The following is a 57291-nucleotide window of genomic DNA, read 5'->3' on the forward strand; positions in this document are numbered from 1 at the left end:
CCCGTGGTCGACCTTGTGTCCCTCGACGTCACGGCCGCCGCGGCGGCCCGCCGCGCGCCGGGCCGCGCCCTATCACCGGCCGGGCGGCGCCGCCCGCCCCGGCCGTGGGGGGGGGGCGGGCGGCGACCGGGGCCGGGATCAGGTCTGCAGGCGGCAGTTGGGGCCGTCGTGGCCGTCGGCGCTCTCGTCGTTGAACCAGTAGTCCCCTGCCGCGAGGTAGCGGAAGGAGTGCGTGACCTTCGCCGGCAGCGCCACCGTCACCGCGCGCGTCCCGTCGGGGCGGGATTCGAGCACGTGGGAGCCGGGCTGCCAGCCGTTGAACGTTCCCACCACGCTGACCGGTCCGGGCGGGTCCCCGTCGGGCAGCACGAAGGTGACCTCGGTGGCGTTCTTTCGGCGCTGTCTCTCAAGCACGGACAACTCCTTCTCACTGTCGGGAGGGGGCCATCCTGACGGCCCGGGCCGCCCCCGACCCGCGACCCGCCGGGGCGCGGGACACGTCACCCGTCCGGGTCGATCGCGTTGATCCGAAAACCCGCCTTTTCCCGAATTCCTCAGCGTCCGGAAGAGTTCTGCGTGTTCTCGCTGCCGTGCGGTCCGCGGTGCGCGACCATACGGACGCCCGGCAGTCAGCAGTAAGCAGTCAGCGGCAGAAGCAGAGCAGCAGAAGACACCGAGACAGGAAGAAGGGCGGACGTGTCCGGCAGCGAAAGCGAGAACCCAGCAATTCCCTCCCCGACCCCCGCGCCGACTCGGCCCAGGACGAATCAGGACTGGTGGCCGAATCAGCTGGACCTGCAAGTCCTCCACCAGCATTCGCCCCTGTCCGATCCGATGGGCGAGGACTTCGACTACGCGAAGGAGTTCGCGACCCTCGATGTCGACGCGCTGAAACGGGACGTCTTCGAGGTGATGACCTCGTCCCAGGAGTGGTGGCCCGCCGACTACGGCCACTACGGGCCGCTGTTCATCCGGATGAGCTGGCACGCCGCCGGTACGTACCGCATCGCCGACGGCCGGGGCGGCGGCGGCGCCGGCTCCCAGCGCTTCGCCCCCCTCAACAGCTGGCCGGACAACGCGAGCCTGGACAAGGCGCGCCGTCTGCTCTGGCCGGTCAAGCAGAAGTACGGGCAGAAGATCTCCTGGGCCGACCTTCTGATTTTCGCCGGAAACTGCGCCATCGAATCCATGGGTCTCCCGACGTTCGGATTCGGATTCGGACGGAAGGACACCTGGGAGCCGGAGGAGATCTTCTGGGGGCCGGAGGACACCTGGCTCGGAGACGAGCGCTACAGCGGCGAAAGGGACCTCTCCAATCCTCTGGGCGCCGTGCAGATGGGGCTGATCTACGTCAATCCGGAAGGGCCCAACGGAAACCCCGATCCGGTGGCCGCCGGCCGCGACATTCGCGAGACGTTCGCACGCATGGCGATGGACGACGAGGAGACGCTGGCGCTCATCGTCGGCGGCCACACGTTCGGAAAGTGCCACGGCGCCACGGACCCCGCCTACATCGGTCCCGAACCGGAAGCGGCCCCCATCGAGCAGCAGGGCATCGGCTGGAAGAACGCGTCCGGCACCGGCGTCGGCGTCGACGCGCTCACGAGCGGGCTCGAAGGCGCGTGGACCACCGCACCGACGAAGTGGGACAACGGCTACCTGGACAACCTGTTCGGATACGACTGGGAGCTGACGACCAGCCCCGCCGGTGCCAACCAGTGGACTCCCGTGGACCCGGCGGCCCAGGGCACGGTGCCCGACGCCCACGACCCGTCGAAGCGGCACGCTCCGATGATGCTCACGACGGACCTCGCGCTGAAGGTCGATCCGGTCTACGCGCCGATCGCCAAGCGCTTCCACGAGAACCCGGACCAGCTCGCGCTGGCCTTCTCCAAGGCCTGGTACAAGCTGCTGCACCGCGACATGGGGCCCCTCCCGCGCTACCTCGGCCCGTGGGTCGCCGAGCCGCAGCTCTGGCAGGACCCCGTGCCCGAGGTCGATCACCCGCTGGTGTCGGACGCGGACGTCGCCGCCCTCAAGGGGAAGATCCTCGCCTCGGGACGGTCCATCCCCCAACTGGTCACCACCGCCTGGGCGTCCGCGGCGAGCTTCCGCGGCACCGACAAGCGCGGCGGGGCCAACGGGGCCCGGATCCGGCTCGCGCCGCAACGGGACTGGGAGAGCAATGCCCTGCCCGAGGTGGGCGAGGTGGTGGGGACCCTCGAACAGATCCGGCAGGACTTCAACGAGTCCGCGACGGGCGGCACGAAGGTCTCGCTCGCCGACCTGATCGTCCTGGGCGGGTGCGCGGCCGTCGAACAGGCCGCCAAGAACGCCGGGTACGCCGTCACGGTCCCCTTCGCGCCGGGGCGTACGGACGCCTCGCAGGAGCAGACCGACGTGGACGCGTTCGCCGTGCTCGAGCCCAGGGCGGACGGGTTCCGCAACTACCTCCGGCAGGGCGAGAAGCTCGCGCCGGAGACCCTCCTGCTGGACCGCGCCAACCTGTTGAATCTCACCGCTCCCGAGATGACGGTCCTGGTCGGCGGCATGCGCGCCCTGAACACCGGCTTCGGGCGGTCCCGGCAAGGCGTCTTCACCGACCGGCCGGAGTCGTTGACCACCGACTTCTTCGTCAACCTGCTCGACATGGGTACGGAGTGGAAGGCGTCGGCCGCGGCCGAGAACGTGTTCGAGGGCCGCGATCGCGCCTCGGGCGAGGTCAAGTGGACGGCCACCGCCGTCGACCTCGTCTTCGGGTCGCACTCGCAGCTGCGGGCGCTCTCGGAGGTCTACGCCTCCCAGGGCGCGGGCGAGAAGTTCGTACGCGACTTCGTGTCCGCGTGGGACAAGGTGATGAACTGCGACCGGTTCGACCTCCGCTGACCCCCGGCCCCTCTAGAGTCGGTACCTGAGTCCGAGTCCGAGTCAGAGGGCCCGGTCGGCCACCCCCGGCCGACCGGGCCCTTCTCGTGCCGGCACGCGCCGGCCGCCGGGGTGGGGCGCGGGTACACGCCGGGGAACTCACCCCTGCCGGCCGGCCCCCCGGACCGCAGGCGCCGCAGGGGCCCGGTTCCACCGCATCCGGGACCACGGAAGGGCCAGCTGCCCCTGGTCGGAGACCTCCCGCGGCGCGAGGTGCGAGATCGGCGCCGCCTCCCGGTACCGGGCGTAGACGGTGTCGACGTACCGGTGCCCGGTGTCGGCGGCGATGAACAGGACCGTCCGTTCTGGGGCGCGCTCGCGCTCGTGGCGGGCGGCGAGGTAGCCGGCGCCGGTGGAGAGCCCCGCGAAGACCGCGTGCCGGCGCAGCAGGTCGACACTGCCCGCCAGCGCGGCACCGAACGAGATCCAGTGCAGGGTGTCGTACAGCTCGTGCGAGACGTTCCCGAACGGGATGGAGCTGCCGATCCCGGCGATGATGATCTCGGGGTCGCAGACGTGCTCGGCGCCGAAGGTGAGGCTGCCGTACGGCTGGACGCCGACGAGTTCGACATCGGCCGGGGCGGCGCCGGGCGGGGCGCTGTCGCCCGCGGCGTCCGCGGCCGCCCCGCGCAGGTAGCGCGCGAGGGCTCCGGTGGAGGCCCCCGAACCGACCCCGCCGACGACGGTGAGCCCGGTCGCGCCGCCGGTCGCCTCCCGGATCCGGTCGGCGATCACGCGGTAGCCGAGGTAGTGGACGTCGTCGTGGTACTGCCGCATCCAGTGGTACTCGGGGTGCTCGGCGAGGATCTCGTGGATCCGCTCCACCCGCCGCTTCTGGTCGAGCCCCAGGTCGCTGCACGGCTCCATCTGCTCCAGGGTCGCCCCGAGCACGGCGAGCTGGGTGCGCAGCGTGCGGTCCACCGTCGTCGAGCCGACGATGTGGCAGCGCATGCCGTACCGGTGACAGGCCAGGGCGAGGGCGTACGCGTAGATGCCGCTGGAGCTGTCCAGCAGGGTGTCCCCGCGGCGCACCGCCCCGGTGTCCAGCAGACGGCGTACCGCGGCGAGGGCGGAGACCGCCTTCATGGTCTCAAAGCGCAGGCAGACGAGCCGGTCGTCGAGCCGTATCAGGTCCGGACGGCCGATCGCCTCGGCGATGTGCTGATCCATGCGGGAACTCCTTGCCGGTGGTGGGGAAGGTGGTGAAGGTCCGGGTGGCGGCGATGCCGTGGGCGTCGAGGGCGCGCAGGCAGCCGCGTACGCGGTGGCGCAGACCCGGCGCGGCCGGGTCGAAGAGCACGCCCGCCACCGCGCCGCTGTGCGCGATCTGCACGCCGACCGCCCCGATCCGCCGGTGGATTGCGGTCAGCGCCTCGAACTCCGGGTGGCGTAGCACTTGTTGACCGCGCCGGGCACTGGCGGTGGCCACCTCGCCGAGGAGCTGGGCGTCTGCGGTGGCCACCGCCCGGCGCAGCAGCGTACGCAGCCGCTCCCAGGCGCGTACGTCGCCCTCGTCGGGCTCCCGTACGGGCAGGGAGAGGGTGTCCACGGGCGCGCCCCCGCCGAGGGCGCAGCCCACCACGACGAGCGGCGGCAGGGCCGGCCCGAGGGCTTCCAGCACCCGGCCCTCGCGCTGGGCGAACAGCACCGGCCGGCCGTCCAGCATCAGGGGATCGCAGGCCTGTTCCGCCCGTACGGCCAGCCGGGCGACCGCCTCGGGGGCCGGCCGCAGTCCGTACGAGTCCGCTACCGCGCGGACGGTGGCGATCACGTCGCTGGTCGAGCTGCCCATGCCGAGGCCCACCGGGATGTCACCGGTGAGCCTCAACTCGCCTCCGCAGGGCGGCTGTCCGGTCCGCTGCGCGTATTCCGCCACCGCGAGGGCCGCGGCCCGTACGGCTTTCGTACGGTCGGCGGGTACGACGGTGAGTGCTTCGGGCGCCGTACCGGGCCTGCGGACGAACTCGGCGCGACTGCCCGGGCCGGCCATCGGGAGGGTGACCAGGCCGGGGCACCGGCGGCCGTCGGTGTCGAGGAACACGCCCTGGAGGATCTCGCCGTGGTGGCAGGGGGCGTGTCCGGTGCCGGTGGGCATCACGCGCGGCTCACCGTCCGATAGCGGTAGAGGACCGTCTCCTCGGCACTGAACTGGGAGAACGGGAACGGCTCCGCGCAGAGGGCGGTCACGCCGGAGCCGAGGAAGGCGCGGGCGACGGCGCTGCCGGTCTGCGCGTAGACGATCAGCGGGATGCCGCGGGAGCGGCAACGCGCGAGGACGGTGTCGAACGAGCCGTTGCTCAGGGTCATTCCGGTGGCGACGACGGCCTCGGCGCGCTCCAGCACCTCGTCCATGTCGTCGGTGACGGGGTCGCCCCACTGGGTGGCCTTGAGGTTGAAATCGCAGGGCAGCGGTTCGCCACCGCGCTCGCGGATCGCCGCGACGAGCGGGTTGACGACGCCGATGAGACCCACGCGGGCCCCCTCCTCGATGTCGAGCAGCCCGGCGATGGCCGCGTCGCGGGCCTTCGCGCGTATCTCGGGGGTACCGGCGGGGAGGGCGACGGGTTCGGCTTCGCCCGCCGTCGCGGCCGCCCGGTGCGGGCGGGTCTCGGACAGGTACGCGTCGAGGGCGGCGATCCGCAGCGGGCGCGGGGCCTCGCGCAGCAGGGTGTCGAGCGGAATGCCGCAGGAGTCGCGGCAGATCGCCGGGTCGATCTCGCCGGCCTCGAAGGCGCAGCCTCCGAAGGAGCCGCCGAGGCGGACCAGGACGTACTGGTTGAGGTAGGTGGTGTCGCCGCCGGCCAGCCGGGTGCCGTGGTGGATCCAGAACACGCTGGTGGCGACGAGTTCGCAGGGGGGCGGGCCGTGTTCGCCGGCCAGGACGGCCTCGACGAGCCCGTCTACGGACGACGGCGCGAGGGCGGGGAGGGGGGTGGTGCGGTTCACGGGGTTCCTTTTCACAGGGCGGATCGGGGTACCGGTGGCAGAGTGCCGAGGGGTCCGCGGTAGGCGACCGCGGGGTGGCCGAGCGGATCGGTCGCGAGTTCGGCGTCGACCTCGAAGACCTCGGCGAGCCGCTCGGCGGTCAGAACGGCCGCGGGGGCGCCGGAGGCGATCAGGCGGCCGTGGTGCAGGAGCAGCAGCCGGTCGCAGTACCGGGCGGCGAGCGACAGGTCGTGCAGCGCGACCAGGACCGTCTGCCCGCTCCCGGCCAGCAGCTCCATCAGTCCCAACCGGTGTTTGACGTCGAGGTGGTTGGTGGGCTCGTCGAGCAGGAGCGCGTACGGCTGCTGCGCCAGCGCGCGGGCGATGTGGGCGCGCTGCCGCTCCCCGCCCGACAGGGCCTTCCAGGGCCGGCCCGCGAGCGCGGTGAGTCCGACGCGGTCCAGCGCGTCGGCGACCACCGCCCGGTCGGCGGCGTCCGGTCCGCGCCAGCGGTCCCGGAACGGGGTCCGTCCCAGGGCGACGACGTCGGCGACCCGCAGGTCGCTGTCGGCGCCCGAGTCCTGTGCCACGAAGGCGACGTGGCGGGCGGTCCGCCGGGCGCTCCAGCCCCGTACGGACTCGCCGTCGTAGCGGACCGTACCCGCGTCGGGTGTCCGCAGCCCGGCCAGGCAGCGCAGCAGCGAGGACTTGCCCGAGCCGTTGGGGCCGAGCAGCGCGACGGTCTCGCCGGACGCGATGTCCGCGCAGACCTCCCGTACGACCTGCGTTCCGGCCACCGACCAGCTCACCTTCTCGGCGCTGATCCTCACAGCTCACCCCGCTTGCGCAGCACGAGGAGGAAGAGCGGCACGCCGAGCAGGGCGGTGATCACGCCGACGGGAACCTCGCGGGGCGCGAAGGCGATCCGCGCGAGCGCGTCCGTCCACACCAGGAACACCGCGCCGGCGAGCGCCGCGTACGGCAGCAGCAGCCGGTGCAGCGGCCCGACGAGGAACCGCACCCCGTGCGGGACGATCAGCCCGACGAAGCCGATGGCTCCGACGGTGGCCACCGCGACGGCGGTCAGTGCGGCGGTGACCACGAGCAGCAGCATCCGCGTGTTCCGGACGCCGATCCCGAGGGACGCGGCGGTGTCGGTGCCGAAGGCGAGTCCGTCGAGGGCGTTCGAGCACAGCCATGCCACCAGCAGCCCCAGCGGGGTGACGATCGCGCAGACCACGACGGTGTTCCAGCGGGCCGGCGCCATCGAGCCGAGCAGCCAGTGGGTGACGGCCCGCGTGGTGTCCGCGTCGGCCGAGGCCATCAGGACCAGCGAGGTCAGCGCGGTGAAGAGCTGGCCGACCACCACTCCGGTGAGGACGATGCGGCCCGAATCCAGTCCGGTGCGCCGCAGGAGCAGCAGGAGCAGTCCGAAGGAGAGCAGCGCGCCGGCGAGCGCGCCTCCGGTGACGCCGAGCGTGCTCGCGCCGAACCCTAGGACGAGGACGGTGACGGCTCCCGCGGAGGCCCCGGAGGAGACGCCGAGCAGGTAGGGGTCGGCGAGGGCGTTGCGGGTGACCGCCTGGAGCACCGTGCCGCAGACGGCGAGCGAGGCTCCGACGAGGGCGGCCATGAGCACGCGCGGCAGCCGCAGGTCCCAGACGAGCGAGTCGACGAGCGGGGCCGACGGCCGTACGTCCAGGCCGAGACGGCCGCCGAGGACGCGGCCGAGTCCGGTCCAGCCGACATCCGCGGTGCCGATGCGTACGGCGCCCGCCACCGAGACGGCCAGCACGCCGGCGGCGAGGAGCAGGAAGACCGCGTGGGCCGTCCCGGCAGGGCCCCTCGCGGTGGTGGCCGGGTCAGCGGACATGTCCGAGGTCCTTCATGCCGTTCGCCAGCAGACCGAGGGCGTGCACGGAGCGCACGGACGGGTCCAGCTCCATGCCGGGCACCTCCAGGATCCTGTCGTCGCGGACTGCGGCCAGCTTCGAGATCACCGGGTGGCGGCCCATCTCGGCGCGCTTCTCGGCGGCGCTGTCGCCGGGCCGTCCGCGCTCGGACAGGTCGCCGATCACGATGAAGTCCGGGTCGCGCTCGGCGACTTCCTCCCAGGTGACCTCCGGCCAGTCCTCGTTGACGTCGTCGAAGGCGTTCCTCGCGCCGACGATCCGGCTCATCTCACTGGGCAGGCCGGTCTTGCCCGCCACGTACGGCATGCCGTTGAAGACGGAGTAGAGGTAGACGACGCTCGGCCGCCGCGCGCCCTGGGGGGCCTTGGCGGCGTTCTCCCGCGCCTCGGCGACCGCCGCGCGCTGGTCGGCGGCGAGCTTGCCGGCCCGCTCGCGGGCGCCGAAGAGCTTGCCGAGGTTCTCGTAGTCGGAGAAGAGCAGGTCGAACGGGGTGGTGCCGGGCGGGTTCTGCCGGGGGCAGTCCACGGCGCTGACGAAGGTGGGGACCTGGAGGGCGTCCAGTTCCTCGCGGGTGCCGGCGCGGTCCTTGGTGTAGAGGTCCGCGGAACCGGCGACGACGAAGTCGGGCGTGGCGGCGCGGAGTTGCTCGCCCGTCGCGATCTTCGGGGCGATGACCGGGATCTTGGCGTACGCGGCCTCGTACTGCGCGGGGATCTTCGTCTTGAGATTGGCGGTGCCCGCCATCCGGTCCTGGAGCCCGAGTTCGAGCAGGGTCTCGGTCGTGGCCTGGTCCAGGGCGACGGTCCGCCGCGGCGGCTCGGCGAAGGTCACCTGACGGCCGCAGCTGGTGACGGAGACCGCGCCGGCTGCGGGCTCGCCGTCCGCCGCGGAGCCCGCGCCGGCTGCGGTGGAGCAGCCCGCGGTGGCGAGGGCGAGGGTCAGGGCTGTCCCGAGGCGGGCGGGGTGGCGCATGGGTTCTCCTGTCGGGAAGGGGAGGCGGGCGCGGACGTGCCGCGTTCGAAGAGTACTGTAATGGTATTCATTTTCATTAACGACAGCGGGGGTGGCTCCCCGAGCCGCTCCCCCACCCCCGAAGGAGCCCCCGCACGTGGCGACCACACCCACGCAGGCCGCGGCCAAGGCCGTTGCCCCGCCTCCGCGTTCGGCCCTGCGCGACCCCGCCTTCCTGCGCCTGTGGGCGGGCACCACGGCCTCCGGGCTCGCGACCTGGGCGCTGCCCTTCGTCCTCGGGCTCGCCGTGCTCCACCGTGATCTCGGCGCCGCCGGCCTCGGCCTGGTGCTCGGCGCCCGCACCGCCGGCTTCCTCGCCGCCGTCGCCGTCGGCGGCGTACTGGCCGACCGGCACTCCCGCCGCGCGGTCGTGCTCTGGCCCGCCCTCGCGGCGGCGGCCGCCGCACCCCTCCTCGCCGCGGGCCTCGGCCGCTCGCTCGTGCTGATGACGGCCGCCGCGGCCCTCGCCGGGGCCGGACAGGGCGCCTGCCGCCCGGCGTTCCAGGCACTCACCGCCGAGACCGTCGAGCCGGGGCGCCGTCAGCAGGCCAACGCCGCCATGACGATGGCGGTCCGCGGCTCCACGCTCGCCGGACCCGCCCTGACCGCTCTGCTCGCGGCCTTCCTCGACGTCGGGGCACTGCTGCTCGGCATCGGCGCGCTCTGGCTGGTCGCCGCTCTGATACCCGGCCCGGGCAGCGCCACCACCGCTGCCGCCGGCGAGGACCTCGCCGCGCCGCCCGCCCCGCGCGCGGGCTTCCGTACGGAATTCCTGGAGGGCATGCGCGAGGCGCGCCGCCACCCGTGGTTCCTCGCCGGACTCGCGGCCCTCGCCGCCGTCATCACCCTCGGCTACTCCGCCACCGGCGTCGCGCTGCCGCTGATCAGCCGGGACCGGTACGGCACCGGGTGGGTGCTGGCCGCGGCCGTGACCGCTTACACCGCGGGCGCGCTCGGCGGGGCCCTCGTCATCGCCCGGTGGCGGCCGCGCTCCCCCGGCCGGGCCGCCTTCGCCGGGCTGGCGGCGTACGGGCTCGCCCCGCTGAGCCTGATGCTGCCGGTCCACCCGGTGGTGGTCGTCGCCGCGTACGCCGTGGCCGGAATCGGCATCGAGCTGTTCAACGTGCCGTGGTTCACCGCCACCCAGCGCGAGGTCGCCCCGGACAAACTGGCCCGCGTCTCCTCGCTGGACTTCCTGGTCTCGTACGGCCTGGCGCCCGTCGGGCTCGCGCTGATCGCCCCCGCCATCGACGCCTTCGGGGTCACGGCCGTGCTCGGCGCCTGCGCCGGCGCCTGCTTCCTCGTACCGGCAGCGGCGGCGCTGGTGCCCACCGCGCGCCACTTCGGCCGCCCGAGCGCGGCGCCGGCGGACTGAGCGCCGACGGCCGCGGCACGCCCCGCCCCCGGCCGGCTCTCGCCCGGCCGGGGCCCGCGTCGACGCCGCGTCTGGCAAGCTGCGCTCCATGACCGCGCCGCAACCACTCGATTTCGCGCAGATCACCCGCCCGCGGGAGCTTTCCGCCGAGCTGCGGGACCAGCTCGTCGACTGCTGGGTACGGGTCATCAACGCCGGGGGCGCCGTCATCCCCCGCGGGCTCCCCATGCCGCCGGTGCGCAACGACCAGGCCGACCCGGCCCTGGGGCAGCTCGTCGGCGCGCTCGATCCGCGCCGCGCCCGGATGCTGATCGCCACGGCCGGCGGGCAGCTGGCCGGTTGGCTGATCCTGCGCCGTGACCCGCATCCCCTCGTCGCGCACTGCGGCGCCGTCAACCACGTCATGACGCACCCCGACTTCAGGGGCCGCGGCATCGGCACGGCGCTGATGCGCCGGGTCGGCGGTCTCGCCCGCCAGGAGATGGGACTGGAGCAGTTGCACATCGCCGTCCGGGCCGGGCTGGGGCTCGAGGAGTTCTACGGCCGTCTGGGCTGGCGGGAGATCGGGCGCTGGCCCGGCGGCCTGCGGGTCGCGCCCGGCGACGACCGCGACGAGGTCCTCATGTACCTGCCCCTCTGAGCACCACGAGCCCCGTCGGTCGCACGCGTCGCCGTCCCGTCGCCGTCCCGTCCCCGTCGCGTTTCGGCCATCTCCTTCCCACACGCGTCCACACGGGATCAGCAGGGCATGAACAGGGCCGCGAGGGATATCGTCGTACGATCGGCGCGCGGGAGGAGCAGCTGGGATGGACACCGGCCCCCTGTACCTGGAACCGCGGTTGGCGCCACGGCTCGCCGCGCTGCTCGGCTCGGCCCCGTTCCTGCACATGCTCGTGGACGCCCTCGGTTCGCCCCTCAACGTGCTCCTGCCCGACCAGATGGCGCAGAACGCCGAGGGCTTCCGCTCCGTCTACCGCCGCCACCGGCTCGGCGGGCAGGTCTTCTTCGCCCACAAGGCCAACCGCTCCCGGTCCCTCGTACGGCGGCTGACCACGGCGGACGCGGCCGTGGACGTGGCCTCCGTCGGCGAGCTCCGCCGCGCCCTCGGCGCCGGCTTCACCGCGGACCGCGTCATGGCGACCGGCCCCAAGGATCCGGCGTTCCTGTGGCTCGCCGCGCGGTCGGGGGTCACCGTGAACGCGGACGGTCCGGGCGAGTTGGAGGCTCTGGCAGGCCTCGTGCGCCGTCACGACCTGCCCCGCCCGAAGGTCCTGCTGCGCCTCTGCGAGTTCGAGACCTCGGGGCCCAGGATGCTCTCCCGCCGGAGCCGGTTCGGTACGTCCGTGAAAGCCCTCGGGCCCCTGCTGGACCTGCTGGAGCGCCACCGGGACCACCTCGATCCGATCGGCGTCGCGTACCACCTCGACACCACGAGCCCCGACGAGAAGGCCATCGCCCTCGAAGGCTGCCTGCGGGCCATGGACGACCTGCGATTACGGGGATTCCAGCCCCGCGCGGTCGACATCGGCGGCGGCTTCGGCGTCAGCTACCTCGCCCACGCCGCCCAGTGGGACCGCTACACGAGCGAGCTCGCGGCCGCCGTCATGGGCCGGCGCCCGCCGCTGACCTGGGGCGGCCACGGCTACGGTCTGCACTCCGAGGGCGGTACGCTGCGCGGCGCCCTGAGCCTGTACCCCGCCCACCGCCCGGTCGCCGGCGCCGGCTATCTCGACGCGCTGCTGTCGCAGCCCGCCCCCACCCTGGGCCGGGCCCTCGGCACCCTGCTGCTGGAGAGCCTCTACGACCTGTACACGGAGCCGGGCCGGGCCCTGGCCGACCAGTGCGGCCTCTCCCTGGCACGGGTGCTGGAGGTGCGCCGTACGGACGCGGGCCCCGCACTCGTACGCCTCGCCATGAACGCGAACGACGTCGCCCTGGAGGACCACGGGATCCTCATGGACCCCGTACTGGTGTCCCGCGAGGACGGACCCTCCGGCGCGCGGGAGCCGGTCGGCGTCCACCTCATGGGAAACCTGTGCCTGGAAGCCGACCTGATCACGCGCAGAACGGTGTTCCTGCCGCGGCTGCCGCGTCCGGGCGATCTGCTCGGCTTCGCCAACACCGCCGGCTATTGCATGGACTTCAGCGCGACGCAAGCCCAACAGCAGCCGGTGGCACGCACGGTGGCGGTCCGCCTCACGGAGAACTCGTGGCGCTGGTGTCTGGACGAGGAGTACTGGCCGATCGAGGAGTTCGGGCCGACATCCGATTCGGGGGGACAGGCATGAGGTACGACAGCATCACCGAGGCCATCGGCAACACCCCGCTGGTCCGCATCGATCCGGCCGTACACGGCCTGCGCCACGTCGATCTCTACGCGAAGCTGGAGATGCTCAACCCCTTCGGCTCGGTCAAGGACCGGGCCGCCTGGAACATGGCCCGGTCCGCACTGCCCGGCGCCCGGGAGCGCGGCGAGACCGTCGTCGAGCTGTCCAGCGGCAACACGGCCAAGGCGCTGGCGGTGATCGCCGGCATGCACGGGCTGTCGTTCAAGAGCGTCACCAACCGGATGCGCATTCCGGAGGTCAAGGACCTGCTCCTGCTGCTGGGCGCCGAGATCGAGGAGCTGCCTGGGCGCAGCGAATGCCTGGACCCGACGGACACCGAGGACCCGCTGACCCTCTTCCACCAGCGGCTGAACGAGTCCGGCGGCGCCCACCTGCACACCGACCAGTACTTCAACGCGCTCAACACCGAGGCGCACGAGACGGGTACGGGTCCGGAGATCGTGGCGGATCTGGACGGCCGGGCCCCGGACTGGTTCCTCGCCTGCGTCGGAACGGCCGGTTCCTCCACGGGCGTGGCCCGGGCGCTGCGCGCGCACGATCCGGCCGTACGGGTGATCGGACTGGTCGGCGAGAAGTCGGACTTCATCCCCGGCATCCGCAACATCGACGAGGTCCACGAGGTCGGCCTCTTCGACCCGGCCACGTACGACACGATCGAGTCGGTCGGCGCCGACGACGCGATCGACGGCATGCTCACCCTGGTCCGGCGCTGCGGGATCCTCGCCGGCCCCACGGGCGGCGCCGCGTACCACGGCGCCGTGCGCCATCTGCGCTCACTCGATGCGGAGTTGACGGGGCCGGAGCGCAGGACCGCGGTCTTCATCGTCTGCGACCGGGTGGAGAGCTACCTCGGCTACGTCAAACAACGCCGCCCGGAGCTGCTGGGCCGTCCGCCCGCACGGAACTCCGTGGCCGCGCTGAGCGATGCCGAGGTACGGGCGGCGCAGGTCGTCGAGGTGGCCGACGCCCGGAAGTGGATCGCGGCGGAGCGGCCGCTGGTGATCGACCTGCGCAGCTCCTTCGCCTACGCCGCGCTGCACATCGACGGATCGGTGAACATCGTGGACGAGCTCTTCGACGAACTGGTGCGGGGCGGGCTGCCGTTCGGCAGACGACAGCCCGTGCTGCTGGCGTGCCCGGTCGGCGAGCAGTCTGCGCGCTACGCCGCGCTGCTGACCCGGATGGGGCATCCCGACGTACGCAGCCTCGCGGGCGGGATCATCGCCTGGCGGGACGCGGGCGCGCCGCTGGTGCGTGACTGACATGGCCGAGACGGCCGGTGCCGCAGGCGCCCTGGCGGAACTGCGCGCCTGGCAGCGCCCGCTGCGCGCCCAGTTCCCGATCCTCGTGGCGAACCCCGGGCTCGCGTACCTGGACAGCGCGGCCACCGCGCAGAAGCCGCAGGCCGTACTGGATGCCGTACAGCGCTACCTGACCACCTCCAACGCCAACGCGGGCCGCGGCTCGTACCCCTGGGCCAACGCCACGACGGCCACGGTGGAGCGGGCCCGCGACCGGGTCAAGGAGTTCCTGGGCGATCCCGATCCGGACCGCTCCCGCGTGCACTTCACCAGTGGGGCTTCCGACGGCCTGCGGACCGTGGCCCGGGACTGGCTGGCTCAGCGGCTCACCGACGGGGACGAGATCCTCGTCCCGTTCGCCGACCACGAGGCGAACCTGGCGCCGTGGCTGGAGGTACGGGAGCTGCTCTCGCGCCAAGGCGTCGGGATCCGGGTGCGCGCGCTGCCGTACCAGGACAGCTCCGGCGACTACGATCCGGTGGCGCTCGCCGCTTCGGTGGGCCCGCGGACCCGTTTCGTGGCGGCCACCCATGTGCACCACGTGTACGGCGTCGACATGAACGTGCACCGGATCCGCCGGGCGGTCGGGCCGGACGTCCCGATCTGCCTCGACGCCGCGCAGAGCATCGGGCACCTGCCGTTCTCCGTGGCCGAACTCGACGTGGACTTCGTGGTGTTCTCCGGCCACAAGGCCATGGCGCTGCCGGGTACGGGTGCGGTGTGGGCCCGCGGCCGGCGCGGGCGGCCCCGGTTCCGGCCGGGTGGCTGGGCCGGCACCCCGAACACCGTCGGCATCGCGAGCCTGGCCGCCGCCCTCGACTGGCTCGACGCGGCCGGTACGGACCGGATCGAGGCGTGGACGGTGGCGCTGGCGGCCCGGCTGACGGACGGCCTGAGCCGGCTGGACGCGTACGATGTGCTCGGCTGCCGCTCCAGCCTGGCGGCCGACTCCGAGGTGCAGCGGCGGCGGAGCATCGTGACGTTCCGGCATCGCGCGATCCCCTCGCGCGACCTCGGGTTCATCCTCTACAGCCACGGGTTCATGGTGCGCTCCGACAGCCACTGCCAGGCGGGGGCCGGGGAGTCGGACGGCTCGGTGCGGGTCAGCCTGCACGTCCACAACACATGCGAGGAGATCGAGGGGCTGCTCGCCACCCTCTCCAGTCTGCAATGATTTTCATCTGGAGTTCAGGGCCGTGAGAACGGCAGGAGCACGAGCGGACAGCGACATGAACCTGGGCAGTGCGGTCGGCGTGGGCACGGTGGCGGCGGCGAGCCGCTGGGTGGAGCGCTGGGAACGGCAGCAGCAGCGCTATGCGATCGACCGCGAGGAGCGGTTCACGGTCATCTCGGACGTGGTCGAGCGCGTCACGGCCGGCGGCGGGCACGCCGCTCCCCTCCTCCTCGACCTGGGATGCGGACCGGGGTCGCTGGCCGCCCGGCTGGCCGCGCGCATGCCCGCCGCCGAGGTCGTGGGCGTCGACGCCGATCCGCTGCTGCTGGAGCTGGGGCGGGCGCACCACGGAACGGCCCTGCGCTTCGCGGAGGCCCGCATCGGGGAACCGGGCTGGCTCGACGCCCTCGCGCTGGACCGTCCGGTGGACGCCGCCGTCTCGACGACGGCCCTGCACTACCTCGGCGAGGAAACGCTCCGGCGCACGTACGAGGAGCTGGCCGGGCGGATCCGTCCCGGCGGGGTCCTCGTCAACGGCGACCATCTGGACCCGGACTCCCCCAAGGTGCACGAGCTCGCCGTGGACATCGGCCGGCGGCGCGCCGAGCGCCAGCAGGCCCTCGCGCACGAGGACTGGGAGTCGTGGTGGTCGGGCGTGCGGGCCGACCCCGAGCTGACGCCGCTCCTCGCCACCCGCGACCGCCTCACCCACCCGCACTGCGAGGGCAACAAGCTGACCCTCACCGACCACCTCGTACTGCTGCGCGAGGCGGGCTTCGAGCACGTCGGCACGGTCTGGCAGTTCGGCAACAGCCACGTGGTGGTGGCGGTCCGCTGAGTCCGGCGCACAGCGGCGGCGGACCTTCGGGGCAGCCGGCGCGGGCCGCCGCGCGGCGCGGTCGCCACGCGCGCAGGACGGTGACGAGGGGTGAGCGGCCGCGCACCCGGAGCGCCGGTTCGCGGCGTTCCGGGGCGCTCCCCGGGCATCGAACATACGATGGGCGGGAAACCGGCGCGGGCAGCTCGCCGTGCGGCCCGCCCAGAGCACTCGGGGTGGAGACGTATGGCACAGGCCGCCGATACGGCGCGGACCGTCATCCTGACCGTGGACGACGACCCGGGAGTCTCCCGCGCCATCGCCCGTGACCTGCGGCGCCACTACGGCGCCGACTACCGGATCGTGCGCGCCGAGTCCGGCGACTCCGCGCTGGAGGCGCTGCGCGAGCTGAAGCTGCGCGGCGACCTGGTGGCGGTGATCCTCGCCGACTACCGCATGCCGCAGATGAACGGCATCGAGTTCCTGGAGCAGGCCCTCGCCGTGTACCCGGGCGCGCGGCGCGTACTGCTGACCGCGTACGCCGACACCAACGCGGCGATCGACGCGATCAACGTCGTCGACCTGGACCACTACCTGCTCAAGCCCTGGGACCCGCCGGAGGAGAAGCTCTATCCGGTCGTGGACGACCTGCTCACGGCGTGGCGCTCCAGCGACTACCGCCCGGTACCCGCCACCAAGGTGGTCGGACACCGCTGGTCGGCCGGCTCCTCGCGCGTACGGGAGTTCCTGGCCCGCAACCAGGTCCCGTACCGCTGGTACTCCTCCGACGAGCCCGAGGGCCGGCGCCTGATGGAGGCCGCCGGGGCGGACGGGCAGCGGCTTCCGCTGGTGGTGACGCCGGACTGCACCGTGCTGATCGAGCCGGAGGCCGCCGAGCTGGCCGCCCACGTGGGGCTCGCGACGACCCCGGCCGCCGACTTCTACGACCTCGTCGTCATCGGCGGCGGACCGGCCGGGCTCGGCTCGGCGGTGTACGGGGCCTCCGAGGGGCTGCGCACCGTACTGGTCGAGCGCTCGGCGACCGGCGGGCAGGCCGGCCAGAGCTCCCGCATCGAGAACTACCTCGGCTTCCCCGACGGAGTCTCCGGCGCACAGCTCACGGACCGTGCCCGCCGCCAGGCCGGCCGGTTCGGCGCCGAGATCCTCACGGCGCGCGAGGTCACGGGGCTGGAGGTCAACGGCGCGGCGCGCGTCGTCCGCTTCTCCGACGGCTCGGCGGTCGCCGCGCACAGCGTCATCCTGGCGACCGGGGTCTCGTACCGGCAGCTCCTCGCGCCGGGCTGCGATTCCCTGACCGGCTGCGGGGTGTACTACGGCTCCTCGCTCACCGAGGCGGCGGCCTGCCAGGGGCAGGACGTGTACATCGTGGGCGGTGCCAACTCCGCCGGGCAGGCGGCGATGTACCTGGCGCGCGGCGCGAAATCGGTGACGCTGCTCGTCCGCGGGGAGTCCCTGAGGGCGTCGATGTCGTACTACCTGATCCAGCAGATCGAGGAGACGGCGAACATCACGGTGCGGACCCGGACCGTCGTCGAGGAGGCGCACGGCGACGGACACCTGGAGCAGCTGACGCTGCGGGACGTGGACAGCGGTGCGACCGAACTCGTCGGCTGCCAGTGGATGTTCGTGTTCATCGGCGCGGCCCCTCTCACGGACTGGCTGGACGGTACGGTGCTGCGCGACGAGCACGGGTTCATCCTGACGGGGCCGGACCTCACCGCGGACGGGCGGCCGCCCGCCGAGTGGGAACTGGACCGGCCGCCCTACCACTTGGAGACCAACATCCCCGGCGTGTTCGTGGCGGGCGACGCGCGCGCCCAGTCCGCGAAGCGCGTCGCGTCCGCCGTAGGAGAGGGAGCCATGGCCGTGATGCTCGTCCACCGGTACCTGGAGCAGTCATGAGCGGGCAGCCGATGCCCTGCAGCCCGCAGGAGATCGCCTCGCTCTTCCTGTTCGAGAAGCTCTCCCCGGAGCAGCTGGGGCGGCTGTGCTCCGAAGGGCGGGTGGAGCGGTTCGACGTCGGCCCGGTCTACACCGAGGGCGCTCCGGCCACCTGCTTCTACGTGATGGTCGAGGGCACCGTCGTCCTGTCCCGCCGGGTCGGCGGCGACGACGTCGAGGTGAGCCGGACTTCTCAGCGCGGCGTGTACGCGGGCGCCATGCAGGCGTACTTGGGCGACCAGGTGCCGCAGACGTACACCAACTCGATGCGGGTGACGGAGCCGACGCGGTTCTTCGTACTGCCCGCGGAATCGTTCGCGGCCGTCATGCGGGACTGGTTCCCCATGGCCGCGCACCTGCTGGAGGGACTGTTCTTCGGTTCTCGGAACACGCAACGGGCCATCGGCCAGCGTGAGCGGCTGCTGGCGCTGGGATCGCTGTCCGCCGGTCTCACCCACGAGCTCAACAACCCGGCCGCGGCGGCCGTACGGGCCACCGCGACGCTGCGGGAGCGGGTGGGCAAGATGCGGCACAAGCTCGCGATCATCGCCCAGGGCCCCTACTCGCGCGAGGCGCTCGCCGAACTCATCGAGATCCAGGAGCGCACCGCCGAACGGGTCGCCAAGGCGCCGGTGCTGAGCCCTCTGGAGGCTTCCGACCGGGAGGACGAGCTCACCGACTGGCTCGACGACCACGGCATCCAGGAGGGCTGGCGGATCGCGCCGACCTTCGTGCAGGCCGGGCTGGACACGGACTGGCTGGAGCAGGTCGCGGCGACCGTGGCCGAGGACATCCTGCCGGGTGCCATCGGCTGGCTGAACTACACGGTCGAGACCGAGCTGTTGATGGACGAGATCAACGACTCCACCACCCGCATCTCCCACCTGGTGGACGCGGCGAAGCAGTATTCGCAGCTCGACCGCGCCCCGCACCGGGTCGTCGACGTCCACGAACTCCTCGACAGCACCCTGCTGATGCTGTCCGGCAAGATCGGCCGGGGGGTGCGGGTGGTCAAGGACTACGACCGCTCCCTGCCGGATGTTCCCGCCTATCCGGCGGAGCTCAACCAGGTGTGGACCAACATCATCGACAACGCCGCCTTCGCCATCGCGAGCACCGGCGGCGAGGGCACGCTGACGGTCCGCACGGCACGCGAGGGTGACCGGCTGCTGGTGGAGTTCCGCGACACCGGGCCCGGCATCCCGGCGGACATCCGCAGCCGCATCTTCGACCCCTTCTTCACCACCAAGCCGGTCGGCGAGGGCACCGGTCTCGGCCTCGACATCTCCTGGCGGATCGTGGTCAACAAGCACCACGGCAGCCTCCAGGTCGAGTCCGCACCGGGCGACACCCGGTTCCAGGTACTGCTGCCGCTGACCGATTCCGAATCCGAGACCACAGAGACGTCCGAGACCGCCCAGACCGCCCAGACCGCCCAGGTCACCGAGACCGCCGAGGAGCCGGCATGACCGACGACATCAACGGAATCGACCCGAGCGTCCCGCCCGCCGGACCCGGCTGCGCCGACTGCGACGCGGTGGGCGGCTGGTGGTTCCACCTGCGCCGCTGCGCCGAGTGCGGCCACATCGGCTGCTGTGACTCCTCGCCCGCCCAGCACGCCACCGCCCACTGGAAGTCCGCCGGCCATCCGCTCGTGCAGAGCTTCGAGCCGGGCGAGGAGTGGTTCTGGAACTACGACACCGACGCCCTGTACGAGTCCGGGCCCGCGCTCGCCCCGCCGTCCGCCCACCCGGCGGACCAGTCGGCCCCCGGCCCGGCCGACCGGGTCCCGCAGGACTGGACGAGGCGGCTGCACGGCTGACGCGCCGCGGGGGCACCCCTGCTTCCGAACGGGCACACGCGGTGCGAAGGCGGCATTCGACCTTGCAGATGCCATCCATAGTGACAGATTGGCCTCTTGAATGATTGACTGGATCCATCAGGCCATTGCGGCCTGATCCGTGTCCGGATCCCGTCGCCCTGCCAGGCCGACCGTTGGCTGACTGACACGCACACCGGCCCCGTGACGGTCGAGCGGCTCTCGCCGCCATGGGGAGCACCGGCCAATGGCCCCTGCATGCCGATCAGCGGTGTTCGGCACGCAGGGGCTTTGTGCGTCCCGGCCTCTCCCCTTCTCGTCTCATGGATGAAACGCAGCTGGCATATGCACCCCGATCAGGGGCATGCTTGCGCAGATACGGGCTGAAACCGACAGGCCGGCTCGAATGTGAGGACTGAGGTATGACGGTGGTCGTCATGCACCACGCGGCCGGGGAGACCCCGACCGCCGTGATCCGGGTGCTCGCGGGGGCCGGGCTCGCCTCCCGGACGGTCCCGCTCGCGGACGGTGCGGGCCCGTCCGCCGACCTCGGCGGAATCGAGGGCCTGATCCTACTGGGCGGCTCCCGGTCCGCCGGCGCTGACGGCGGGGCCGAGGGTGGGGCCGAGGGTGGGGCACGGCTGGTCCGCGCGGCCCTCGCCGCGGAGGTGCCCGTACTGGCCCTCGGGACCGGTACGCGGCTGCTGGCGCGGGCGACGCGCGCCGCCGCGGGAGCCGGGTCCGGCCCGGCCGCCGGCCTCCCGGCGCTGGAACTCACCCCGGCCGCGGAGTGCGACCCGCTCTTCGCCGGGGGCGCCCGCCCCTCCCCGAGCCTGCGACCGGCCCGCGACCCCCTGGAGCTGCCGGCCGACGCCGTGGTGCTGGCCTCCTGCGACGGGTACCCGGAACAGGCGTTCCGCATCGGCGCCGGAGCCTGGGGCATCCGGTTCCTGCCGGCCTCGCCGGGCCCCGCACTCGACCCGTGGTCCGAGCATCTCCTGGGCCGGTTCGCGACACTCGTGACCGCCCGTGCCGAGCACACCGCCACCCGGGCCTTCTTCACCCGCCGGGCGGACGCATGGGAGGAACGGTTCGCCCACCAGACGCCCGCGTACGAAGCCGCCGTCGCCCGGCTGCGCCTGGAGCCGGGCGGGCGGGCCGTGGACCTCGGCTGCGGCACCGGCCGCGCCATGCCCGCGCTGCGGACCCAGGTGGGCCCCCGCGGTCACGTGCTCGGCGTCGACCTCACCCCGGCCATGCTGGCGTCCGCCGCCCGGCACGGCCGTACCCGCCACGGGTACCTCGTCGCGGCCGACTGCACCCGGCTCCCGCTGGCGGGCGCTTCCGTACACGGCATCTTCTCGGCAGGAGTGCTCGACCACCTGCCGGACCCGTACGCCGCCCTCCGGGAATGGGCCCGCGTCACCGCGGCCGACGGCGTGCTGCTCCTCTTCCACCCCTCGGGCCGGGCGGAACGCGCCGCCCGGCACGGCCGCGCCCTCGACCCCGGCGACCTCCTGGCCGAGCACAACCTCCGCCCCGCTCTGGAGACCTCGGGCTGGCGCCTGGACGAGTACGAGGACGCCGGCGGCCACTTCCTGGCCCGCGCGCTGCCGCTCGCCTGACCCGGAGCCCCCCGCCGCGCCAGAGCCGATTCCTGGCTGACCCGGCGGAGCGCGACCACGTCCTGGCGAAGTCCTCGGCTCTGATCGAGCAGGCGCCGACGCTCGTCGGCCCCGCCTGGACGCTGTACACGCGCGCTCCCGCGGAGGTGGAGTTCTGGCAGGCGGCCAAGAGCCGTGTCCACACCCGCCTGCGCTACGAACGGACCGCGGACGGCGGCCGGGAACGATTGCGGCTCTGGTCCTGATTGGACCTTCCGCCGATCGAGTTCCGCATCCGTGGTGGGGAAGGCGCATTGCGCATGCGGGTGTTGACGGATTGGCTTGGTCCAGGAACGGGACCCAAGGAAGCGAATGTCACTCATGCTCACCGGCTGTACGCCCTGGCCCGAGGAGTTCGTCGACCGCTACTGGGCGGCCGGGCACTGGCGCGGAAACACGCTGGACAACCTGCTGCGCGGCTGGGCCCTGCAGTACGGACCGCGGACCGCGCTCGTGCACGGCGGCACCCGCATCACGTACGCGGGCCTGAACCGGCGCGTCGACCGCGTGGCCGCCGGACTCCGGTTGCGCGGCCTGCGGCCCGGGCAGCGGGTCGTCGTCCAGCTGCCGAACGTGCCCGAGTTCGTCACCACCGTGTTCGCACTGATGCGCATCGGCGCGGTCCCGGTGCTCTGTCCCGTCTCGCACCGCGGCCCCGAGGTGTCCCACATCGTGCGGATCACCGAGGCCGCCGGTTACGTCGGACCCTCGACGTACTGGGGCTTCGACCACACGGCGATGGCCGCCGACATCGCCGCTGGGGGGCCCTTCCTCCGGCGGGTGTTCACCTTCGAGGAACCGGGCGGGTCGTCCCCGTACGGCGGCTTCTCGACCGATCCGGCGGGCTGCCACTACTTCCCGCTGGCCTCCCTGGACTCCCCGCCCGGGCCGATGCCCGCGCAGGGCTCCGACCAGGTGGCGTTCTTCCTCCTCTCCGACGCCGCCACCGGTGCGCCCCTGCTCGTTCCCCGCACGCACGACGACTACGCCTACCAGGCGCGGGCCGCGGCCGAACTGGTGTCCCTCACCGAGAACGACGTGTATCTCGCCGCGCTGCCCGCCGAGTCCAACCTCGCCTTCGGCTGCCCCGGCATCGTCGGCACCCTCTCCGCCGGCGGGACCGTCGTCCTGGCCGAGGACGCGGACCGCGCCGGTGACTGCCTGGCGGCCATCGGGCGGGAGCGGGTCACGATCACGTCGGTGACGCCCGGCGCCGTCGGGCACTGGCTCGACGCACTCCCCACGGTCCGGGCCGACGTGAGCAGTCTGCGCCTCCTGCAGGTCGGCGGCCGCGCGCCCCTGCCCCGGGCGACCGCCGAACGGATCGGCCCCGCATGGGGCTGCCGTCTCCAGCAGGTCTTCGGCATGCCCGAGGGACTGCTCACGCTCACCCGGCCCACCGATCCGGACGAGACCGTGCTCACCACACAGGGCCGCCCGCTCTCGCCCGACGACGAGGTCCGCATCGTCGACGCGGACGGCAACGACGTGCCCGACGGCGAGCCCGGCGAACTCCTCGCCCGCGGCCCGTACACCCTTCGGGGCTACTACCGCTCGCCCGAGCACAACGCACGCGCCTTCACCCCCGACGGCCGTTTCCGCACCGGCGAACGCGCGCGGCGCACCCCGGAGGGAAATCTGGTCGTGACGGACCGCCTCCGGGAGGGGCAGAGGCCGTAGGCGACCCTCTCAGGTGGCGCAGGTCGTGCTGGGGGCGGGCAGGGCGAGGGTGGTCAGGTAGCGGTTGGTGGCATCCCTGACGCACTGGGACGCCAGGAACATGCTGTAGTCGTCCCCTTCCCGGGCGAGGACTACGCTGCCGGGCAGCTGGGCGGCCAAGGCCGCGCCCGCCTGGTACGGGGCGAGGGCCTGGTGGGTGGACTGCAGGACCAGCGCGGGCGGCGCGCCCGGCACCGGGGCACCGGCCTTCACCGGCACGGCGGGCACGGGCCAGCCGAGACACCCGGCGATGGCCTTGTAGGAGCGTACGGCGCCGCCCAGATGCGGGGACACACGGGCGAGTTCCTTCTGCAGGTCGGTGAGCTGCCCGAGGGTGCGCACCGGGCGTGCGTTGTCCAGGCAGGCGGGCACCTGGACCTGGACGGGGTCGAGGGTGTTGTCCGGCTCGCGGGTGAATTCGGTCCCGTCGCCCTGCTGGGCCAGGATGATGGCCTTCGCCAGGTCCGGCCAGGTGTGACCGGCCAAGGTCAGGTAGTCCTGCGTCGCCTCGCGGATGTCCTCGCCGGTCAGCGGCTGGTGGGCCGTGCCCCCGGTGCGGATCGGATCGCGGTCGGCCCGGGCGACGAGGGCGTCGTACTCGGCCGCCGCGTCCTTGCCGTGCAGGGCGCAGTCCGCGGACGCGGCGCACCAGGCGGCGAAGCGGTTGAAGGCCGTCTCGGCGGTGACGGCTTCCTGGACGGTCCGCCGGAGCGGTGAGCCGGTGTCGTCCAGGGCGGTGTCCAGGACCATGGTGCGCAGTCTGCCGGGGTGGAGGGCGGCGTAGGTGCGGCCGAGGAGGGTGCTGTAGTGGATGCCGTACCAGTTCAGCTGCCGCTCGCCCAGCGCGATGCGGACCGCCTCGAAGTCCCGTGCGGTGCTCGTCAGGTCGACGTGCTCGGTCAGGGGGCCGTTGCGCCGGGTGCAGTCCTCGGCGAACGCCCTGTTGGCGCTCACGAGCGCGTCGAAGGCTTCCTTGCTCCGCGGGGAGTGGCTGACTCCCGCGGGCACCGGCTCCTCCCCGCACACGATCGGCGTGCTGTGGCCCACTCCGCGCGGGTCCACGGCGACCAGGTCGAACTTCCGGGTCATGTCCCCGGCGAATTTCGGCAGGCCGATGCGCATGGCCAGGCGCAGCTGCTCGATCGAGGAGCCGCCCGCGCCGTCATTCAGCAGCAGCGTGCCCTGGCGGTGTGCCCGGTCCTCGGCCGGCCGGCGGACCAGTGCGAGGGTGAGGTTGCCGGAACCGGGGTGCGCCCGGTCGATGGGTACCCGCATCGTTCCGCACTGCATCTGCTTGAAGTCCGCGTCGGCGCAGTCGCGCCAGTCGATGGCGCTCGCGGACGCCGGGCGGTCGCCGGATTCCGGCTGGGCGACCGCCGGTACGGCGAGGGTGGTCGCGATGACGGACAGGGCGGCGGCGGTCCAGCCTGCGCGCTTCCGGATTCTTCTCATGTCTGCTTTCCCTGGTCGTGTACGGGCCCCGGCCGCCGGTGCGGCGGTGGCGAGGCGGTGCCGGAGCCGCGGGGTGCCCGCGGCTCCGGCTGATTCCCTGCTCCTGGACGGCCCTGGCGCCCTACAGGTCACTGTCGGGGATCCAGGAACCATGGACTCCGGCCGTCACCCGGCGGGGCAGGTGGACGGTGGCGACCCGGTCGAGGCCGGCGGCGTCGAGGACCAGCAGCTGGGAGGAGTCCTGCTTCAGGTCGGAGACGACGGTCAGCAGATAGCCGTCGTCCTCGCTCGTCGCGTCGGCGGCGGGGACGAACACGGCTTCGCTGGGCATCCGGGCGTCGCCCACCTGGTGGATGCGGCGGGCACCGGTGGTGCGGTCGTACTTGACGACGCCGTAGCCGCCGTAGCCCTTCTCGTCGGGGAAGGAGATGGCGTACTGGTAACGGTTCTCGGCGCCCAGGTAGTTCTCGTTGAGCGTCGGGAACTCCACCGGCAGGTCGTCGATGATCTGCTCGCTGACGGAGCCGTCGGCCATGTCGATGACCCAGCGGCGGGTGTACGAGCGGGAGCCGGGCTCGCTACCGCGGTCGGGCGCGCCGATCCACCAGTTCCAGGAGAGCCGGAAGCCCTCCCGGTCCACGGTGGGGCCTTCCAGGACGATGCGGCCCTGGCCGTCCTCGTAGGCGTTGGAGACGTGGAGCATGTTGCCCGGCTCCACCGAGAACCAGCGGATGTGCCCGGTGCCGTCGGCCCCGCGCGGCATGACGCCGATACGGGCGGGCTGGCTGTCGCTCCAGGCGTAGGGGATGCCGGAGTGCTCCGTGGGGTCGAAGGTGACGTTGCCCTCGACGAACACCACGTGCCGGCGGGTCAGGGCGAAGTCGTGCTTCAGCGAGGCCGTCGCCCCGGGGATCTCGGCGCTGTGGACTACGTCGCCCTTGGCATCGGCGACGTAGTAGGTCAGGAACGGCGGGAACGGCGAGGACCCGAAGAAGTGGAGCTCCCCGGTCACCGGGTCCTCCTTGGGATGCGCGGTCATGGCGCTGCGCAGCTTGCCGTCGAAGTCGTAGGCGCCGACCGTCTCCAGCTCCGGGGTGAGCTCGAAGGGGAGGTTCGACTCGCACAGGGCCAGGAGGCGTCCGGCGTGTTCGATGACGTGGGTGCCGGCGGTGCTGGCGGTGAAGTCGGGTCCGTGCTCGGTCATGTAGGGGGCGCCGTCGAGGGCAGGGGTGTGCACCCAGCGGTTGCGGTACCACTCGGCCGCGCCGTCACGCAGCCGGATGCCGTGGACCATGCCGCTGCCCTTGAACCAGTGGGTGGGGGTGACGCCGGGCTTGGGGTTGTGTCCGTTGCGCAGGAGCCGGCCGTTCAACTCGGGGGGCAGGGACCCTTCGACGGAGAGGCCGGCGACGGTGATCTCGTCGGGGACGGGGGTGTAGTGGCCGCTCAGGTAGGGCTTCGAGGTGGTCATGACGGGTGTTCCTCCGGTGCGTGGATACGGATTGCCGAATGCAGAGGTGTGGTGCACGGTCAGGCGGGCTGTTCCGCACGTGCCTTGAGGTGGGAGAGCCAGGCTTCCAGGGAGGCGTGAAGGGCCTTGCCGAGCTCGTCGGCCGCAGCTTCGACGGGGGCTCCGCTCCAGGACTCCTCGGTGCGGACGGTGGTGCGGTCGGTGCCGTCCGTGGTCCGCTCGAACGTCCAGACGTGTATGCCGGTGATGCCTGCGGCGGGGCCGCCCCACACGATCCGCTCCCCGGGGACCAGCTCGTACACGGTGGAGGTGATGTCCAGGCCGTGGGTGTGCCAGCTGAAGGAGTTGCCGGGCAGGAGCGGGCCGTGGACCTCTGCCCGGTCGATGTCCGCGTTCCAGACGGGCCAGTCCGCGATGTCGGTGTGCAGGCCCCACACGGTGGCGAGCGGAGCGTCGATCACGGCGTTCAGGCGGACGATGACGGGAGCCGTCTCGTCGATGGTGACGTTGGTTGTCATGACAGTGCTTCCTGTTCGGAGCGGATGGGTCGTGGAGAGCCGACCGGAGGGGTGCGGCGGGTGAGGAGCAGTGCGAGGAGGGCCGTGGTGAGGAGCACCGCCGCCGAGACCGCGAACGCGGTGCGGTAGCCGGCCGTGAGGGCTTCCAGCGGGGGCGTACCGGCGGACGCACCGGCGGTGACGGAGCCGGCCAGGGTGGCGAGGGCGGCGAGGCCGATCGCGCCGCCGACCTGGCGGGTGGTGTTCACCAGCCCCCCGGCCAGGCCCGCGTCCTGCCGCGGGACGCCGTCCACGGCGAGTGCCGTGAGCTGGACGAAGGCGACGCTGAGGCCCAGCCCGACCAGGATGCTCGGGCCGAGGACGTCCGTCAGGTAGCTTCCGTCGGCGCTCATCCGCGACAGCCACAGCAGTCCGGCGGCCTCGGTCAGCAGGGCCGCGGTGACGGTGACGGTGGCACCGAGCCGACGAGCGATGCGGGGGGCGAGTACGGCGCCGAGCATATTGGCTGCGGCGAGGGGGAGTTGTCCGGCTCCGGTGGCCAACGGGCTGGATCCGAGTACTTGTTGCTGGTAGAGCGGCAGGAAGAAGAACAGGGCGATCCACACGGACCCCAGCAGGGCCATCAGCAGGTTGCCGGCGGCGACCCGGCCGGTGGCGAACAGGCGGGGCGGCAGCAGCGCGTTCGGCCGCCGGAGCTCGATCAGGGGGAAGGCCGCGAGCAGTACGACGGACGCGCCGAGGGAGCTCAGCACCCCGCCGTCGGTCCAGCCGGCGCCGCGTGCGGTGGTCAGGCCCCAGACCAGGCAGGTCAGGGCGAGGGTGACGGTGGCGGTGCCCAGCAGGTCGAACCGCCCGGCGGCCTCCCGCCCCGCCTCCCGCCCCGCGTCCCGCGGTACGAGTACCGCCACCGCGGCCAGGACCATGGCCGCTCCGAGCGCGACGGAGTGGAAGATCCAGGGCCACCCCCACGCCTGGGTGAGCACACCGCCCAACAAGACGCCCCCCGCCCCGCCCGCCCCGGAGACCGCACCCCAGACCCCCAGGGCCCTGCCCCGCCCCGGGCCGGACGGGAACAGCCCCATCGCCAGCGCGAGCGCGGCCGGTGCGATGGCGGCGGCCCCCGCGCCCTGAACGGCGCGGGCCGCGATCAGGACGCCGGCGGAGGTGGCCAGCCCCGCTGCCAGCGAGGCCAGCGCGAACAGGGCGAGCCCGGCGAGCAGCACCCGGCGGCGGCCGAGCAGGTCGGCGACCCGGCCGCCCGCCAGGAGCAGCGCCCCGAACGCCAGGCCGTACGAGTTGACGACCCAGGTGGTCCCGCCGTCCGAGAGGCCCACCCCGGCCCGGATCTGCGGGAGCGCCACGTTGACGATCGAGGTGGCGAGCATGACGGTGAACTGGGCGGCGGCGAGTGGCGCGAGGACCGCTCCCGGCCCGGGGGGCCGACGTACTGCCCGGTCCGTCTGCGTGTGTGCGTCGTTCATGGCGCACACACTCGGCGCGAACGGTGTCCACTATCCAGGCCCGGCGGGGACGGGCGCTGTCCACTCCTGTCCGCACCTGTCCACGCGGTGCGGACGGCCCGGCCGGCGGCACGCGGACGCCGTCGCTACCGGGGGTCGTGCAACTCCTGCTGCCACAAGGCTTCGCAGAGCAGGTCCAGGCCCTGACGCAGGTGGCGGCGGTAGGTGCCGTACGGCAGGCCGAGACGGCGGGCGGCGGCCTCCTGGGTGGGTGCACCGGAGAAGTAGCCCGCCGCCAGGGCCTCGCGGGCCCGGACCCCGCGCGGATCACCGGCGAGTTCGTCGACGGCCCCGCGCAGCAGGGCACGCAACTCGTCCACCGGATCGGCGAAGTCGGCCGCGAGACGCGTGCGCATCAGGGCGCAGGCCGCGAAGGCCCCCGCGTCGCGCCAGTGGGCCAGGGCCTCGCGCACGGCCTGGTCGAACGCGGCACGGGAAACGGGCGACGGCCCGGACCGGACCGGCTCCTCGGTGGCCGATATGAAGCGCATGAGCCATGACTCCACGGGAACTTGGCGCCAGTCCACGCCGAAGACCCCGTACGTGTGGTCACCGACGCGCGGGCGCGCCCCGGTGTCGCTGAGGGTGCCCTTGACACGCGCCGCCCACGTCTCGGCGTCCTGGTACACGGCGAATCCGTACGCGCGGCCGCGGGCGCGGGCCGCCTCGGCCTGGGCCCGGGAGCTGCTCAAGTCGATGACGCGCGAGGGAACCTGGTACTGCTCGGGGTAGATCGAGAAGCGGCTGACCCCGATGTGCTCGCCGGGGCTCACCGGCTCGACGGCATCGGTGTACCGCCATGCGGCGGCGACGACGGGGTCGGTGGCGAGGTCCTGGGGGTCGGGCGGGGCCGGCAGGACCAGCCGGGTCGTGAACGCCACGATCCGGCCCGTGCCCACGAGCCGGTAGACGCTGAAGGCCTGCGGCTGGCGCCGCGCCCAGTACCGGACGAGCTCGGCGGAGGCGGCTCCCTCGGTCTCCTCCGTCATGCGCAGCACGGCATCGATGTCATCGGGGTGCAGAGGGCGGTCGTGCACCTCGTCCTCGCGCGACCAGGAGCGCAGCCGGGCCAGGGTCGCGCCTTCCCGGAAGAGGTAGAAGAGCTCGTCGGTGACGGTCCACACCCGTTCCTCGGGTGCTTCGCGCAGGATGCGCAGGTACTCGTCCGCGAGGCGCCGGCGCATCGCCTCGAAGGCGTTGGGCGCCCGCCAGCGCAGGTCGGCGGCGAGCGTCTCGCGCGCGGCGTCGTGCGGGTGGAGCCCTTGGTGGGTGGATTCGATGAACGGCAGGTCCCGCAGCCAGGAGAAGAGCGCATGGGCATCCTCTTCGGGCAGCACCGCGGCGAGCAGTTCCTCGGACGTCGAGTGGGCCTGCGCCGCCACCTCCAGGGCGCGGCGGTGGGCCGCCGTGGGCACCTCGCCGATCAGCCCCGCCAGCAGGGTGCGCAGTACGTCCGCCGTGGGGGCCCAGATCTCCTCGCGGCCGCAGCCGTCCGATCCCGCCGCGGCCGCGAGGGACAGGGCCAGCGGGTTGCCTCCGGCGAAGCGGAGCACCCGGTCCCGCAGTTCGGGCCGGATGTCCGCCGCCACGAGCAGGCTCCGGGCCTGCTCCTCGGAGAAGGGCTCCAGTTCGGTCACGTGCAGGAGCCGGGACCAGGCGGGATCGGCGGTCCACTGCGGCTGCGGGGCGCGCCGGCCGGCCAGGACGACCAGGGTGTCGTCCGCGGCGCGGGGCAGGAGGTGGTGCCACAGCCAGCTCTCCAGCCACTGGCAGTGCTCGAAGGAGTCCACGATCAGGACCGTGCCCGGAACGTCCAGGAACGGGCCGGCGGCACGCTCGAAATCGGCCGGATCCCGGCTGACGAACCGCCCGTCGAGTTCGACGAGCAGCCGGCCGGCCGTTCGGGCGCGGTCCGCCAGGTGGCGCAGCAGCGTCGACTTCCCGATGCCGCCCGGCCCGCACACGTAGAACGCGAACGGGGCCTGCGGATCGCCGGCCAAGGCCTCCTCGAAGCGGCCGAGTTCATCGTCCCGGCCGACGAAGGCGCGTACGCGCGCCCTGCTCAGTCTTTCCCCCACGGACACCATGGCGGCTCCCAACTTCCTTGTGCATGACCCGGCTTCGTCAGGTCGAACGGAGATCCTAACGGAGGTGTCATTCGGCGCTTTCGAGGTCTCGTTCGCCGAGGTGGACGGGGGTGAAGTCCAGGGACAGCGAGACGGGACCCCGGGTGTACAGGCCGCTCTCCCGGTAGCGGAGGCCGGGGCTGTGGCGGACCTGGTCGAGCAGGGGCAGGAGCATGGCGGCGACGGTCTCGATCTCGGCGCGCGCGAAGGCCGCGCCGACGCACTGGTGGAGTCCGCTGCCGAAGGACAGGTGCTGGGCGGCGGCGGTGAAGGAGCGGGCGGTGCCCAGGTCCGGGCGGTGGATGTCGAAGGTGTCCGGGTCGGTGAAGGCGTCGGGGTCCCGGTTGGCAGCGCCGATCATGCAGAAGACGGTGGCACCGGCCGGGACGGCGGCACCACCCGCGAACACCGTGTCCTGCGCCGTCTGGCGGGGGATGAACTGGACCGGCGGCGTGTAGCGCAGGGTCTCGGCGATGGCGGCGGCCAGCAGCTCCGGGTCCCGGCGGACCTGTGCCAGCTGCTCGGGGTGGTCGATGAGGTGCTTGAAGAGCAGGGCGAGGGTCTTGTCGGCGGGCTCGGTGGCGGCCGCCAGAACGTTGATGATCAGTGCGGTGACATCGCGGTCGCTCATGGCGATGCCGTCGAACTCGGCGGTGCACAGCTTCGATATCAGGTCGTCGCCGGGGTGGCGGCGCCGCCGTTCGATGACGGGGAGGAGGTACGCCTCCAGCTGCTCGGCGCAGTCCATGCAGTGGCGGCGGCGCTCGGGGGTGAGGGCCATGGCGGTGATGAACTCGGTGACTCCGCCGTTCCAGGCGGCCACCTGCCGCCAGTCCCGTCTCTCCAGACCGAGGACGTCGAGCGTCACGTGGACGGCGAGGGGTCTGCCGAAGTCGTTGACCAGGTCCATCCGGCCCCGGGCGAGGAAAGGGGCCATGAGCTCGGCGGCGTTGGTGCGGACGGCGCGTATCTGGTCGTGGAGGGCCTGCCCGGTGAAGGCCCGTACGGCGATCTTGCGCTTCGCGGTGTGCTCGGCCCCGGTCATCTGCGCGAGGACCGGCCCGCGCATCACCGGCTCGGCGCGCACCTGCAGCGACTCGGTCGTGAACGCCTCGTGGTCGGTCAGCACCCGCTTCACGTCCTCGTGGCGCGAGAGGAAGTAGCTGTCGAGGCCCGGCTCGTAGTGCACCGGCGTCCGCTCCCGCAGCTGGGCGAAGTGGCGGTAGGGGTCTGCGGCGAAGTCCTCGGACAGGATGCTGAAACGGGTGTTGACAACATGCACGGTGGTGCCCTCTCACATACGCGGTACGCGGAACGGCAAGAGCCGCGCCGAGACGCGAACGCCGCCGAGCACGACCAAGCCGCGCTGCAAGACGTACGAATCAAGCCACAGGTTGCGCGCGCGGAGACACACGAGGCTCAGCCCGTACGTGCGCGTGTGCGTGTGCATGTAACAGGAATGTACTAGAGGGAAGTTGGGCGGAACGGCCGGGCGGGCCGGCTGGTCTTGGTGATCGGAAACGCCCGCTCGTACCGACCCGCTCCCACCGGCCCGCTCCTACGACCCGCACCGAGCACCCGGCACTGCCGACCGATCGATCCTGAGGAAGAAACGATGCGCGTTCACAAGCTCACCCTCGCCGCCGTGGCCGTTGCCGCGAGCTTTTCGCTCACGGCCTGCCAGAACGGCGAGGACGGCACGGGACAGAGCAGCCCGTCGTCCGCGTCCTCCCCCTCGTCCGCGCCGACCGCGTCGCCCTCGGGCAGTGCGGATCAGGGCGGCGGCAAGGCCTCGGGCACGCCCGGCTCCGGCGGGAAGGGGACGACCGCCGGGACCGGCTCCAACGGGAGCGGCAAGACCGAGAAGTGCCGCACCGACGAGCTGACGATCACTGCCGTGGACGGCACCGTCGGCGGCGATGCCGACGGAACCGTCGCGGTGACGCTGAAGAACCGCGGCAGCCGGGACTGCTCGCTCTCCGCGTACGCGGGCGTCGACCTGAAGACCAGCTCGGGATCGCTGTCCGCCAAGCGCACCGGCGAGCAGGCCGACACGACCGTACTCAAGGCCGGGAAGTCGGTGTCCTTCGGGGTCAACTACCCGCTCAACACGTCGGGCGGCTCCGGCGTCCGCATCACGGGGCTGGTCGTGACCCCGCCGGACGAGACGAAGTCGGTCACGCTCGCCTGGCCGGGAGCCGCCACGCTGCCCGTCACGGAGGGTGCCGGCTCCCCGGTGAAGGTCGGCCCGATCGGCAGCGCCGGCCAGGGCGGCTGACCCGTACGACTCGCCCTCGCCCTCGTCTCGTCGGTCGGCCGGCCGACCGGCCGAGGGCACCGCGGGGATCAGCGGGTCTGCTGCGCCAGGATCTCCCGCGGGTCGAAGGCGACGCGGATCCTGGTGATCTTCCCGTTCTCCACGTGGCTCCAGTTCGCCGTGGGGGCCGGCGGAGCACCCGTCGTGTGCAGGTCGAACCAGGTGATCACGTCCGTGTCGTCGGCCACCCGGGCGTGCACCTCGATCCGTTCCAGGATCCGGCCCATCCCGCGCAGACCGGCGATGCACTCCTGCGCGCCGCGGGCCTGGCCGAGTGCGCCGACGAAGTCGACATCGTCGGCCAGCAGACCGCGCAGCGTGTCGAAGTCGCCCGTCTCCCAGGCGGTGAAGTACTTCTCGGAAATCTCTGCCGGAGTCGTCATGCGTCCAGGGTCCCGCAGGAGCGGCCATCGGTCCAACAGATGATCGCGATGGTGACTATCATCCGTGGTTATGGAACTGCACCAGCTGCGCTACCTCGCCGCGGTGGTCGACGAGGGCACCTTCACCGCCGCGGCCGCACGGCTGCACGTCAGCCAGTCGGGCATCAGCACGCAGGTGGGCAAGCTCGAACGCGAACTGGGGCAGCAGCTCCTCGAGCGCACGGGACGCCGGGTCCGGCTGACGGCCGCGGGTGAAGCCGTACTGCCGCTCGCCCGAGCGGCGCTGCAGACGATGGACAGCATCGAGGACACCGCAGCCCGGTTCGCGCGGGCCGTCCGGGGCCGGATCCGGCTGGGCATGATCAGGGGCTGCTCGATCCCCGGCTTCCTGGACGCCGTCGCCGGACTCGGGCGGACCCACCCGGGCATCGTCCTCAGCCTCCACGAGGAGGACTCGGACGTGCTGCGGTCCCAGGTGCTCTCACGCTCCCTCGACCTCGCCCTGATCGCGTTCGCTGGACGGGCCGAGCCCGCTCTGGACACCGTCGTGATCGTCGACGAGCCGATCGCCGTCGTCGTTCCCGAGGACCACAGGCTGCGCCGCGGGCCGGTGCGCCTCGCCGACCTGGCCGAGGAGAAGGTCCTCTGCCTCCCGCGCGGTACCGGGATCCGGGAGGCGTACGAGCGGTCGTGCCTCCAGCACGGGATCGAACCCCGTGTGCAGATCGAGGCCAGCTCCCCGCAGACCCTGCTCGGGCTCGCCCGACGGGGAGCCGGTGTGGCCGTCCTGAGCCCTTCCTCCGGGGCCGGCGAGGGCCTGGAGCCGGCCGTCGTCACCGACGCCGCGACGCACGCCTGCCTCGGACTGGCCATCCGGCCGGACCATCGGTCCCCGGCCGCCCGGCTGGTGCTGGCCAGGCTCCGGGAGGCACTCGCGCCCTGAGGCCGCCGGGACGCGGACTCGCCGCGTCAGCCGGGTCGTGCACGCTCCTCCCACAGATCGCGGAGCGTGGCGACCAGGAGGTCACACGCCAGCGGAACCTTGTACGCGGTGGCACGGACGGTGCGCGCAGTGGCGAGTTCCTCGAACGCGGCTGCCGCGAAGCGGTCCGCGGTGGCGGGCGCGCCCCTCAGCACGGCTTCCGCCCGCCGCGCCCGCCACGGCGTGGTCGCGAGGCCGCCGAACGCGATGCGCACGTCCCCGACCCGGTCGCCGTCGGGATCGACCGCCACGGCGACCGACACCAGCGCGAAGCTGAAGGAGGCCCGGTCCCCGACCTTGCGGTAGCGGGAGCGGGCCGCCATCGGCAGCGCGGGCAGCTCCACCGCCGTGACGAGTTCACCGTGTTCGAGGACGGTGTCGAGCTCGGGTCGGTGCCCGGGCAGCCGGTAGAGGGAGGTGACGGGAATGCGGCGGGTGCCCGCCGCCCCCCGTACGCAGACCGTCGCGTCCACCGCGCACAGGGCGACCGCCAGGTCGGAGGGGTGCACGGCCGCGCAGCTCTCCGAAGCGCCGAGCACGGCGGTGCGCTCGGCGTGGCCCTCTACGGCCGAACAGCCTGATCCGGGTCGCCTCTTGTTGCACGGGGTGTCCGGGTTCAGGAAATACGGGCACCGCGTGCGCTGCATCAGGTTCCCCGCCAAGGTGGCCATGTTGCGCAACTGAGGTGAAGCACCGGACAGAAGCGCCTGCGAGACGACCGGATAGCGCTCGCGCACCGCGGGATGGGCTGCGAGATCGGCATTGCGGACGGTGGCCCCTACGCGCATACCGCCGTCGGGCAGGACGTCGACCCCGTCCAGGGGCAGCCCGGTGACGTCCACCAGCAGGCCCGGACGGGCGATTCCCAGCTTGAGGTGGTCGAACAGGTTCGTGCCGCCCGCCACGAACACGGCCCCGGGATCCCCCTCGACCAGTGCCACGGCCTCCCGCACGCCGGCGGGGCGCTCGTAGCGGAAGGGCTTCATGTCCCGTGTCCCGATGCCGCCGCGTCCTCCCTCACCCGGCGCACGCTGAGCGGCAGGCTCCGGATCCGGCGACCGGTCGCGTGGTGGACGGCGTTGGCGATGGCCGCCGCCGTCCCGACGATGCCGATCTCGCCGACGCCCTTGGCCCCCATGGGGCTCGTGTGGAAGTCCTCCTCGTCGATGCAGACGGCCTCGATCTCGGGAGCGTCGGCGAAGGTCGCCACGTGGTAGGCGGACAGGTCGCGGGAGTGGAAGTGCCCGTACGTCCGGTCGATGACCCCTTCCTCGCACAGGGCCATGGAAAGACCCATGACCATGCCCCCGACCAGCTGCGACCGCACGGTGACGGGGTTGATCACGCGGCCCACGGCGAAGACGCCGAGCATGCGCGGCACCCGGATCTCCCCGGTCGACGTGTCCACGGTCACCCGGGCGAACTGCGCGCCGAAGGCGTGCTGGGAGTGGGTGCGCGCCACGGCGAGCTCCCCAAGGGTGTCGGCGGTGGCTTCGAGGCCACCGTCCGGCACCAGGCCGCCGCATCGCCCGATGGCGGTCCGCAGCGCCTCGCAGGCCCGCACCACCGCGGTTCCCCAGGAGGTGGTTCCGCTGGACCGGCCGGCCCAACTGGCCGACGGGTACGCGCTGTCGCCGATCTCCACCATGACCTGGTCCACGTCGACGCGCAGGGCGTCGGCGGCGATCTGGGCCAGTGCCGTACGCGCCCCGGTGCCAATGTCCGCGGCCGCGATGCGCACGGTGTAGTGGCCGTACCCATCGGTGTGCACGCCAGCCCGGGAGGGGAACCGGTACTGCGGGATGGTCGACGCGGCGACGCCCATGCCAACGAGCCGGCGTCCGTCGCCGTACTCCGCGCGGAGGCGGTCGCGTTCGGCCCAGCCGAACCGCTCCGCGCCCAGCCGCAGGCAGGTGGCGAGGTTCCGTGTGCTGAAGGGCCGGCCGCTGTGCGGATCCTTCGCGGTGTCGTTGCGCAGGCGCAGCTCGACCGGGTCGAGCGCACACGCGACGGCGAGCTCGTCCATGGCCGATTCCAGCGCGAACATCCCCGGGCATTCGCCGGGGGCGCGCATCCAGGTCGGCGACGGAACGTGCAGCCTCGCCCTCCAGTGCCTGGTCTCGCGGTTCGGCGCCGCGTACATGGTGCGCGTGGGGGCGGCCGGGTACTCGCAGTGGTCGCTCGTCAGGGACGTCTGCTCGAACGACACATGGGATACGGCCAGCAGGTGTCCATCGGCGTCTGCCCCGAGTCGGATCCGCTGGACGGACGGCGTCCGGTATCCGGCGACGACGCTCAGCTGCTCCCGGGTGAGAACGGTCTTGACCGGCCGGCCGACGGCGAGCGCCGCCAAGGCGGCGACGACCACCTGGGCCCGTGGCGCGGCCTTGGAACCGAACCCTCCCCCCACGTGCCGGGCGATGACCCGCACCCGGTCGGGGCCGATCCCGAACAGGTGCGCGAGGATGTCACGCGTCCCCGACGGCCCTTGCGTGGTGTCGTGGACGGTCAGCGCACCGTCCTGCCAGTACGCGACCGTCGCGTGCGGTTCGAGGGCGTGGTGGTGGTACGGAGGAGTCCTGTACGTGGCGTCGATCCGCACCGGAGCGTTTGACAGGGCCGTCTCCACGTCGCCGTGCGAGCAGTCGGTCGGAAAGAAGGGCCCGTGGTCGGGCGGTTGGCGGAATCCGTCGCACGCGATGTCGAGGCTGACCCTGTGCGGGTCCGCGGCGTAGTCGATGCCCACCATCCGCGCCGCCTCGTGCGCGATCTGCGGGGACTCGGCGACGACCGCGGCGACGAACTGGCCTCGATGGGCGACCGAAGGTGACTGGAAGACGGCGAGGTCGCCGGCACCGGTCCGGTTCAGACGCGGGCAGTTGCCGCCGTGAATCACGGCCAGCACTCCGGACCGGGCGAGGGCTTCCTCCGGACGGACCGCCGTGACCCGCCCGTGGGCGATCTCCGCCGGAATCACCGCCACGTACGCGAGGTGCGGGAGGGCCACGTCGCCGGTGTAGCGAGCGCTGCCCGTGACCTTCGCCCGGGCCCCCCGCCGGGGAAGGGCCGCGCCGACGGACGTGCGCCGCGTCACGGCGCCACGTCCATGATCGCGGCCACGATGTTCTGGTAGGCACCGCAGCGGCACAGGTTGCCGCTCATGCGCTCACGGATTTCCGCCTGCGTCAGGACCGGACCGCCGGCCGGCGGCGCTCCCCGGGCGGCCTCGTCGAGCATTCCGATCGCCGAGCACAGCTGTCCGGGGGTGCAGAATCCGCACTGGAAGGCGTCACGCGCGACGAACGCCGCCTGCAGCGGATGGAGATCCGCCCCGGCCAGGCCCTCCACCGTCACGACGCGCGCGTCGCCGCAGGCCGCGGCGAGCGTCAGACAGCCGTAGACACGCCTGCCGTCGACGAGCACGGTGCAGCAACCGCAATGGCCCCGCTCACAGCCGGCCTTCGCTCCGGTCAGACCGAGGGAGTCACGCAGGACGTCGAGGAGGGACATCCTGGTGTCGATCGTCAGACGGCACCGCTGTCCGTTGACGTCCAGTGCGATGTCGGCACGGACGGCCGGGCTGTCCTCGGCCACCTGGGGTGCCGGTGCGCTGCGCATGGGGCACGACCCCCGTTCCGGCGGTCCGGGCGCCGCCGACACGGTCGGCGGCGGTTCAGGTGTGGAGGCGGCTGTTGGGTCCGTCCTGGTCACCGGCGGATTCGTCGTTGAACCAGTAGTCGCCTGCCGCCAGGTACCGGAAGGCGTGGCTGCTCTTGCTCGCCAGCTCGACGGTGACGGCGCGCTGGCCGTCCTTGCGCGGCCGGAGCGTGTGGACGCCGGGCTGCCAGCCGTTGAAGTCGCCCACCACGCTGACCGGGCCGGGCGGCGTGTCGGCCGGGAGGATGAAGGTGACCTTGGTGCGGTCCTTGTTGAGCGTGCGCTCCAGCATGGGGGACTCCGGACGGCGAGGGGACGGTTACGGGCACATCCTCGGCGGCGGACGCCCGGCCCGCACGCCGACGCCGCTGCCCGGGTACCGACGTCACCCGCCCACCGCATCGCCGGGCCGCCGGGCACCGGGCGCGCTCGTGCACCCGTACGGCCCAACGGGCGCGGGCCTCGCGGGACACCTAACCTGAAACGGCACCGCCGACACGCCCGTGATCCCGCGGTCAGCGGGCGGCGCGCCGGCTCGGATCAGCACCGAAAGGCGATACCGACATGGCCACCAGCTCCGACGCCCCCGTTCTCGACACGCTCGCGGCAATGACCGTCGACTCCATCGAGCACTGCGGCATGGACGAGAAGACGCTCATCACCACCCGCATCGCCGCCCTCGTGGCCATGGACGCACCGGCCATCTCCTACCTGGCCCACGTCAACCCCGCGGTCAAGGCCGACTTCACGGTCGAAGAGCTGCAGGACGTGCTCGTCGCGATCGCCCCCGTCGTGGGCACGGCGCGCGTCATGTCGGCCGCGGGCCACATCGCCCAGGCGTTCGGTGTCGTCATAGCGATGGCGGAGGCCGAGGCCGAAGCCATCGCGAACGCCGAAGCCGAGAGCCGCAACATGTCGTGATGCCTTCGCCGGACCGAGTGCTCGGCCACGGCACCACACGATCGAATTTGAGCCAAACCCGACCAGAGTGATCGTTTCCTTGGCACAATCCTGCTCTGATCGTGGCCGAAGACAACCGCACAGGGTTGCAGTTCGGTCGCAGCGGGAAGGGTTGGTGCGCCAAATGGCGGAAACCAGTCGCCATCCGTTCCTGTAATGGGATCGTCACACCCGGGAACGGCCGAGCCGGTCGGCCCGGCCGTTCCCGAATGTGCAGCGCGTTCACGTCCCCGCATGACGCAGCGAGTCTCCGACAGCTCGCTCACGCCCCTGAACTGGGATGTCGTTCCGATGACAGCCCGCTCGCGCTTGTGGGGCGCACACCGATGTGCGCCAAAAGGGAGGTAGGGATCCCATGAAAGTGCAGGACATCGAACTTCCCATACTGCGGATGCCGCACCCGGTACGGCTGAATCCGTACCTGCCGGTCCTGCGCCAGGAGACCGAGACGTGGGCGCGCGAGATGGGCATGCTGACCGGCGACGAGACGCCGTCGGCCCGGCCGATCTGGACCCGGTCCCAGTTCCACGCGATGGCCGTCGACCAGCTGACCGCGTGGACGCTCCCCGACGCCTCGCTCGTAGGCCTCCGAATCAATCACCGGTTCAACCTCTGGGCTCTGGCCTGGGACGACTACTTCGCCGCCGCCTTCAAACAGACGGGCGACCTCGCGGGCGCGCAGGCCTTCACCGCCCGTCTCCACGCCTTCCTGCCTCCGGATCCGGGCGCCCGGTTGCCGGAGCCGGCCAACGCGATCGAAAAGGGGATGGCCGACCTCCAGCAACGCCTGTTCCCGCCGAGACTCGCGCACTGGCGCCAGGGGCTGAACCGGGCGCTGGCACGCTACATCGACGCAGGAGTCCAGGAGCTGGTCAACAGCCGTGCCGGCCGCGTACCCGACCTCATCGAGTACGCCCAGTTCCGCCGTGAGAGCTTCGCCGCGTACACCGCCCCCTACTCCGTCGAACTCGCCACCGGAGCACGGATACCCGAGCGCATCCGGCACACCCGGACCGTCCGCGCCCTCCTCGACGCCTTCATGGACTACATGGGCCTGGCGAACGACATCGCCTCCTACCAGCGGGAAGTCCACGACGAGTACGACGTCAACAACCTCGTCGTCGTCCTCGAAGCGTCTCTGGGCATCACCGTCCAGGAGGCGATGCACGCCGCCGCGGACCTGATCTCCGCCCGGCTGCGCCACTTCGAGCACCTCATACGGAGCGAACTGCCCCCGCTCGTCCGGAGAACCGGGCTGGACCAGGCCGAGCAGGCCGAGCTGGAGGCCTGGCTGCGCGGTGCCCGGAGCTTCCTGTCCGGGCTCCACGCCTGGTACACCGGGGCGCCCCGCTACGCCCCCGTGGGCGGTGCCGTCCCGGTACAACGGGCGGCGGGCGCCGCGGTGCCCGCCCGCGAGCGGCATCCCTCGGCGACGTAAGGCGCCGGAACGCCGGAACACCGGGACGCCGGGTCCGGGACGGACCGAGGAGCCGCCGAACCATGCTGCGCATCAGCGCCGGGCCCCGGGGCCCGGCGCTGATGCGCCGTACCCGGCCTATCCCATCCCCAGGAACCGCCTCAGCCGCGCCCGCCACGGGACACGGGGTGCGGAGTCCGGCAGCCGGGGTGCCACGGGCATCCCGACGGTCGGCGGGGGCGGCGCCGGCAGCGGCTTCGCCAGCAGCTCACGGGCTTCACGGGGACGGGCGGCGAACTTCACGGGCAGCGCCGTCAGATGCCGGGCCCAGGTCGAGGAACGCCAGGTGAGCTCGGCCCCGGGGACGGCCAGGCCGATGTCGGGCAACCGGGTGAGCAGGATGTCGATGCCCGTGTCGGCGATGACACGGCCGATGTCCTGGCCGGGGCATTCGTGGGCACCCGCGCTGAAGGACAGGTGCGCGCGGTTGTGGTGCACACGGGCCGAGGGATCCCGGCGGACCGCCTGATCGACGTTGCCGGCGGCCAGGCCGAGCAGCAGCATGTCCCCCGCCTTGATCTCCTGCCCTCCGAGCGTGGTGTCACCGGTGGCCCAGCGGCCCGGGCACACCATCAACGGCGGCTCGTCCCAGAGCACCTGCTCCACCGCTTCGGGCAGGGTCATCTGGCCACCGGCCAAGGACCCGCGGAAGCGCGGGTCGCTGACCGCCATCCGCAGCACGTTGGCCATGAGGTTGGCCGTGGTCTCGTAGCCCGCGAGCAGGATGAGGCGCAGGTGGTGCTGCACCTCCTCGTCACTGAGACCCGCCGGGTGGGCCATCAGCACGGATGCGATGTCCTGCCCGGGCAGGATCCGCTTGGCGGCGACCAGCTCCTTGAGGGTCTCCAGTACGTAGGCGTTGCTGGCGAGCGACGTCCCGGTGGCCTTGAACAGGTCCCGGGCGGCATGGACGAGCTTGGGGGCGTCCTCGTCCCGCATGCCGAGCAGGTGGGTCAGGACGAGCATCGGCAGGGGCTCGGCGAACTCACCGACCAGCTCCGTCCTGCCGTTCTCGCTGAACTCGTCGATCAGCTGGTGTGCGAAGCGGGTGATGTGACGGCGGATCCCGCGCTGGTCGAACTGGTTGAGTGAGGCGGTGACGGCGCCGCGCAGGCGCTGGTGCTCCTCACCGTCCGCGCACACGCAGTCGGGACGCCAGCCGATCATCGGCACGAGCGGCGAGGTCTCGGGGTCGATCTCACCGCTCCTCCAGCCGTGCCAGGTGCGGGGGTCGCGGGAGAACTGGGTGGAACGGGTGGCCACGTCACGGTTCTCGGGGTAGCCGAGGACGAGCCAGGCGCGTACGTCCCCTTCGAGCAGGACGGGCGCCACCGGCCCGTGCTCGGCTCTCAGCTTCTCGTACAGGCCCATGGGGTCGGTCTCGGCAGCGACGCCGTGGAGCCGGGTCGCTCCCCCGGTGCCCGTGGTGGAGTGGGCCGGGCAGCCCGGGGGCGGCACGAGCCCCTGTTCGGTCGTGGCGCGGTCGGCGGGCGGGACGGTCATGCGGACTCCTGGGCGGCGGCGAGGGTGCACAGGTAGCCCATCAGCGAGAGCAGGGCGTCACGGCAGGACGACCGGTCGCGCGCGTCACAAGTGACGATGGGCACGGATTCGTTGAGGTCCAGAGCGGTCCGCAGGACCGCCATCGGGTGCTGCGGGGCCCCGGGGAAGGAGTTGACGGCCACGACGAAGGGGACGCGGCGGTCTTCCAGACGGGTGATGATCTCGAAGCAGACTTCGATCCTGCGCGTGTCGACGAGGACCACCGCGCCGAGCGCGCCTTCGAAGATGCCGTTCCACAGGAACCAGAAGCGCTCCTGGCCCGGCGTCCCGAAGAGATAGAGGATCAGCTCCTCGTTGATGCTGATGCGGCCGAAGTCCATGGCGACGGTGGTGGTGTTCTTGCCCTCGGCACCGGGATTGCTGTCGATCCCGACGCCGGCCTGCGTCATGGTCTCTTCGGTCGTCAGGGGCGCGATCTCGCTCACCGCCCCGACCATCGTGGTCTTGCCGACGCCGAAGCCGCCGACGATCACCACCTTGACTCCCCTGGCGCCGTGCGGCAGCAGCATGTCGGTGCCGCGGGGCTTGACGGCGGGTGCGTCAGAGATTGCGTAGTCCATGGATCACCGCCTCCAGAAGGCCGAGTTCGGGGCCCGCGGCGACGGGAACCGGGGCGATCGCCTCGACCCGCCCGTCCTCGACGAGCTGCGAGAGCAGTGCCGTGAGGACGCTGAACGGCAGGCTGAGATACGCGGATATCTCGGCCACCGACAGCGGGTACTGGCACATGGCGAGGATCGACGCCTGCTCGGGCTGCATCGCGGGTTCGGGCGCGGACCTCGATGTGATGAGGGTGACCAGGTTGAAGGCCTTGGCCGACGAACCCGGGCCACCGGAGATGACGTAAAGCGGCACTGGACTGCCTTCGTCCCATGCGCCGTGGTGCTCCGATGTCACATCGCCTGCCCGACGTCATCACGCGGGGGGCTCGTCATGTGCTGGCCGATCCTGAACACGAGCGTACGCATGCGGTCGCCGAGCAGGCCCGCGTCCACCTCCTCATCGGCCAGTACCGCGAGGTAGGCCCCGGGTCCGGCGGCCATCAGGGAGAAGTACCCGCCGTCGACCTCGATCCCGACCATGCGCGTCGAGCCGTCTCCGTGCGGGAACTTCTGCGCGATGGCCTTCGCCAGGCTCTGCATCCCCGAGCAGGCCGCGGCGATCGCGTCGGCGGTGTCGGTCTCCGTGTTCGCTTGACCGATGCACAGACCGTCCGACGAGAGCGCGACCACGTGTCGCACGTAAGGGACGCTGGAGGCGAGCTCCTTGAGCATCCAGTCCATGTTGGGCAGTGGCGTCACGGTTACTCATCCTCATCTGATGGCTCGGGATGGACGGAAGGGCCGGTGCCCGATCTCTTGTCACCGTTGAACGCCTCCCACATCAGGCCCGGCTGCCGGGGCGCGCCGGCCGTTCCCGGGGAGAACGTCGGGGCGACGGGGGGCTGGGGGGCCGTGCGGACGACCGGCGTCGGGACGGGCGACTCCCGCCGGCGCTGCGGCAGCCCGTTCGCGGTCTGCCTGGCCTCGACGGACTCGCGCGGCGCCGTCGGGCCCGGCCCGATCGGAGCGACCGTACGCTTGGGCACGAACGGCTGGACCTTCCTCGGCTGTTGCTCGACGGTGGTGATCAGGCGCCGCGGGACGAGCACCACGGCCCGTACGCCTCCGTAGGCGGAGGGGCGCAGATCGACCTCGAGGCCGTTCTCGCGGGCCAGCCTGCTGACGACGGGCAGGCCGAGCTGCGTCGCCTCGCCCAGGTCGGCCAGCTCCAGGCTGGAGGCCCCCTGGGCCATCACGCGGTCGATGCGCTGCCGGACCTCTTCGGTGAGCCCGACCCCGCGGTCCTCGATCTCGATGGCGATGCCGGACGGCACCTCGCTCGCGCTCACCTCGACCGGGGTGTGCGGCGGCGAGAAGGTCGTGGCGTTGTCGAGCAGTTCGGCGAGCAGGTGGATCAAGGGCTCGGCTCCGGGACCGATGACGGCAACCTCCGTCACCGACTGCAGCTTCACGCGGGGATAGTCCACGATGCGTGACATGGCGCCCCGTAGGACGTCATAGAGCGGGATCGCCTTGGACCACTGGCGTCCGGGCCGGGCGTCTCCCAGGACCGCGACGCTGGCGGCGAGGCGCCCGATCAGGGCGTTGCGATGGTCGATGGCCTGCAGGCCGTGGGAGACGACGAGATCCGTACCGTGCAGGATCTGCATGCCGTGGAGGTCCTTGGCGAGCTGATGCACGATCGCCTGGACCCGGCGCGCGATCGCGACCAGGGCCCGTTGGGAGGAGTCCCGCGTCTGTTCCTCGGCCTCCACCGCTTCCAGGAGCGTCCGCAGAGCCGCCCGGAGGGCTTCGGCGAACTCGCCGTCGAGATGTTCCCCGAACCTGACGGCCTGCAGGATCTCCCTGGCGGGGTCCCCCTTCTGCATCCGCGCGACGGCCGCGGGGAGCAGCTCTTCGGCGAGCCATACCGTGGTGGCCCGCTGATCGGCCAGGCGCCCGAACAGTGCCGCTTCGCGCTGCGCGTAGTACTGCTGCACGTCGGCAGTCACCCGCGCGTGCCGGGCCCGCTCCGCCGCGCGTGACCGGCGCGCCGTCTCGGCCGAGGTGATGGCCGTCAGGACGACCGCGACGAGACCGCACCAGGCAACCGGCGTATGTATCTGCGCGGGGACGAAGATCAGCGCTATGCCGCAGGCCCCGGCCAGAAGGCCGGGAGGGATGAGCCATGCCGGAGCCGTTGCGCGTGGCAGGCCTCCGGGGGTTGAACCGGTACGAACCATCGGGGGGTCCCTAAACAGTCTGGAATGAGTGGACTGGGGGTGGTGCGGTACGGCGGCGGGAGCGGTCGGGCCGCCGCCCGGCCGAGCGCGGGTGAGGGCATGGGTGCCCCCGACAGGTCGGTTCGGGATCGCATCGGTGGTCACGCCTCCTTGCGGCCAGGCCTCACGTCCGCGCGCGACACGGCATTCGGTCACTCACTGTGAGTGCAGCGCAACACGCAGGGGAGAATAGTCAGTTCGGGTACACGATGTGACCTTGCTGGAACGGGAACCTCCGCGTTGACCGACCTGGGCCCGCAATTGATCGATCCCTGTCATGACACGCACCGCGGACGCATGGAATCGACCGCATCTGGCGGCCTGGCGGCCCCGGCTCCCCGCCCCGGGGTCCGCCGCCTCCTTCTGCGGGGCGTCCGCTCCCGGGTCCGCCGGCACGGGGCCCGGTCCGGACATGTGCTCTCGTCATCGGCCCGATCGCGAGGCACCGCGAGCGACGGCCTCACACCGCGGCGCTCTCCGCGGCACCAGGGGAAGCCGTGCGGCGATGGTCAACAACCGGCCTCCACGGCTCCCCCGTTCAGGCGATGACCTCGAACCCCCGTTGACGGCTGTCCCGGTATGCGGGGCCGCAGAGCGGGAATCGCCCCGGAAACTGCTCCGCAATTGACAGTTGGGGCTGCCGGTGACCGGGGGCGGCGGATGATGGGCCCGACATGGCCGAAGCCCCTGCAGGGATGCGCCCGCGTCCGCAGCCCTCGGGGTGGGTCGGACGGTGGCTGCGGGCTGCCGTGTTCACGTCGCTCAACTGCACGTTGGCGGTCGTCGGCCATCACCTGGCCTCGGAGGAACCGGTGTCCTGGCCGCGGACGGCCGCCGGTGCGGTGCTCGTCCTCGCGCTCTCATGGTGCGCGGCCCGTCCGTGCCGGCCCGGGTGGCACGTGGTCCTGGCCACCGGGCTTGCGCAACTGCTGCTGCACCGCGCCCTGTCCGTACCGCGGGTGGCGGGTGCCGAGCACGCCGGAGCACACGGAAGCGTGCTGGAGAGCGGACGTACGGCACACCACGGTACGTGGACGATGGCGGCGGCCCATTGTGTGGCCGCGTGCATGACGGCTCTGCTGATGCACCGCGCGGACCAGGCGCTGAGCCGCCTGCCGGGGACGGTGGGCCGATGGGTCCAGACGGCTGTCGCGGCGACCGTCGCGGCGTTCGGCGTCTGCCGTCGGCCAGGAGTGCGGCCGGGCTCGCGGACCGTACCCGTCGCGCTCGACGGCGTGGCCGTGCGGCCGATGGCGAAAACGATGCTTTGTCACGCGGTGGTGCGCCGGGGGCCTCCCGACGGACGTGCGGGAGACGTTCCCCTGATCCTGACGGGCTCCCCGGCTGCGGGCCGATGCCCGTTCCGCGCGACGAGAGGTTTCTCCATCATGAACGGATCACGCACTCGCCTCCGGCTCCGCAGGCTGGGCATCGCGGCCGTCGGCGCCCTGGCGGTCGTGGGTGTGGCTGCCGGCCCGGCCGCCGCACACGCCGAGGTCACGGCCTCCGACCCGCGTGCGCTCGCCGAGAACGTGACGCTGTCCTTCACCTCCGAGGCCGAGTCGGAGACCGCCGGCATCGCGGAGTTGCGGGTGGTACTGCCGAAGGGCATCGCTGCGGACACCTTGACGCTGAAGGACGCTCCGAAGGAGTGGAAGCTCACGGCCACCGCGGACGGGTACACGATCGGCGGCCCGGCCCTGGCCACCGGCACGGACGCCGAGTACAGCGTCACCGTGCGCCAACTGCCCGACGAGAAGTCCCTGGCCTTCAAGACGTTGGAGACCTACGGCGACGGAAAGGTCTCCCGCTGGATCGAAGTGCCCACCAACGGCGAGAAGGTCGACAACCCCGCCCCCGTGCTCGAGCTGAAGGCCGCGGCCCCGGGAGCCAAGCTGATCGTCCCCGGCCCGTCTCCGACGCCGAGCTCCGCCGCCCCCTCCGTCCGGCCCCCGACCGCGTCCCCCTCGGCGCCCGTCGCGTCCGCGAGCGCGCGGGCGGCGGGCGATGAGGATGCGGGCAGCGGCACGGGAGCCGTCGTCGGCGCCATCGCGGCCGTACTCGTGCTCGCCGCCGCCGGCGCCTTCTGGTGGATGCGCCGGGGCCGCGGCCGGGCCTGACGAGACAGGGCGGGCCGGCGGCGCCGGGGCGGGTACCGGCCGGTACCCGCCCCGGCGTGCGGTCAGGCCCGGGCCGGTACGGGCTCGGGTGCGGTCAGTCGTCCCGTACGGCCGAGCGCGGCGAGTGCCGCGGTGCAGCCGGCGCCGACCGTGGCGAGGATCAGCCAGGGCAGCGCGGGGAAGCCGGCGTTGCGAGTGGTGTCGAGGAGGGCGCCGGTGGCGAGGTTCCCGAGGGTGATGCCGACCCCGCAGACGGTGTTGTGGAGGCCGTAGTGGGTGGCCACCCAGCGGCCTCCGGCGAGGGAGACGATGGTGTCCATCTCGAACGGAACGAGCACGGCGGTCGCCAGGGCGAGGAGGCCCGCACAGAGCAGGAGCGGTGTGACGGCGAGGGCCGCGGACCAGCCGCCTTCCGCCCGCGGGGACCCGGCCGTCAGCAGGGGCGGGAGGAAGGCGGCTCCCATGACGGCCGTGCCGGCGGTCAGACAGCGTGCCGGTGTCCGGGTGCGTTTGCACCAGGCGGTGATGCGGAGCTGGCCGACGAGGGCGACGAGTCCGGATACGACGAACAGCGCGCTCGTGGCCGTGGCGGCGAGGGGGCCGTCGCCGGTGAGGCGGCCGATCTCCAGCGGCAGGGCCAGGTACACCTGGAAGGACAGGACGTAGGAGCCGGTCATGGCGAGGGAGAAGAGCCGGAACGGCCGGTTGCGCAGCACGGCGCCGGCCTGTTCGCGCAGGGCGGGCCGGTCGTCGCGGGGTGTCGCGGCGTTCTCCGGGAGGCGGCGCAGTTGCAGCAGGGTGAGGCCTGCGAAGAGGGCCGAGGCGACCGCGCAGGTGGTGGGGAAGGAGACCGAGGTCAGGGCCAGGCCGACGAGGGGGCCGAGCAGGATGCCCGCCTGGTAGAAGACGTTGAAGAGGGCGAAGGCGTCGATCCGGCGCTCCTGCCCGGCCTGGGCGGCCAGGTAGGCCCGTACCGCGGGGTTGAACAGGGCTCCCGCCAGGCCCGTGGCCGCGGATGCGGCGATCAGGGCGGGGAGGGATTCGGCGAAGGCGAGGGCGGCGAAGCCGACCGTGCGCAGGGTGCAGCCGGCGACGATGAGGGGTTTGTGGCCGTAGCGGTCGGCCAGCATGCCGCCGATGAGGAACATGCCCTGCTGGGAGAGGTTGCGTACGCCCAGGATGAGGCCGACGGCCCAGGTGGCGAGCGCGAGGCTGCCGGAGAGGTGGGCGGCCAGGTAGGGCATGAGCATGTAGAAGCCGAGGTTGATGGTGAGCTGGTTGACCAGCAGCAGCCGCACCGTGGTGTCGAAGGAGCGGTACTGGCTCCAGGTGCGCTTCACCGGGCGGCTCCCGCGCCGAAGATGCCGGTGGCCGGCATGGGGTCGGTGACGTCGGTGCACCGTGTCCAGCGGGTCACCTCTCGGTCGAAGGGCGACGTGACCACGTCCGGTTCGGCGGGCGGGGTGGCGCCGAGGAGCCGGTTGGCCCGGCAGTAGTCGTCGTTGAAGACGGTGTCGAAGTAGCGGTGCGGTCCGTCGGGGAAGACGGCGGCGATGCGCGTGCCCACGGGGCGGGTACGGGCGATCCAGCCGGCGACGAGGGCGACGGCCCCCACGCTCCACCCGCCGGTGGCGAACTGGCGCTCCGCCAGGCGGCGTGCGGACCAGACCGCTTCCGCGGGAGCCACCCAGTGGACTTCGGCGAAGGCTCCGTAGTCCACGTTGCGCGGGTGGATCGAGGAGCCGAGGCCGCGCATCAGCCGTGGGCGGGCGGGTTGGCCGAAGATCGTGGACCCGATGGTGTCGACACCGACGAGCCGCAGCCCGGGGGTGTGCTCGCGCAGTCCTCGGGCGATGCCGGCGGAGTGTCCGCCGGTGCCGACCGCGCACACGAGGACGTCGATGTCCCCGAGCTGGTCCGCGAGTTCGGCGGCGAGGGGGCGGTAGGCGGCGGCGTTGTCGGGATTGTGGTACTGGTCGGGGCACCATGAGCCGGGGTGCCGGTCGAGGAGTTCCGCGGCCTTCTGCCTGCGGGCCTCCTGCCAGCCGCCTTCGGGATGCGGCCGGTCGACGAAGTGGAGCTCCGCGCCGTGGGCGGCCAGCATCCGCTTCATGATCGGTTCCATGCCGGGGTCGGTGACGAGGTGGACCGGGTGTCCGTGGAAGACTCCGGCGAGGGCGAGGCCCAGGCCCAGCGTTCCGGAGGTGGACTCGATGACGGGGGCGCCGGGAAGGAGGTCGCCGCGTTCGCGGGCCCGGTCGACCATGTAGAGGGCGGCGCGGTCCTTGATGCCGCCGGGGTTGAAGCCTTCGAGCTTGGCCCAGAAGCCGCGGGGGGCGGTGGCGAAGGGTTCGTCGATGAACAGCACGGGGGTGTTGCCGACCGCCTTGAGCACGGTGTGCGGGGAGGCGGGCAGGGGCAGTTCGGTCATGGTGCGGGTGTCCTTCGTACGGCACGGCATACCGGCGCAGCCGCCCGCGAGCGACACGGGACGGCGTCAGGCCGTGCTGGAGGTAGCGAGCTCGCAGGCGTCCCGGACCACGGCGGCGTGCGGCCGCGCGGGCGGGGAGGCCGGGGCCGGTCACGTCCGGGTGACGCACACCTTGCGGAGCAGGGCACGGCCCGAGTCGGCTGCGGGTGGAGCGGCCGGTGCGTACGCGGCTGCGGTACCGGTACCGGCCGCGGGCCGAACGACCGGTGCGCAGGCGTCGCCTTCGGCCGGGGCGCCCGGGGCTCGGAGTTCCGGGACCGGCGCGGTGACGTGCTCGTCGTGGGCGTGGGTGCACGGCAGATCCCGATCGGGACAGTCGCTCGTCGCGAGGGCGCTCACGGTCGTCACGCGGTCGGGAACGGCCACGCGGTGGTGCCCGCCGCTGTCGCACACGCCGAACAGCAGCGCGACCAGGGCCGTCGCCACCAGGGCGACCACCCAGCCGCCGCCCCGGCGGCGGTCACGGGACCACGCGAGATTCCACACAGTGACGCCGACGCTACCTTGCGTACCCGCTCGATGCGTGTCGGGAGGGCCGGTCGAGAGGGCGGGGATCCGGCCACGTGGCGCCCGGCGGAGGCGGGCGGGCGCCGGGAGTCGGCGACCCGTGGCCGGGAAGTGCCGTCATCTGCATCCGGGCGGATCGCCGGAAGGGGTGAATCTCGGCTCGGCGCTGCCGTTCGGCGCGCCGCAACCCGGCGGAAGGGCCAGGGGGGTGTCCCCGGCTCGGGCTCGGCCTCCCCGGCGCAGCCGCGATCAGGAGTCCTCCCCCGGACGGTTCGGACAGAGGCCCACTACCTCGGCACCGACGCGACGCGGACCGTGTCGCGCACGGTGACCTGGTCGATGTCGGTGGTGCGCACCGTGATGTTCAGGGTCCACACGCCGGGCATGGGGAGCCGCAGGTCATAGGCGGCCCAGTACCCCTTCTGGTCCTTGAGCTTGGCGTCGAGCGGGCCGATGCCGAGCTCGTCCTGGGTGAGCGTGAGGCGGAGCTCCGGAACGGAGGCGAGGCCTCCGTCGGAGGTGTAGACGACGGCTTCGACGGTGTTCTCGCCGACGCGGCCCGGCGCCAGCGTGATCTGCACCGTGCCCTGGTGGTTGGCCGAGCCCATGTCGAAGGGGACCGTGAGCACCTTCACCCGCGGTTCCTCCGCGGAGACCGCCGAAGCCCTCTCGCCGGCGGCGCGGCTGGGCTGGGTGCCGGTGAGCACGGTGGTGATCACCAGGACCAGGACACCGAGCACGGCTTCGACGGTCACCATGCGCCGCAGGCTGCGCCGGTACGTGGCGGCCTCGAAGGGGGGCGGCCCGGTCCCGTCGCCCGGGCCGCCCCCGACGGGTGCGCCGGGCGCGGTGTCGAGGTCGGTTCCTTCCGCGGGAGTGGGCGCGCCGACCGCCTGGGCGACCCGCACCCGCTCGGGGGCGGGCACCGTCGACAGGGCCGTGGCCGGTGACACCTCCCGGACGAGGCGGGCGGTCCAGCGGCGGGAGAAGGAGGCCGCCCACAGCACGAGGACCACGGCGGCGATCTTCACGATGAGGGTCTTGCCGTACGACGTGGAGGACAGCGCCTCCCAAGAGCCGACTTGCCGCCAGGACTGGTACACCCCGGTACCGACCAGAACCGCGACGGCGCCGAAGGCCAGCGTCGAGAATCGGCCGATCGCGGACGCCGGGATCTCCCGGCCGTCGGATCCTCGGCGCCGGAGGAGGAGCAGCAGGGTGACCAGGCCGCCCAGCCACACCCCCATGGCCAGCAGGTGCAGAGCGGCGACGGGCATGGCCAGCGCCACCTGGATGCCGGCGGAGGCATGTTCCGCGGCGGCCCACGTGACCGCCAGGGCCGCGGCGAGCAGCGCGCCGACCAGGCGGCCGCGGACCCCGAGGACGGCAGCGTCCGGCCGTCGGGCCGAGCGCCTGAGCAACACCGCGGCGGCCGCCAGGAGGACGAGCCGCGCGATCAGCGCGGCGCCCGGCCGCCCGGTGACGGTCCGGCCCAGCCGGGCCGGGTCGAAGGCCGAAGTCACCCCGCCGGCCGTCTCGTACGGGCCGCGCAGCAGCAACATGGCCACCGTGGACGCCGCCAGCGCGACCCATCCCACCACCAGCAGCCTGCGCACCGGCCGAATCGCTCCCGCCGCGGGCCAGCACACGAGGACGAACGCGGCGGCTCCGACGAGGAGGGCCAGACCGCTGTAGGCGACGTAGCGGAAGACGCCGTACAGGCGGCCGACCGCCGTATCGTCCGGCGATCCGGTCGCCACCACGGCGGCGGTCTCGGACGGCGCGCCGATGGAGAAGACGAACGCGCCGGAGATCGGGTGGCCGTCGGCGGAGACGACCCGCCAGGCCACCGTGTAGGTGCCCTGGGGCAGCTTGCCCGACAGCTCCACCCGTGCGGTGCCGTCCTTGCCGTCCACGTGCTGCGCCGGACGCGGGTTCACCCGCTCGTTCCGCGGCGACAGGACCCTCAGCGAGTCGTCGGAGAAGCCGACCGACTCGGTGAAGGTGAGCGTGACGTACCGCGGCTCCGTCTTCAGGACGGCGCCGTCCGCGGGATCGGAGCCGCTCAGCCCGGCATGCGCGAAGGCCGGTCCCGCCCCACCGAGGAGCAGGACGAACAGGGAGGCGACCAGCGCCAGGACGGTCAACGGCCTCCTGGCAGGAGGCGATCCACTGGGCATGAAGGCACGGTCTCCGAAGCGGCGGTCGTCAGCGGCGGCACCGCGACCCGAACCGGGTCGTGGGGGCGGCAGTCGGACGGCGTGTGTCATCTGGGGCGACGGGGGCGGACTCTGGCGGGCTCGTACGGATGGAGAAGTCCGGACGTTAGTGCGGCCGGGCGGGGCATCGAGCTGTTTGAGCAACTTCGGCTAAAGACCGCGCGGAGGGCTCGACTCGGGCCGTTTTCCCTGTATGGCCGACAGGACGACGATCACGAGGACCGCCGGCGGAATGCACCGAGGTCACGGCATGTGGTTTCCTGGACCCCGTCTCGCACCGTGACGAGACGACCACGTAACGTAAGGGGATGGTGTCGTGAGCGTTCTGGACATCAAGCTGGAGCGGGCGTTCGACGTCTTCGACTCGGACCGCGACGGGCGGCTCGTGAAGTCGGACGTCATCGGCCTCTCGGACAAGCTCGCCGAGTCACTCGGCTGCGCCCCGGACGCCGTGGACGGGCTCCGGAACTCGCTGGCCGACCTGTGGGACACCGTCTTCCACAAGATGGACAAGAACGACGACGGAGCCGTCGACCGACAGGAGTTCCGGGCGGCGTTCCGGGCACGGATCGTCACGGATCAGAACCGGATCTGGGAACGGATCAGGAACATGAGCAACGCCTGGACCGAGCTCGGTGACCGCGACGGCGACGGCATGCTGAGCCGCGAGGAGTACACCGACCTGCTGCACGGCATGTTCCGCCTGCCCCGGGAGACCTTCGACGAGGCGTTCAACCAGCTCGACATCGACGGTGACGGGCAGTTGAGCCGTGACGAGATCAGCTCCGCGATGAAGGAGTACTACACGAGCGAGAACTACGCGGCGCGCGGCAACCAGTTCTTCGGCCGTCTCTGAGCAGCGGGGCACAGGGGGGGAACCCCGCACCCCTCGTGCCCCGGCCGCCCCGCCCGCCCCGCCCGCCGTGTCGCCCCACGAACCGATCCCGAACCGACCGATCCGAACCGCCCGAACCGATGCGCCTCGCGCCCCCGCTCGTCGACCGCTGGCGGGGGCCGATCTCCCGAGACCTGCCTGGAGGACCCCTGATGGCCAATGCCGCACTGCCGGTGATCGTTCTCTCCGACCCCGATCCGCTCCGCCGGCACGAGACGGCCGAGCTGGTGCAGAGCTGGTACCGGCACTCGTTCCGGGTGCTGCAGGTCGCAGGGCCGGCAGAAGTGGTCCGGGCCCTGACGGCGCTGGCCGACCGGAAGGTGCGGGTCGCAGCCGTCCTCGCGGATGAGGCACCCGACTCCGGCGCCGCCCATCCCGGCGTGCGCTGGCTGCCGTTGACCGGGCACCCCGGCGCCTTGCCCGGTGCCCGTACCGAGCCGGACGCGGGCGACGGGGCGGCCCGGGGCGAGGAGAGCCCGGCCGAGCACCTCCGGGGCGCGCTCGACGACTCCCTGTGCACGTGGAGTGCCGACTGCCAGGGGGACCTGCCCACCGCCGAGGTGCGCGGCAGCCGCTTCTCACCCGCGGCGTACGCGGTGCGCGACTTCCTCGGACGCAGCGGCGTGCTCTTCCGGTGGCTGCCCGAAGAGGACCTGCGGGAGGCCCCGGTGACTGTCCGTCTGGGCGACGGCACCGAGATGGTGGACCCTCCGATCAGCGCGCTGGCCGAGCGGCTCGGCCTCATCCGGCCGGCCGAGCGGGACCACTACGACGTCGCGGTGATCGGCGGTGGTCCCGGCGGCCTGTCCGCGGCGGTGTACGCCGCCGCAGAGGGCATGAGCGTGGTGGTGATCGAGGACGACGCGCCCGGCGGGCAAGCGGGAACGACCTCCCGGATCGAGAACTACCTCGGGTTTCCCGTCGGGCTCACGGGCGGCGACCTGGCCCAGCGCGCCTTGCAGCAGGCGCAGCGGGCCCGCGTCGAGTGGCAGCCCACCCGGGTGGCCGGCCGGGTGACCCCGACCGGTGCGGGCGGGCACACCGTCGATTTCGTCAAGGCAGGCACCGAGGAGTCGGCCTCGGTGACCGCGGCCGCCGTGGTGGTCGCCACCGGCGTGGACTGGAACCGCCTGACGGCCCCCGGCGTCGACCGCCTCCTCAACTCCGGCGTGTACTACGGGTCGTGCCTGTCCGACGCCCCCTCGACCGCCGGGGAGGACGTGTACATGGTGGGCGCGGGCAACTCCGCCGGCCAAGCCGCCCTCTACTTCGCGCGCTACGCCCGCTCCGTCACCCTGCTCGTGCGCGGCACCGGCCTCGGCACGTCCATGTCGAACTATCTGGTGCAGCGGATCGAGCGGACGCCGGGCCTCCAGGTCCTGCTGGGCACCGAAGTCACCGAGTGCCTCGGCGGGTCGACGCTCACCGGACTCCAGCTGAGGGACCGCCGGGGCGAGGAGCGCACCGTCACCGCGCACTGCCTGTACGTCCTGATCGGCGGCCGCCCGTCGACCAAGTGGCTCGGCGACACGCTGAAGCTCGACGACCGCGGGTACGTCCTGACCGGCGGCGGTGGAGCCGCCCCGGACGCGCTGCCGATGGAGACCAGTCTGCCCGGCGTGTTCGCCGTGGGCGACGTACGCTCCGGTTCCGTCAAGCGGGTCGGCGCCGCGGTGGGCGAAGGCGCGGCGGTGGCCCAGTCGTTGGTCGAGTACCGGCGCCGGCACCCGGAGCGCTTCCAGGACGCACGGGTGTCCTGCGGCTTCTGACCCGAACGCCCGGCCACCCGCCGCCGCCGCCCGCGCGGAGGTGGCGACGGCGGCGGGTGGCCGAATATCGCCGGTGATTTTTCGCAAAACCACTACAACCATCCCAAGAAGTGGCACACGTCACGCACCGGATGGTTGATATTTACAGATATGCTCCCGTTTGCTCTTTTGGCCGAATGACGCACGTCTTGATTTCATTCAGAAGATCATCGGCCGCTGGAAAAAGCTGTCGCATTCCCCCTGTCGACTTCAATCGCCGGCGTGATCCGGGCGCACGGGAATCCGTGCGCCCGCCCTTCCCCGAGGGCGCACTCGCACGCGCTCGCGACCACCCGGGATCGACACCAAGGATGAAAATGAAGGTTCGTGGCGCCATCGGCCGGATCACCGCCGCGGCTCTTACCGCAGGTGCGTTGACCTGGTCCGCAGCCACGGGCCACCCGACCGCGGGTCCATCACGGGGGAACTCGCGGCGAAGGTGATCGCGGTCGGACCGTCCGGGTTGTGCGGGGTCCATGATTCCGCTTTCCGGGCACCCAACGAATTCCGACCGAGCGCACATCAAGCGGAAGAGCGGAAAACAGCCGCCCATCCCTCGCAGAGCGCACGGGCGCACCCGAATTGAGGGAACGGCAATTCGCGCGCGGCCGACGCCACCACCATGACGCGGACCGCCGCTTCCACCCCATGGCCCCGACCAGGCCCTGCTTCATCACACACTCAAAAGGATCATCATGTCCGTACATGGTTCACGCACCGCGTGGGCTGCCACCCTGCTCTCCGTCGCAGTGAGCGGTGGACTGCTCTCCGCGGGCCCCGCCGCGGCCCTGGGCGGCAACGACGCGCCGAGCACCGGCTACGCCTTCGCCGCAAAGCTCAACATAGGTGACAAGGCGGCCTGCTCCGGTGCGCTGGTGGACGCCCAGTGGGTGATCACCGCCGCGTCCTGCTTCCGTGACGGCACGGCGCAGCTCCAGGCCGGCAAGCCGGCCGTGAAGACGACCGTCACCGTGGGACGTACCGACCTCACGCAGTCCACGGGCACCGTGGTCGAGGCCGTTGAGCTGGTGCCGCACGCGGACCGCGACCTGGTGATGGTGAAGCTCGCCTGGCGGGTCGTCGGAGTGGAGCCGGTCAAGGTCGCCACCAAGGCACCGGTGGTGGGCGAGCAGCTCACGTCTTTGGGGTTCGGGCGGACGAAGACGGAATGGGTCCCGAACAGGGCCCACATCGGCGCCTTCACCGTGGCCTCCCTCACCGGTGGCGCCATCACCCTCGACTCGACCGGCGACGCGGTCGTCTGCAAGGGGGACACCGGCGGTCCGGCCCTGCGTCAGAAGGACGGCGGCATGGAGCTGGCGGCCGTCAACTCACTCTCCTGGCAGGGTGGTTGCCTGGGTGTGGACACGGCGGAAGCCCGGACCGGTGCGGCCGATGTCCGCGTGGACGACGTGGCGGCCTGGATCGAGCAGGTCCGCAGGACCACCCCCGAGGTGCGACTGCAGGGTCTCGTTCCCCAGGTCACCAAGGTGATGGCGACCGGGGACTTCAACCGGGACGGCCGTACCGACATCGCGGCCGTCACAGCCGACGGCAACTTGCACGCCTTCGCCGGCCGATCCGACGGCACCTTCGAGTACGGCCGGCCCCTGTGGAAGGCCGACGGCAGCTGGAACACCGCCACGAAGATCATCGGCGGCGACTTCAACGGCGACGGCATCACCGACATCGCCTCCGTCTGGGCCGGCGGTGCGCTGCGCATGTACGCCGGGCAGCCCGACGGCAGCCTGGCGGCGGGCAAGTCGATGTGGCCCGACGAGAGCACCAACTGGAACGGCATGCTCCATCTGGCCCGCTACAAGGTGGACGGCTCCCCCCGCGACGGGCTCCTCGCGGTCTGGGGCGCGGGCGCGAAGGGCTCCCTGTACGGCTACGCCACGGGCGAGAACGGCCTGCTGAACGGTCAGAGCCGCAAGATGTGGCCGGACACCACCTGGGCGGGCATCCGGAACCTCACCACAGGCGACTTCAACGCGGACGGGCGTGACGACATCGTCGCCATCGCCTCCGACGGCGCCCTGCGCCGCTACAGCGGCAACGCCGCCGGCGGGCTCGACGACGCGGCCTCCATGTGGCCCGACAAGTCCTGGAACAACATGCCCGTCATGTTGGCGGGTGACTTCGACGGCGACGGCAGGACCGACCTCGGCGGCCTGTGGAACGACCAGCGGCGCTTCAACTTCTACAAGGGCAACGGCCAGGGTGCCGTGGCCTGGGGCACCAACGCCTGGCCCTCCGCCCTGCCCCTGCCCGCAGGCGGTCAGATCCGCAACGTGAACAGCGACAAGTGCCTGGAGATCACCAACTCCAGCAAGGACAACGGGGCACCCGCCCAGCAGTGGACCTGCGGTTCGCAGCCGGGCGCGAAGTGGGAGTACCGCCCGACGGCCACCGCGGGTGTCTACCAGATCGTGAACGTGAACAGCGGCAAGTGCCTGGAGATCGTCAACTCCGGCAAGGACAACGGGGTCCGCGCGCAGCAGTACGCCTGCCACGACATCCCCACCATGCTCTGGACGATCAAGCAGGCCGGCAGCACGGTCAGCGTGGACATCAGGAACGTCAACAGCGGCAAGGCCCTCGAGATCAGCAACTCGAGCAAGGACAACGGGGCACCCGCCCAGCAGTGGGAGCACTCTTCCGACCCGTCCTTCGCCACGCAGAGCTGGTACATGTAGCCGGATCTGCCGACGGCCCGGGACACACCCGCCGGCCGGCCCTTCTCGCATCAGCGGCGAGGGCCGGCCGGCTCCAGGTTCCGCATGCGGCCGTAGGCGTACACGCAGCCTGCGAGGGCGAGGTCGGACAGGAGCATGAAGCCGATGGAGTACGAGCCCTTCGCGCTGTAGACGGCGCCCATCAGCAGCGGGGGGACGAAACCCCCGAGGCCGCCCACGGCGCCGACGATGCCGGTGACGCTGCCGACCCGGTCCTGCGGCGTCACCTGCGAGACGAGGGCGAAGACGCTGCCGCCGGCCGCCCCGAGGCCGGCCGCCATGAGGAGCAGGGCGAGGGTGCCCAGGGGGT

General features: G+C 72.4%; 49 protein-coding genes (1 of these 49 only partly in view). 21 read left to right on the top strand and 28 right to left on the bottom strand.

Going from position 1 to position 57291, the window contains the following annotated elements:
- Positions 1 to 138: 138 nt before the first annotated feature.
- Positions 139 to 414 (bottom strand): isoamylase early set domain-containing protein, encoded by a 276-nt coding sequence (locus tag ACFXGI_RS06485; RefSeq protein WP_030863784.1) that lies wholly within the window; start codon positions 412 to 414, stop codon positions 139 to 141.
- Between the two features lie 282 nt (positions 415 to 696).
- Between ACFXGI_RS06485 and katG the strand changes: the two genes are divergently transcribed.
- A complete protein-coding gene (gene katG, locus ACFXGI_RS06490; protein ID WP_384704111.1) occupies positions 697 to 2886 on the top strand; it encodes a catalase/peroxidase HPI in 2190 nt (729 codons plus the stop codon).
- Between the two features lie 138 nt (positions 2887 to 3024).
- Here katG and ACFXGI_RS06495 read toward each other — a convergent pair whose 3' ends face one another.
- The 6 genes from ACFXGI_RS06495 to ACFXGI_RS06520 are packed head-to-tail and all read right to left on the bottom strand — an operon-like array spanning position 3025 to position 8735.
- Positions 3025 to 4095: a pyridoxal-phosphate dependent enzyme gene (locus tag ACFXGI_RS06495; RefSeq protein ID WP_384704113.1), complete on the bottom strand. Its 1071-nt coding sequence runs from the start codon at positions 4093 to 4095 to the stop codon at positions 3025 to 3027.
- Complete coding sequence (locus tag ACFXGI_RS06500; RefSeq protein WP_384704115.1) at positions 4016 to 5020, bottom strand: GHMP kinase; 1005 nt, start codon at positions 5018 to 5020, stop codon at positions 4016 to 4018. The genes ACFXGI_RS06495 and ACFXGI_RS06500 overlap by 80 nt, the downstream gene beginning before the upstream one ends.
- On the bottom strand, positions 5020 to 5871 hold the full coding sequence (locus tag ACFXGI_RS06505; protein ID WP_384704117.1) for a Rossmann-like domain-containing protein: 852 nt from the start codon (positions 5869 to 5871) through the stop codon (positions 5020 to 5022). The genes ACFXGI_RS06500 and ACFXGI_RS06505 overlap by 1 nt, the downstream gene beginning before the upstream one ends.
- A gap of 11 nt (positions 5872 to 5882) precedes the next feature.
- Positions 5883 to 6680, bottom strand: coding sequence for an ABC transporter ATP-binding protein (locus ACFXGI_RS06510; RefSeq protein ID WP_384704119.1), 798 nt, complete (start codon positions 6678 to 6680; stop codon positions 5883 to 5885).
- Complete coding sequence (locus ACFXGI_RS06515) at positions 6677 to 7723, bottom strand: FecCD family ABC transporter permease (RefSeq protein WP_384704121.1); 1047 nt, start codon at positions 7721 to 7723, stop codon at positions 6677 to 6679. Before ACFXGI_RS06515 ends, ACFXGI_RS06510 begins: the two co-directional genes overlap by 4 nt.
- Positions 7713 to 8735: an ABC transporter substrate-binding protein gene (locus ACFXGI_RS06520; protein ID WP_384704123.1), complete on the bottom strand. Its 1023-nt coding sequence runs from the start codon at positions 8733 to 8735 to the stop codon at positions 7713 to 7715. The genes ACFXGI_RS06515 and ACFXGI_RS06520 overlap by 11 nt, the downstream gene beginning before the upstream one ends.
- A 136-nt stretch (positions 8736 to 8871) precedes the next feature.
- On the opposite strand from ACFXGI_RS06520, the gene ACFXGI_RS06525 reads away from it, so the two are divergent.
- The 12 genes from ACFXGI_RS06525 (at position 8872) to ACFXGI_RS06580 (ending at position 22914) form a co-directional block, all read left to right on the top strand.
- Positions 8872 to 10149, top strand: coding sequence for an MFS transporter (locus ACFXGI_RS06525; RefSeq protein ID WP_384704125.1), 1278 nt, complete (start codon positions 8872 to 8874; stop codon positions 10147 to 10149).
- A gap of 88 nt (positions 10150 to 10237) precedes the next feature.
- The gene (locus ACFXGI_RS06530) at positions 10238 to 10789 is read left to right on the top strand and encodes a GNAT family N-acetyltransferase (RefSeq protein WP_384704127.1); all 552 of its coding nucleotides are present in this window, start codon (positions 10238 to 10240) and stop codon (positions 10787 to 10789) included.
- 166 nt (positions 10790 to 10955) lie between these two features.
- Entirely contained in the window at positions 10956 to 12437 is a 1482-nt protein-coding gene (locus tag ACFXGI_RS06535) for a Y4yA family PLP-dependent enzyme (RefSeq protein ID WP_384704129.1), read from the top strand.
- Positions 12434 to 13759: a pyridoxal-phosphate dependent enzyme gene (locus ACFXGI_RS06540; protein WP_384704131.1), complete on the top strand. Its 1326-nt coding sequence runs from the start codon at positions 12434 to 12436 to the stop codon at positions 13757 to 13759. The genes ACFXGI_RS06535 and ACFXGI_RS06540 overlap by 4 nt, the downstream gene beginning before the upstream one ends.
- A gap of 1 nt (position 13760) precedes the next feature.
- Complete coding sequence (locus tag ACFXGI_RS06545; RefSeq protein ID WP_384704133.1) at positions 13761 to 14972, top strand: aminotransferase class V-fold PLP-dependent enzyme; 1212 nt, start codon at positions 13761 to 13763, stop codon at positions 14970 to 14972.
- Positions 14973 to 15027: 55 nt separating this feature from the next.
- On the top strand, positions 15028 to 15810 hold the full coding sequence (locus ACFXGI_RS06550; protein ID WP_384704135.1) for a class I SAM-dependent methyltransferase: 783 nt from the start codon (positions 15028 to 15030) through the stop codon (positions 15808 to 15810).
- Between the two features lie 225 nt (positions 15811 to 16035).
- Positions 16036 to 17712 (top strand): FAD-dependent oxidoreductase, encoded by a 1677-nt coding sequence (locus tag ACFXGI_RS06555; RefSeq protein ID WP_384704137.1) that lies wholly within the window; start codon positions 16036 to 16038, stop codon positions 17710 to 17712.
- Positions 17709 to 19220, top strand: coding sequence for an ATP-binding protein (locus ACFXGI_RS06560; protein ID WP_384704139.1), 1512 nt, complete (start codon positions 17709 to 17711; stop codon positions 19218 to 19220). The genes ACFXGI_RS06555 and ACFXGI_RS06560 overlap by 4 nt, the downstream gene beginning before the upstream one ends.
- Positions 19217 to 19573 carry a UBP-type zinc finger domain-containing protein gene (locus ACFXGI_RS06565; RefSeq protein ID WP_384704141.1) on the top strand — a complete coding sequence of 119 codons (357 nt, stop codon included), beginning with the start codon at positions 19217 to 19219 and terminating at the stop codon, positions 19571 to 19573. Before ACFXGI_RS06560 ends, ACFXGI_RS06565 begins: the two co-directional genes overlap by 4 nt.
- A gap of 419 nt (positions 19574 to 19992) precedes the next feature.
- Positions 19993 to 21195, top strand: a complete 1203-nt coding sequence (locus ACFXGI_RS06570) for a methyltransferase domain-containing protein (RefSeq protein ID WP_384704143.1) — start codon at positions 19993 to 19995, stop codon at positions 21193 to 21195.
- A 122-nt stretch (positions 21196 to 21317) separates the two neighbouring features.
- Positions 21318 to 21440 carry a pyridoxine 5'-phosphate oxidase C-terminal domain-containing protein gene (locus ACFXGI_RS06575; RefSeq protein WP_384704521.1) on the top strand — a complete coding sequence of 41 codons (123 nt, stop codon included), beginning with the start codon at positions 21318 to 21320 and terminating at the stop codon, positions 21438 to 21440.
- A gap of 106 nt (positions 21441 to 21546) precedes the next feature.
- Positions 21547 to 22914 carry a (2,3-dihydroxybenzoyl)adenylate synthase gene (locus tag ACFXGI_RS06580; RefSeq protein WP_384704145.1) on the top strand — a complete coding sequence of 456 codons (1368 nt, stop codon included), beginning with the start codon at positions 21547 to 21549 and terminating at the stop codon, positions 22912 to 22914.
- Between the two features lie 9 nt (positions 22915 to 22923).
- Here ACFXGI_RS06580 and ACFXGI_RS06585 read toward each other — a convergent pair whose 3' ends face one another.
- From ACFXGI_RS06585 to ACFXGI_RS06610, 6 genes are all read right to left on the bottom strand, one after another.
- The gene (locus ACFXGI_RS06585) at positions 22924 to 24405 is read right to left on the bottom strand and encodes an alpha/beta fold hydrolase (protein ID WP_384704147.1); all 1482 of its coding nucleotides are present in this window, start codon (positions 24403 to 24405) and stop codon (positions 22924 to 22926) included.
- A 121-nt stretch (positions 24406 to 24526) separates the two neighbouring features.
- Positions 24527 to 25876 carry a carotenoid oxygenase family protein gene (locus ACFXGI_RS06590; protein WP_384704148.1) on the bottom strand — a complete coding sequence of 450 codons (1350 nt, stop codon included), beginning with the start codon at positions 25874 to 25876 and terminating at the stop codon, positions 24527 to 24529.
- Between the two features lie 59 nt (positions 25877 to 25935).
- A complete protein-coding gene (locus ACFXGI_RS06595; protein WP_384704150.1) occupies positions 25936 to 26394 on the bottom strand; it encodes an SRPBCC family protein in 459 nt (152 codons plus the stop codon).
- The gene (locus tag ACFXGI_RS06600; RefSeq protein ID WP_384704152.1) at positions 26391 to 27875 is read right to left on the bottom strand and encodes an MFS transporter; all 1485 of its coding nucleotides are present in this window, start codon (positions 27873 to 27875) and stop codon (positions 26391 to 26393) included. Before ACFXGI_RS06600 ends, ACFXGI_RS06595 begins: the two co-directional genes overlap by 4 nt.
- 125 nt (positions 27876 to 28000) lie before the next feature.
- Positions 28001 to 29992 (bottom strand): AAA family ATPase, encoded by a 1992-nt coding sequence (locus ACFXGI_RS06605; RefSeq protein WP_384704154.1) that lies wholly within the window; start codon positions 29990 to 29992, stop codon positions 28001 to 28003.
- Between the two features lie 76 nt (positions 29993 to 30068).
- The gene (locus ACFXGI_RS06610; RefSeq protein ID WP_384704156.1) at positions 30069 to 31322 is read right to left on the bottom strand and encodes a cytochrome P450, cyclodipeptide synthase-associated; all 1254 of its coding nucleotides are present in this window, start codon (positions 31320 to 31322) and stop codon (positions 30069 to 30071) included.
- A gap of 333 nt (positions 31323 to 31655) precedes the next feature.
- On the opposite strand from ACFXGI_RS06610, the gene ACFXGI_RS06615 reads away from it, so the two are divergent.
- Positions 31656 to 32318 (top strand): DUF4232 domain-containing protein, encoded by a 663-nt coding sequence (locus tag ACFXGI_RS06615; RefSeq protein WP_384704158.1) that lies wholly within the window; start codon positions 31656 to 31658, stop codon positions 32316 to 32318.
- Positions 32319 to 32386: 68 nt separating this feature from the next.
- Here ACFXGI_RS06615 and ACFXGI_RS06620 read toward each other — a convergent pair whose 3' ends face one another.
- Positions 32387 to 32740 (bottom strand): nuclear transport factor 2 family protein, encoded by a 354-nt coding sequence (locus tag ACFXGI_RS06620; RefSeq protein WP_384704159.1) that lies wholly within the window; start codon positions 32738 to 32740, stop codon positions 32387 to 32389.
- A gap of 70 nt (positions 32741 to 32810) precedes the next feature.
- On the opposite strand from ACFXGI_RS06620, the gene ACFXGI_RS06625 reads away from it, so the two are divergent.
- Positions 32811 to 33683 carry a LysR family transcriptional regulator gene (locus tag ACFXGI_RS06625; protein ID WP_384704161.1) on the top strand — a complete coding sequence of 291 codons (873 nt, stop codon included), beginning with the start codon at positions 32811 to 32813 and terminating at the stop codon, positions 33681 to 33683.
- A 26-nt stretch (positions 33684 to 33709) separates the two neighbouring features.
- On the opposite strand, the gene ACFXGI_RS06630 is transcribed toward ACFXGI_RS06625, so the two are convergent.
- From ACFXGI_RS06630 to ACFXGI_RS06645, 4 genes are read right to left on the bottom strand one after another with little or no spacing between them, the layout of a single operon-like run.
- On the bottom strand, positions 33710 to 34708 hold the full coding sequence (locus ACFXGI_RS06630; protein WP_384704163.1) for an FAD binding domain-containing protein: 999 nt from the start codon (positions 34706 to 34708) through the stop codon (positions 33710 to 33712).
- Entirely contained in the window at positions 34705 to 36816 is a 2112-nt protein-coding gene (locus ACFXGI_RS06635; protein ID WP_384704165.1) for a xanthine dehydrogenase family protein molybdopterin-binding subunit, read from the bottom strand. The genes ACFXGI_RS06630 and ACFXGI_RS06635 overlap by 4 nt, the downstream gene beginning before the upstream one ends.
- Positions 36813 to 37340, bottom strand: a complete 528-nt coding sequence (locus ACFXGI_RS06640) for a (2Fe-2S)-binding protein (protein WP_384704167.1) — start codon at positions 37338 to 37340, stop codon at positions 36813 to 36815. Before ACFXGI_RS06640 ends, ACFXGI_RS06635 begins: the two co-directional genes overlap by 4 nt.
- A gap of 55 nt (positions 37341 to 37395) precedes the next feature.
- Positions 37396 to 37671, bottom strand: a complete 276-nt coding sequence (locus ACFXGI_RS06645; protein WP_384704168.1) for an isoamylase early set domain-containing protein — start codon at positions 37669 to 37671, stop codon at positions 37396 to 37398.
- Between the two features lie 272 nt (positions 37672 to 37943).
- On the opposite strand from ACFXGI_RS06645, the gene ACFXGI_RS06650 reads away from it, so the two are divergent.
- Complete coding sequence (locus ACFXGI_RS06650) at positions 37944 to 38300, top strand: carboxymuconolactone decarboxylase (protein ID WP_384704170.1); 357 nt, start codon at positions 37944 to 37946, stop codon at positions 38298 to 38300.
- A 394-nt stretch (positions 38301 to 38694) separates the two neighbouring features.
- A complete protein-coding gene (locus ACFXGI_RS06655) occupies positions 38695 to 39777 on the top strand; it encodes a hypothetical protein (protein ID WP_384704172.1) in 1083 nt (360 codons plus the stop codon).
- 117 nt (positions 39778 to 39894) lie between these two features.
- Here the strand turns inward: ACFXGI_RS06655 and ACFXGI_RS06660 are convergent, their stop codons facing one another.
- The 5 genes from ACFXGI_RS06660 to ACFXGI_RS06680 are packed head-to-tail and all read right to left on the bottom strand — an operon-like array spanning position 39895 to position 43933.
- Complete coding sequence (locus ACFXGI_RS06660) at positions 39895 to 41319, bottom strand: cytochrome P450 (protein ID WP_384704174.1); 1425 nt, start codon at positions 41317 to 41319, stop codon at positions 39895 to 39897.
- Positions 41316 to 41939, bottom strand: coding sequence for an ATP/GTP-binding protein (locus ACFXGI_RS06665; RefSeq protein WP_384704176.1), 624 nt, complete (start codon positions 41937 to 41939; stop codon positions 41316 to 41318). The genes ACFXGI_RS06660 and ACFXGI_RS06665 overlap by 4 nt, the downstream gene beginning before the upstream one ends.
- Positions 41920 to 42234 (bottom strand): DUF742 domain-containing protein, encoded by a 315-nt coding sequence (locus ACFXGI_RS06670; RefSeq protein WP_384704178.1) that lies wholly within the window; start codon positions 42232 to 42234, stop codon positions 41920 to 41922. Before ACFXGI_RS06670 ends, ACFXGI_RS06665 begins: the two co-directional genes overlap by 20 nt.
- 38 nt (positions 42235 to 42272) lie before the next feature.
- Positions 42273 to 42662, bottom strand: coding sequence for a roadblock/LC7 domain-containing protein (locus ACFXGI_RS06675; protein WP_030863880.1), 390 nt, complete (start codon positions 42660 to 42662; stop codon positions 42273 to 42275).
- Between the two features lie 20 nt (positions 42663 to 42682).
- On the bottom strand, positions 42683 to 43933 hold the full coding sequence (locus ACFXGI_RS06680; RefSeq protein ID WP_384704180.1) for a sensor histidine kinase: 1251 nt from the start codon (positions 43931 to 43933) through the stop codon (positions 42683 to 42685).
- Between the two features lie 1658 nt (positions 43934 to 45591).
- Here ACFXGI_RS06680 and ACFXGI_RS06685 point away from each other — a divergent pair.
- Positions 45592 to 46323, top strand: coding sequence for a DUF1775 domain-containing protein (locus tag ACFXGI_RS06685; protein WP_384704182.1), 732 nt, complete (start codon positions 45592 to 45594; stop codon positions 46321 to 46323).
- Between the two features lie 62 nt (positions 46324 to 46385).
- On the opposite strand, the gene ACFXGI_RS06690 is transcribed toward ACFXGI_RS06685, so the two are convergent.
- The 4 genes from ACFXGI_RS06690 to ACFXGI_RS06705 all read right to left on the bottom strand — a co-directional run bounded on the left by ACFXGI_RS06690 (position 46386) and on the right by ACFXGI_RS06705 (position 51468).
- A complete protein-coding gene (locus ACFXGI_RS06690; protein WP_384704184.1) occupies positions 46386 to 47663 on the bottom strand; it encodes an MFS transporter in 1278 nt (425 codons plus the stop codon).
- Positions 47660 to 48754, bottom strand: coding sequence for a PLP-dependent cysteine synthase family protein (locus ACFXGI_RS06695; RefSeq protein WP_384704186.1), 1095 nt, complete (start codon positions 48752 to 48754; stop codon positions 47660 to 47662). Before ACFXGI_RS06695 ends, ACFXGI_RS06690 begins: the two co-directional genes overlap by 4 nt.
- 150 nt (positions 48755 to 48904) lie before the next feature.
- Positions 48905 to 49300, bottom strand: a complete 396-nt coding sequence (locus tag ACFXGI_RS06700) for a hypothetical protein (RefSeq protein WP_384704188.1) — start codon at positions 49298 to 49300, stop codon at positions 48905 to 48907.
- Positions 49301 to 49608: 308 nt separating this feature from the next.
- On the bottom strand, positions 49609 to 51468 hold the full coding sequence (locus ACFXGI_RS06705; protein WP_384704190.1) for a copper resistance CopC/CopD family protein: 1860 nt from the start codon (positions 51466 to 51468) through the stop codon (positions 49609 to 49611).
- 388 nt (positions 51469 to 51856) lie between these two features.
- Here ACFXGI_RS06705 and ACFXGI_RS06710 point away from each other — a divergent pair, with 388 nt between their 5' ends.
- The 3 genes from ACFXGI_RS06710 (at position 51857) to ACFXGI_RS06720 (ending at position 56942) form a co-directional block, all read left to right on the top strand.
- Positions 51857 to 52396: an EF-hand domain-containing protein gene (locus ACFXGI_RS06710; protein WP_384704192.1), complete on the top strand. Its 540-nt coding sequence runs from the start codon at positions 51857 to 51859 to the stop codon at positions 52394 to 52396.
- 191 nt (positions 52397 to 52587) lie between these two features.
- Entirely contained in the window at positions 52588 to 54204 is a 1617-nt protein-coding gene (locus tag ACFXGI_RS06715; RefSeq protein ID WP_384704194.1) for an NAD(P)/FAD-dependent oxidoreductase, read from the top strand.
- A gap of 734 nt (positions 54205 to 54938) precedes the next feature.
- On the top strand, positions 54939 to 56942 hold the full coding sequence (locus ACFXGI_RS06720) for an RICIN domain-containing protein (protein WP_384704196.1): 2004 nt from the start codon (positions 54939 to 54941) through the stop codon (positions 56940 to 56942).
- A 50-nt stretch (positions 56943 to 56992) separates the two neighbouring features.
- Here the strand turns inward: ACFXGI_RS06720 and ACFXGI_RS06725 are convergent, their stop codons facing one another.
- Positions 56993 to 57291 carry the 3' end of a nitrate/nitrite transporter gene (locus ACFXGI_RS06725; RefSeq protein ID WP_384704198.1) on the bottom strand. Its footprint extends 898 nt past the window's final position, so only the last 299 of its 1197 coding nucleotides appear in the window; its start codon lies off the right edge, out of view — the gene reads right to left on this strand; its stop codon occupies positions 56993 to 56995.

The sequence above is a fragment of the Streptomyces sp. NPDC059355 genome, assembly GCF_042752335.1.
GTDB lineage: Bacteria > Actinomycetota > Actinomycetes > Streptomycetales > Streptomycetaceae > Streptomyces.

What these genes read in the sequence shown, in the direction of transcription:
- ACFXGI_RS06640 (WP_384704167.1), bottom strand. Translation starts at nt 37,340, where the DNA reads ATGCGCAGCGCACCGGCACCCCAGGTGGCCGAGGACAGCCCGGCCGTC.
- ACFXGI_RS06685 (WP_384704182.1), top strand. Translation starts at nt 45,592, where the DNA reads ATGAACGGATCACGCACTCGCCTCCGGCTCCGCAGGCTGGGCATCGCG.
- ACFXGI_RS06530 (WP_384704127.1), top strand. Translation starts at nt 10,238, where the DNA reads ATGACCGCGCCGCAACCACTCGATTTCGCGCAGATCACCCGCCCGCGG.
- ACFXGI_RS06630 (WP_384704163.1), bottom strand. Translation starts at nt 34,708, where the DNA reads ATGAAGCCCTTCCGCTACGAGCGCCCCGCCGGCGTGCGGGAGGCCGTG.
- ACFXGI_RS06620 (WP_384704159.1), bottom strand. Translation starts at nt 32,740, where the DNA reads ATGACGACTCCGGCAGAGATTTCCGAGAAGTACTTCACCGCCTGGGAG.
- ACFXGI_RS06580 (WP_384704145.1), top strand. Translation starts at nt 21,547, where the DNA reads ATGTCACTCATGCTCACCGGCTGTACGCCCTGGCCCGAGGAGTTCGTC.
- ACFXGI_RS06720 (WP_384704196.1), top strand. Translation starts at nt 54,939, where the DNA reads ATGTCCGTACATGGTTCACGCACCGCGTGGGCTGCCACCCTGCTCTCC.
- ACFXGI_RS06560 (WP_384704139.1), top strand. Translation starts at nt 17,709, where the DNA reads ATGAGCGGGCAGCCGATGCCCTGCAGCCCGCAGGAGATCGCCTCGCTC.
- ACFXGI_RS06495 (WP_384704113.1), bottom strand. Translation starts at nt 4,095, where the DNA reads ATGGATCAGCACATCGCCGAGGCGATCGGCCGTCCGGACCTGATACGG.
- ACFXGI_RS06660 (WP_384704174.1), bottom strand. Translation starts at nt 41,319, where the DNA reads ATGACCGTCCCGCCCGCCGACCGCGCCACGACCGAACAGGGGCTCGTG.
- ACFXGI_RS06535 (WP_384704129.1), top strand. Translation starts at nt 10,956, where the DNA reads ATGGACACCGGCCCCCTGTACCTGGAACCGCGGTTGGCGCCACGGCTC.
- ACFXGI_RS06675 (WP_030863880.1), bottom strand. Translation starts at nt 42,662, where the DNA reads ATGGACTGGATGCTCAAGGAGCTCGCCTCCAGCGTCCCTTACGTGCGA.
- ACFXGI_RS06540 (WP_384704131.1), top strand. Translation starts at nt 12,434, where the DNA reads ATGAGGTACGACAGCATCACCGAGGCCATCGGCAACACCCCGCTGGTC.
- ACFXGI_RS06600 (WP_384704152.1), bottom strand. Translation starts at nt 27,875, where the DNA reads ATGAACGACGCACACACGCAGACGGACCGGGCAGTACGTCGGCCCCCC.
- ACFXGI_RS06590 (WP_384704148.1), bottom strand. Translation starts at nt 25,876, where the DNA reads ATGACCACCTCGAAGCCCTACCTGAGCGGCCACTACACCCCCGTCCCC.
- ACFXGI_RS06595 (WP_384704150.1), bottom strand. Translation starts at nt 26,394, where the DNA reads ATGACAACCAACGTCACCATCGACGAGACGGCTCCCGTCATCGTCCGC.
- ACFXGI_RS06500 (WP_384704115.1), bottom strand. Translation starts at nt 5,020, where the DNA reads ATGCCCACCGGCACCGGACACGCCCCCTGCCACCACGGCGAGATCCTC.
- ACFXGI_RS06650 (WP_384704170.1), top strand. Translation starts at nt 37,944, where the DNA reads ATGGCCACCAGCTCCGACGCCCCCGTTCTCGACACGCTCGCGGCAATG.
- ACFXGI_RS06585 (WP_384704147.1), bottom strand. Translation starts at nt 24,405, where the DNA reads ATGAGAAGAATCCGGAAGCGCGCAGGCTGGACCGCCGCCGCCCTGTCC.
- ACFXGI_RS06715 (WP_384704194.1), top strand. Translation starts at nt 52,588, where the DNA reads ATGGCCAATGCCGCACTGCCGGTGATCGTTCTCTCCGACCCCGATCCG.
- ACFXGI_RS06520 (WP_384704123.1), bottom strand. Translation starts at nt 8,735, where the DNA reads ATGCGCCACCCCGCCCGCCTCGGGACAGCCCTGACCCTCGCCCTCGCC.
- ACFXGI_RS06665 (WP_384704176.1), bottom strand. Translation starts at nt 41,939, where the DNA reads ATGGACTACGCAATCTCTGACGCACCCGCCGTCAAGCCCCGCGGCACC.
- ACFXGI_RS06570 (WP_384704143.1), top strand. Translation starts at nt 19,993, where the DNA reads ATGACGGTGGTCGTCATGCACCACGCGGCCGGGGAGACCCCGACCGCC.
- ACFXGI_RS06695 (WP_384704186.1), bottom strand. Translation starts at nt 48,754, where the DNA reads ATGACCGAACTGCCCCTGCCCGCCTCCCCGCACACCGTGCTCAAGGCG.
- ACFXGI_RS06655 (WP_384704172.1), top strand. Translation starts at nt 38,695, where the DNA reads ATGAAAGTGCAGGACATCGAACTTCCCATACTGCGGATGCCGCACCCG.
- ACFXGI_RS06515 (WP_384704121.1), bottom strand. Translation starts at nt 7,723, where the DNA reads ATGTCCGCTGACCCGGCCACCACCGCGAGGGGCCCTGCCGGGACGGCC.
- ACFXGI_RS06615 (WP_384704158.1), top strand. Translation starts at nt 31,656, where the DNA reads ATGCGCGTTCACAAGCTCACCCTCGCCGCCGTGGCCGTTGCCGCGAGC.
- ACFXGI_RS06545 (WP_384704133.1), top strand. Translation starts at nt 13,761, where the DNA reads ATGGCCGAGACGGCCGGTGCCGCAGGCGCCCTGGCGGAACTGCGCGCC.
- ACFXGI_RS06565 (WP_384704141.1), top strand. Translation starts at nt 19,217, where the DNA reads ATGACCGACGACATCAACGGAATCGACCCGAGCGTCCCGCCCGCCGGA.
- ACFXGI_RS06550 (WP_384704135.1), top strand. Translation starts at nt 15,028, where the DNA reads ATGAACCTGGGCAGTGCGGTCGGCGTGGGCACGGTGGCGGCGGCGAGC.
- ACFXGI_RS06625 (WP_384704161.1), top strand. Translation starts at nt 32,811, where the DNA reads ATGGAACTGCACCAGCTGCGCTACCTCGCCGCGGTGGTCGACGAGGGC.
- ACFXGI_RS06645 (WP_384704168.1), bottom strand. Translation starts at nt 37,671, where the DNA reads ATGCTGGAGCGCACGCTCAACAAGGACCGCACCAAGGTCACCTTCATC.
- ACFXGI_RS06555 (WP_384704137.1), top strand. Translation starts at nt 16,036, where the DNA reads ATGGCACAGGCCGCCGATACGGCGCGGACCGTCATCCTGACCGTGGAC.